The organism is Halosimplex marinum (assembly GCF_051414075.1).
Classification (GTDB): Archaea; Halobacteriota; Halobacteria; order Halobacteriales; family Haloarculaceae; genus Halosimplex; species Halosimplex marinum.
Genome location: NZ_JBLKNY010000004.1, coordinates 1 through 56,193 on the forward strand (window position 1 = coordinate 1; position 56,193 = coordinate 56,193).

The 56,193-nt window shown below is 70.5% G+C and carries 50 protein-coding genes and 2 tRNA genes (1 of these 52 only partly in view); 35 read left to right on the forward strand and 17 right to left on the reverse strand.

Features of this window, described 5'->3' with window-relative positions:
- Positions 1 to 612: 612 nt before the first annotated feature.
- The 3 genes from ACMGFI_RS08330 to ACMGFI_RS08340 all read left to right on the forward strand — a co-directional run bounded on the left by ACMGFI_RS08330 (position 613) and on the right by ACMGFI_RS08340 (position 3,009).
- Complete coding sequence (locus ACMGFI_RS08330) at positions 613 to 1,197, forward strand: 2Fe-2S iron-sulfur cluster-binding protein (protein WP_436908861.1); 585 nt, start codon at positions 613 to 615, stop codon at positions 1,195 to 1,197.
- A gap of 73 nt (positions 1,198 to 1,270) precedes the next feature.
- Positions 1,271 to 1,343 (forward strand) — tRNA-Arg (locus ACMGFI_RS08335).
- A 148-nt stretch (positions 1,344 to 1,491) separates the two neighbouring features.
- A complete protein-coding gene (locus tag ACMGFI_RS08340; protein WP_436908863.1) occupies positions 1,492 to 3,009 on the forward strand; it encodes an FAD-dependent oxidoreductase in 1,518 nt (505 codons plus the stop codon).
- A gap of 43 nt (positions 3,010 to 3,052) precedes the next feature.
- On the opposite strand, the gene ACMGFI_RS08345 is transcribed toward ACMGFI_RS08340, so the two are convergent.
- Both ACMGFI_RS08345 and ACMGFI_RS08350 read right to left on the reverse strand, forming a co-directional pair.
- Positions 3,053 to 5,275, reverse strand: coding sequence for a beta-glucosidase (locus tag ACMGFI_RS08345; protein WP_436908864.1), 2,223 nt, complete (start codon positions 5,273 to 5,275; stop codon positions 3,053 to 3,055).
- A gap of 543 nt (positions 5,276 to 5,818) precedes the next feature.
- Positions 5,819 to 7,150: a glycosyltransferase family 2 protein gene (locus ACMGFI_RS08350; protein WP_436908866.1), complete on the reverse strand. Its 1,332-nt coding sequence runs from the start codon at positions 7,148 to 7,150 to the stop codon at positions 5,819 to 5,821.
- Between the two features lie 731 nt (positions 7,151 to 7,881).
- On the opposite strand from ACMGFI_RS08350, the gene ACMGFI_RS08355 reads away from it, so the two are divergent.
- The 3 genes from ACMGFI_RS08355 to ACMGFI_RS08365 all read left to right on the forward strand — a co-directional run bounded on the left by ACMGFI_RS08355 (position 7,882) and on the right by ACMGFI_RS08365 (position 9,924).
- A complete protein-coding gene (locus ACMGFI_RS08355; protein WP_436908867.1) occupies positions 7,882 to 8,958 on the forward strand; it encodes a flippase-like domain-containing protein in 1,077 nt (358 codons plus the stop codon).
- A gap of 94 nt (positions 8,959 to 9,052) precedes the next feature.
- Complete coding sequence (locus tag ACMGFI_RS08360) at positions 9,053 to 9,343, forward strand: DUF211 domain-containing protein (RefSeq protein WP_436908868.1); 291 nt, start codon at positions 9,053 to 9,055, stop codon at positions 9,341 to 9,343.
- A 2-nt stretch (positions 9,344 to 9,345) separates the two neighbouring features.
- Positions 9,346 to 9,924: a VIT1/CCC1 transporter family protein gene (locus tag ACMGFI_RS08365; protein WP_436908869.1), complete on the forward strand. Its 579-nt coding sequence runs from the start codon at positions 9,346 to 9,348 to the stop codon at positions 9,922 to 9,924.
- A 20-nt stretch (positions 9,925 to 9,944) separates the two neighbouring features.
- On the opposite strand, the gene ACMGFI_RS08370 is transcribed toward ACMGFI_RS08365, so the two are convergent.
- Together ACMGFI_RS08370 and ACMGFI_RS08375 are read right to left on the reverse strand one after the other, a co-directional pair.
- Positions 9,945 to 10,406: a pyridoxamine 5'-phosphate oxidase family protein gene (locus ACMGFI_RS08370; protein WP_436908870.1), complete on the reverse strand. Its 462-nt coding sequence runs from the start codon at positions 10,404 to 10,406 to the stop codon at positions 9,945 to 9,947.
- 104 nt (positions 10,407 to 10,510) lie between these two features.
- Positions 10,511 to 13,225, reverse strand: coding sequence for a cation-translocating P-type ATPase (locus tag ACMGFI_RS08375; RefSeq protein ID WP_436908871.1), 2,715 nt, complete (start codon positions 13,223 to 13,225; stop codon positions 10,511 to 10,513).
- Positions 13,226 to 13,544: 319 nt separating this feature from the next.
- On the opposite strand from ACMGFI_RS08375, the gene ACMGFI_RS08380 reads away from it, so the two are divergent.
- From ACMGFI_RS08380 to ACMGFI_RS08415, 8 genes are all read left to right on the forward strand, one after another.
- Positions 13,545 to 14,798, forward strand: coding sequence for a hypothetical protein (locus tag ACMGFI_RS08380; RefSeq protein WP_436908872.1), 1,254 nt, complete (start codon positions 13,545 to 13,547; stop codon positions 14,796 to 14,798).
- A 400-nt stretch (positions 14,799 to 15,198) separates the two neighbouring features.
- Entirely contained in the window at positions 15,199 to 16,563 is a 1,365-nt protein-coding gene (locus ACMGFI_RS08385; protein WP_436908874.1) for an MFS transporter, read from the forward strand.
- 64 nt (positions 16,564 to 16,627) lie between these two features.
- Positions 16,628 to 17,050 (forward strand): DUF2267 domain-containing protein, encoded by a 423-nt coding sequence (locus tag ACMGFI_RS08390; protein WP_436908875.1) that lies wholly within the window; start codon positions 16,628 to 16,630, stop codon positions 17,048 to 17,050.
- Between the two features lie 123 nt (positions 17,051 to 17,173).
- Positions 17,174 to 17,470: a DUF7562 family protein gene (locus ACMGFI_RS08395; RefSeq protein ID WP_436908878.1), complete on the forward strand. Its 297-nt coding sequence runs from the start codon at positions 17,174 to 17,176 to the stop codon at positions 17,468 to 17,470.
- Between the two features lie 103 nt (positions 17,471 to 17,573).
- Positions 17,574 to 18,890, forward strand: a complete 1,317-nt coding sequence (locus tag ACMGFI_RS08400) for an RNB domain-containing ribonuclease (RefSeq protein WP_436908879.1) — start codon at positions 17,574 to 17,576, stop codon at positions 18,888 to 18,890.
- Between the two features lie 133 nt (positions 18,891 to 19,023).
- Complete coding sequence (locus ACMGFI_RS08405; RefSeq protein WP_436908882.1) at positions 19,024 to 21,072, forward strand: serine hydrolase domain-containing protein; 2,049 nt, start codon at positions 19,024 to 19,026, stop codon at positions 21,070 to 21,072.
- A 217-nt stretch (positions 21,073 to 21,289) separates the two neighbouring features.
- Positions 21,290 to 21,526 carry a DUF8015 family protein gene (locus tag ACMGFI_RS08410; protein WP_436908883.1) on the forward strand — a complete coding sequence of 79 codons (237 nt, stop codon included), beginning with the start codon at positions 21,290 to 21,292 and terminating at the stop codon, positions 21,524 to 21,526.
- 194 nt (positions 21,527 to 21,720) lie between these two features.
- Positions 21,721 to 22,707, forward strand: coding sequence for a phytoene/squalene synthase family protein (locus ACMGFI_RS08415; RefSeq protein ID WP_436908884.1), 987 nt, complete (start codon positions 21,721 to 21,723; stop codon positions 22,705 to 22,707).
- Positions 22,708 to 22,823: 116 nt separating this feature from the next.
- Here ACMGFI_RS08415 and ACMGFI_RS08420 read toward each other — a convergent pair whose 3' ends face one another.
- Positions 22,824 to 23,414 (reverse strand): 50S ribosomal protein L15e, encoded by a 591-nt coding sequence (locus ACMGFI_RS08420; protein ID WP_436908885.1) that lies wholly within the window; start codon positions 23,412 to 23,414, stop codon positions 22,824 to 22,826.
- 234 nt (positions 23,415 to 23,648) lie between these two features.
- Between ACMGFI_RS08420 and ACMGFI_RS08425 the strand changes: the two genes are divergently transcribed.
- The gene (locus tag ACMGFI_RS08425; protein WP_436908887.1) at positions 23,649 to 24,719 is read left to right on the forward strand and encodes a TrmB family transcriptional regulator; all 1,071 of its coding nucleotides are present in this window, start codon (positions 23,649 to 23,651) and stop codon (positions 24,717 to 24,719) included.
- A 197-nt stretch (positions 24,720 to 24,916) separates the two neighbouring features.
- A complete protein-coding gene (locus ACMGFI_RS08430; RefSeq protein ID WP_436908888.1) occupies positions 24,917 to 25,477 on the forward strand; it encodes a DoxX family protein in 561 nt (186 codons plus the stop codon).
- Between the two features lie 207 nt (positions 25,478 to 25,684).
- Here ACMGFI_RS08430 and ACMGFI_RS08435 read toward each other — a convergent pair whose 3' ends face one another.
- Entirely contained in the window at positions 25,685 to 26,593 is a 909-nt protein-coding gene (locus ACMGFI_RS08435; RefSeq protein ID WP_436908889.1) for an RIO1 family regulatory kinase/ATPase domain-containing protein, read from the reverse strand.
- A 299-nt stretch (positions 26,594 to 26,892) separates the two neighbouring features.
- On the opposite strand from ACMGFI_RS08435, the gene ACMGFI_RS08440 reads away from it, so the two are divergent.
- Together ACMGFI_RS08440 and ACMGFI_RS08445 are read left to right on the forward strand one after the other, a co-directional pair.
- The gene (locus ACMGFI_RS08440) at positions 26,893 to 29,061 is read left to right on the forward strand and encodes an ABC transporter substrate-binding protein (protein ID WP_436908891.1); all 2,169 of its coding nucleotides are present in this window, start codon (positions 26,893 to 26,895) and stop codon (positions 29,059 to 29,061) included.
- A gap of 180 nt (positions 29,062 to 29,241) precedes the next feature.
- Positions 29,242 to 30,291 (forward strand): TrmB family transcriptional regulator, encoded by a 1,050-nt coding sequence (locus ACMGFI_RS08445; RefSeq protein ID WP_436908892.1) that lies wholly within the window; start codon positions 29,242 to 29,244, stop codon positions 30,289 to 30,291.
- A gap of 33 nt (positions 30,292 to 30,324) precedes the next feature.
- Here ACMGFI_RS08445 and ACMGFI_RS08450 read toward each other — a convergent pair whose 3' ends face one another.
- Positions 30,325 to 30,708, reverse strand: coding sequence for a winged helix-turn-helix transcriptional regulator (locus ACMGFI_RS08450; RefSeq protein WP_135364590.1), 384 nt, complete (start codon positions 30,706 to 30,708; stop codon positions 30,325 to 30,327).
- Positions 30,709 to 31,027: 319 nt separating this feature from the next.
- On the opposite strand from ACMGFI_RS08450, the gene ACMGFI_RS08455 reads away from it, so the two are divergent.
- Positions 31,028 to 31,447 (forward strand): DoxX family membrane protein, encoded by a 420-nt coding sequence (locus ACMGFI_RS08455; RefSeq protein WP_436908894.1) that lies wholly within the window; start codon positions 31,028 to 31,030, stop codon positions 31,445 to 31,447.
- A gap of 66 nt (positions 31,448 to 31,513) precedes the next feature.
- Here the strand turns inward: ACMGFI_RS08455 and ACMGFI_RS08460 are convergent, their stop codons facing one another.
- Positions 31,514 to 33,196 carry an NADH-quinone oxidoreductase subunit D gene (locus ACMGFI_RS08460; protein WP_436908895.1) on the reverse strand — a complete coding sequence of 561 codons (1,683 nt, stop codon included), beginning with the start codon at positions 33,194 to 33,196 and terminating at the stop codon, positions 31,514 to 31,516.
- An 85-nt stretch (positions 33,197 to 33,281) separates the two neighbouring features.
- Here ACMGFI_RS08460 and ACMGFI_RS08465 point away from each other — a divergent pair, with 85 nt between their 5' ends.
- On the forward strand, positions 33,282 to 33,947 hold the full coding sequence (locus ACMGFI_RS08465) for a helix-turn-helix domain-containing protein (protein ID WP_436908896.1): 666 nt from the start codon (positions 33,282 to 33,284) through the stop codon (positions 33,945 to 33,947).
- Positions 33,948 to 34,381: 434 nt separating this feature from the next.
- On the opposite strand, the gene ACMGFI_RS08470 is transcribed toward ACMGFI_RS08465, so the two are convergent.
- Positions 34,382 to 35,659 (reverse strand): DUF6498-containing protein, encoded by a 1,278-nt coding sequence (locus ACMGFI_RS08470; protein ID WP_436908898.1) that lies wholly within the window; start codon positions 35,657 to 35,659, stop codon positions 34,382 to 34,384.
- Positions 35,660 to 35,850: 191 nt separating this feature from the next.
- On the opposite strand from ACMGFI_RS08470, the gene ACMGFI_RS08475 reads away from it, so the two are divergent.
- Together ACMGFI_RS08475 and ACMGFI_RS08480 are read left to right on the forward strand one after the other, a co-directional pair.
- Positions 35,851 to 36,081: a DUF433 domain-containing protein gene (locus ACMGFI_RS08475; protein WP_436908899.1), complete on the forward strand. Its 231-nt coding sequence runs from the start codon at positions 35,851 to 35,853 to the stop codon at positions 36,079 to 36,081.
- A gap of 74 nt (positions 36,082 to 36,155) precedes the next feature.
- Complete coding sequence (locus ACMGFI_RS08480; RefSeq protein ID WP_436908900.1) at positions 36,156 to 37,559, forward strand: hypothetical protein; 1,404 nt, start codon at positions 36,156 to 36,158, stop codon at positions 37,557 to 37,559.
- 18 nt (positions 37,560 to 37,577) lie between these two features.
- Here ACMGFI_RS08480 and ACMGFI_RS08485 read toward each other — a convergent pair whose 3' ends face one another.
- The 4 genes from ACMGFI_RS08485 to ACMGFI_RS08500 form a co-directional block, all read right to left on the reverse strand.
- A complete protein-coding gene (locus ACMGFI_RS08485; protein ID WP_436908901.1) occupies positions 37,578 to 38,171 on the reverse strand; it encodes a hypothetical protein in 594 nt (197 codons plus the stop codon).
- Entirely contained in the window at positions 38,171 to 40,552 is a 2,382-nt protein-coding gene (locus ACMGFI_RS08490; protein WP_436908902.1) for an outer membrane protein assembly factor BamB family protein, read from the reverse strand. The genes ACMGFI_RS08485 and ACMGFI_RS08490 overlap by 1 nt, the downstream gene beginning before the upstream one ends.
- 188 nt (positions 40,553 to 40,740) lie before the next feature.
- A complete protein-coding gene (locus ACMGFI_RS08495; RefSeq protein ID WP_436908903.1) occupies positions 40,741 to 41,577 on the reverse strand; it encodes a deoxyribonuclease IV in 837 nt (278 codons plus the stop codon).
- Positions 41,578 to 41,933: 356 nt separating this feature from the next.
- Positions 41,934 to 42,587: a DUF7095 family protein gene (locus tag ACMGFI_RS08500; protein ID WP_436908904.1), complete on the reverse strand. Its 654-nt coding sequence runs from the start codon at positions 42,585 to 42,587 to the stop codon at positions 41,934 to 41,936.
- 122 nt (positions 42,588 to 42,709) lie between these two features.
- Here ACMGFI_RS08500 and ACMGFI_RS08505 point away from each other — a divergent pair, with 122 nt between their 5' ends.
- The gene (locus tag ACMGFI_RS08505) at positions 42,710 to 44,368 is read left to right on the forward strand and encodes a sensor histidine kinase (protein WP_436908905.1); all 1,659 of its coding nucleotides are present in this window, start codon (positions 42,710 to 42,712) and stop codon (positions 44,366 to 44,368) included.
- A gap of 88 nt (positions 44,369 to 44,456) precedes the next feature.
- On the forward strand, positions 44,457 to 45,476 hold the full coding sequence (ncsA, locus tag ACMGFI_RS08510; protein ID WP_436908907.1) for a tRNA 2-thiolation protein NcsA: 1,020 nt from the start codon (positions 44,457 to 44,459) through the stop codon (positions 45,474 to 45,476).
- 247 nt (positions 45,477 to 45,723) lie between these two features.
- Here the strand turns inward: ncsA and ftsZ are convergent, their stop codons facing one another.
- From ftsZ to ACMGFI_RS08525, 3 genes are all read right to left on the reverse strand, one after another.
- Positions 45,724 to 46,974, reverse strand: coding sequence for a cell division protein FtsZ (ftsZ, locus tag ACMGFI_RS08515; protein WP_436908909.1), 1,251 nt, complete (start codon positions 46,972 to 46,974; stop codon positions 45,724 to 45,726).
- 3 nt (positions 46,975 to 46,977) lie between these two features.
- Positions 46,978 to 47,166 (reverse strand): transcriptional regulator CdrS, encoded by a 189-nt coding sequence (gene cdrS, locus ACMGFI_RS08520; RefSeq protein WP_006881776.1) that lies wholly within the window; start codon positions 47,164 to 47,166, stop codon positions 46,978 to 46,980.
- Between the two features lie 252 nt (positions 47,167 to 47,418).
- On the reverse strand, positions 47,419 to 48,018 hold the full coding sequence (locus ACMGFI_RS08525) for a double zinc ribbon domain-containing protein (RefSeq protein WP_436910225.1): 600 nt from the start codon (positions 48,016 to 48,018) through the stop codon (positions 47,419 to 47,421).
- A gap of 159 nt (positions 48,019 to 48,177) precedes the next feature.
- Here ACMGFI_RS08525 and ACMGFI_RS08530 point away from each other — a divergent pair.
- The 3 genes from ACMGFI_RS08530 to ACMGFI_RS08540 all read left to right on the forward strand — a co-directional run bounded on the left by ACMGFI_RS08530 (position 48,178) and on the right by ACMGFI_RS08540 (position 50,294).
- A tRNA-Tyr gene (locus ACMGFI_RS08530) sits at positions 48,178 to 48,251 on the forward strand.
- A gap of 328 nt (positions 48,252 to 48,579) precedes the next feature.
- Positions 48,580 to 49,125 carry an SPW repeat protein gene (locus ACMGFI_RS08535; RefSeq protein ID WP_436908910.1) on the forward strand — a complete coding sequence of 182 codons (546 nt, stop codon included), beginning with the start codon at positions 48,580 to 48,582 and terminating at the stop codon, positions 49,123 to 49,125.
- 380 nt (positions 49,126 to 49,505) lie between these two features.
- Positions 49,506 to 50,294, forward strand: coding sequence for a class I SAM-dependent methyltransferase (locus tag ACMGFI_RS08540; RefSeq protein ID WP_436908912.1), 789 nt, complete (start codon positions 49,506 to 49,508; stop codon positions 50,292 to 50,294).
- Positions 50,295 to 50,579: 285 nt separating this feature from the next.
- Here ACMGFI_RS08540 and ACMGFI_RS08545 read toward each other — a convergent pair whose 3' ends face one another.
- Positions 50,580 to 51,365 (reverse strand): formate/nitrite transporter family protein, encoded by a 786-nt coding sequence (locus ACMGFI_RS08545; RefSeq protein ID WP_436908914.1) that lies wholly within the window; start codon positions 51,363 to 51,365, stop codon positions 50,580 to 50,582.
- Positions 51,366 to 51,527: 162 nt separating this feature from the next.
- Between ACMGFI_RS08545 and ACMGFI_RS08550 the strand changes: the two genes are divergently transcribed.
- From ACMGFI_RS08550 to ACMGFI_RS08585, 8 genes are all read left to right on the forward strand, one after another.
- On the forward strand, positions 51,528 to 51,911 hold the full coding sequence (locus tag ACMGFI_RS08550; RefSeq protein ID WP_436908915.1) for a hypothetical protein: 384 nt from the start codon (positions 51,528 to 51,530) through the stop codon (positions 51,909 to 51,911).
- Between the two features lie 161 nt (positions 51,912 to 52,072).
- Positions 52,073 to 52,258 carry a hypothetical protein gene (locus ACMGFI_RS08555; protein WP_436910239.1) on the forward strand — a complete coding sequence of 62 codons (186 nt, stop codon included), beginning with the start codon at positions 52,073 to 52,075 and terminating at the stop codon, positions 52,256 to 52,258.
- Between the two features lie 252 nt (positions 52,259 to 52,510).
- Complete coding sequence (locus ACMGFI_RS08560) at positions 52,511 to 53,140, forward strand: HAD family hydrolase (RefSeq protein ID WP_436908916.1); 630 nt, start codon at positions 52,511 to 52,513, stop codon at positions 53,138 to 53,140.
- A complete protein-coding gene (locus ACMGFI_RS08565) occupies positions 53,131 to 54,123 on the forward strand; it encodes a CobD/CbiB family cobalamin biosynthesis protein (protein WP_436908918.1) in 993 nt (330 codons plus the stop codon). Before ACMGFI_RS08560 ends, ACMGFI_RS08565 begins: the two co-directional genes overlap by 10 nt.
- Positions 54,114 to 54,950 (forward strand): adenosylcobinamide-GDP ribazoletransferase, encoded by an 837-nt coding sequence (gene cobS, locus ACMGFI_RS08570; RefSeq protein ID WP_436908919.1) that lies wholly within the window; start codon positions 54,114 to 54,116, stop codon positions 54,948 to 54,950. Before ACMGFI_RS08565 ends, cobS begins: the two co-directional genes overlap by 10 nt.
- Positions 54,950 to 55,492: an NTP transferase domain-containing protein gene (locus ACMGFI_RS08575; protein ID WP_436910227.1), complete on the forward strand. Its 543-nt coding sequence runs from the start codon at positions 54,950 to 54,952 to the stop codon at positions 55,490 to 55,492. Before cobS ends, ACMGFI_RS08575 begins: the two co-directional genes overlap by 1 nt.
- 82 nt (positions 55,493 to 55,574) lie before the next feature.
- Positions 55,575 to 56,027, forward strand: a complete 453-nt coding sequence (locus ACMGFI_RS08580; protein WP_436908920.1) for a DUF7992 family protein — start codon at positions 55,575 to 55,577, stop codon at positions 56,025 to 56,027.
- A 127-nt stretch (positions 56,028 to 56,154) separates the two neighbouring features.
- Positions 56,155 to 56,193, forward strand: the 5' portion of a protein-coding gene (locus tag ACMGFI_RS08585; RefSeq protein ID WP_436908922.1) for an aminotransferase class I/II-fold pyridoxal phosphate-dependent enzyme. 1,011 nt of this gene lie beyond the right edge of the window; only the first 39 of its 1,050 coding nucleotides appear in the window; it begins with the start codon at positions 56,155 to 56,157; the stop codon falls past the right edge of the window.

Here is a 56,193-nt window from a genome sequence, read left to right on the forward strand (position 1 = left end):
TTTCTTTCCGTCCACATTGTCGAGGGTGTCTTGCAGTTCCTCGACGGAGATCTCGTCGAGATGATCCACTAGTAGCTGCAACACACTCTGAGTAAAAAATTCTACCGGATTCTATAGATTCCCCTTCATCAGCGCTAACGGAGGACGAGGAAATCAAGAAAGCGGCGGAGAAGGAACTCATCACTGCCATGGCGGAATATCTACTTGAAGTTGACAGCGATTCTAACAGATCTCCTGAAAAGGCTAAGGAAGCTGCCGAAAGCATCCTTTCGATATTGCCAGACGTGCGTATCGAAACGGAAGGACAAGAAGCGTGGCAAAGTACTGCTAGATTTGTTGATTCTTCTGAAGATTTTCTCAAAGTCTTCTATAGGCGATGGTCCCGCCGATTGGTGGACCACTATGACGATCACCGTGAGGGCGAAAGTGTCGATCCCAACGGTACTGACTCTCAGATCACAACCAAGGGTTAGCGAGCGATAACTTGTTCGGGTTCAGTTTATGTTAATGGAAAGTAGGAGTTGCAGTGTTCTGATATCCGGCCTTCCGCTGGCTTTTCCAGCCCACCGTTGAAGCGTCAGTTAGTTATACGGGCACTCCGAAGCGGCAAACATGGTCGATACAGTGAGTGTCGCGATCGGGGCGGCGTTGACACTCGTCGTCGTCGCGGTCCACTACGCGCGGGGGACCGGCTGGGAGCCCCCGGCGGACATCTCCCAGGAGGTCCTCGAACAGCGCGCGGCCGCGGTGCCGGACACGGACTTCCCCGAGCCCATGAACCGCTCGATCGGCGGCGGCGCCGCGGGCGCCATCCCCGCCGGCGAGGGCGGCGCCGAGCTCGAAGAGGGCGAGGAGGGCGGCGACGAGACGGAGGGCTTCGACCCCGAGTCCATCCCCGACGACGAGGTCGAGTACTACGAGATCGAGTTCGCCAAGGAGGGCGAGACCATCGAGATCGCCAACAACGAGAACATCCTCGACGTGGGCGAGGAGGAGGGCTGGGACCTCCCCTACGCCTGCCGCCAGGGCCAGTGCGTCTCCTGCGCCGGACAGATCCAGGACGGCCCCGCCGGCGACTACATCCGCCACGAGCACAACGAGGCGCTGTTCGACGACGACATGGAGGACGGCTACTGCCTGACCTGCGTCGCCTACCCGACCGACGACTTCACGCTCGAAACCGGCGAACAGCCCTGACCGCCGCCCGGATTCTCCGCTCTTCGCCGCGTCTCACAACGGTTAAGAGTGCCACCGCGTAACCCCGATACGAGGGCCCGTAGCTCAGTGGACAGAGTGCTTGGTTCCGGACCAAGTTGTCCGGGGTTCAAATCCCCGCGGGCTCGCTTCTCCGACCGCGACCGACGCGGAGTTTCATCTCCGCGTCCGCTCCATCGGTGTGCGATCGACCGGGGTTTCCAGATCGGTGCCGTCGACCTGTTCTTCGAACCGGAATAAAACTCTTGTAGGGTACTCACCCATCCTCACGGAGAGATGGGCGATCGAATCGAAGACGTGACCGTGGTCGGCGGCGGGGACTCGGGGCTGCTGACTGCACTGGCGCTGAAGCGGATGAATCCGGGGCTGGACGTGTCGGTCGTCGACGACTTCGGGCAGGCGGTTCCGCAGGTCGGCAAGAGCACGTTCCTGGCGATCCAGCAGATCCTGCACGACAGCCTGGGCATCGACGAGCAGTCGTTCGTCGAGGCGGTCAAGCCGGTCTGGAAGGCGTCGGTGTTCTTCCGGGACTGGTGCGGATGCGACCCGTTCCACTACCCGTTCGACCAGAGCAAGAAGTTCCCGAACCCCGAAGAGCGCGACACCAACGAGGCGTTCTACTTCTACTACACGGAGCTACACGACAGTGAGAACCACCAGTCAAAGTGCGAGGAGCTGGTCGCCCAGGGGAAGTCGCCGTGGTACTTCTCGCCGCGGGAGGGTGGGGCCCGCAAGTACGACAGCGTCGCCTACCACCTCAACACGGAGCGGTTCAACGACTTCCTGCGCGACCTGTGTCTCGACCGCGGCGTTTCGCTGGTCGACGACGAGATCGTGACCGTCGACGTGGCCGACGACCGGATCAAGCGGCTCCGGAGCCGCAACCGGGCCTACGAGGCGGACCTGTACGTCGACGCGACGGGCTTCTCGCGGGTACTCAGGGCCGAGCAGCGCGACGACTTCCGCGAGTTCGACCTGCCGCTGGACGCGGCGCTGAACGCCCGGTCGGAGATCGACCTGGCTGACGTGGTGCCGGCGACGGTGATCGACACGGGCGAGGCCGGCTGGTTCTGGCAGATCGACACCTACGACAACCGCGACCGCGGCTACGTCTACGCCTCGGACTACCGCTCGGAGGCCGAGGCCCGCGAGGAGTTCGTCGCCCACTGCGAGGGGATCGACGCCGACGACGTGGTCAAATACGAGTTCGACTCGGGGTATCACGAACGGGCGTGGGTGGAGAACTGCGTGGCGGTCGGCAACGCTGAGGGGTTCGTCGAGCCGCTGCAGTCGACGGGGCTGACCGCCAACGCGAAGGCGTCGGTCACGCTCGCGACGCTGCTGTCGGGCCACGGTCGCGTGGCCGACGACGCGGTCCGCGAGCGGTACAACGCGTGGGTCCGGGAGACCTGGGAGTCGATCTACGACTTCATCAGCGTCCACTACGCCTACGCCGACGGGGACACGGAGTTCTGGGAGGACGCCCGGTCGATCGAGCTCAGCCCGCGGACGGAGCTGCTGATCGAGGAATTCGACCGCAACGGCTTCGACGCCCACGTCGGCCCGACGATGCACAACCCCGAGATTGACGAGCCGCTGTTCTTCCAGCCGCTGGACTTCTACGCGCTGGTCCACCACATGGGCGCGACCTCGGCGTTCTACGAGTCACACGACTTCGAGATAGACGACGAGACGCGCCGGGCGGTCGAGCGGAACTACGGGTCGATCCGCGAGGACGTGGCCGACCACTACGACCACCGGGAGTTCTACCACGGCGCGCTCGGCCAGCACTGACGCGCCCGCTCACCGAGCGGTTTCCCGCCCCCGCGTCCGCCCGTCAGTCGAGAGTGACAGTCCCCCGGACGCGCCCATCACGTGCGGACCGGCCGACGACGACCGCGTATTCGCCGGGGTCGACCGTCCAGCCCGCGCCGGGGTCGTAGCGGCCGAGCGCCCGGCGCGGGACAGCGAGCGAGACGGTCCGCCGCTCGCCACCGTCGAGCGCGACCGACGCGAAGCCGCCGAGTTCGCGCCCGGGGCGGGCGACCGCGCCCGGCGGGTCCGGTGGTTCGACGTACGCCTGGACGACCTCCCGACCCGGGCGGCCGGCGCGGTTCTCGACGGTGGCGGTCACGTCGAGGGCAGGTCCGTTCAAACCGCCGTTCTCGGTGGCCGCGGCCCGCTCGACAGTCAGGTCCGCGTACCCGAAGTCGGCGTACGAGCGGCCGTGGCCGAACGGGAAGCGGGGGGCGACGCCGTCGCGGTCGAACCCGCGGTAGCCGACGAAGACGCCCTCGTCGTAGTGGACGTGTTCGTTCACGCCGGGGTAGCGGCGCTCGTCGCCGGCGACCGGGTAGTCCTCGAACCGGCGGCCGACCGTCACGGGGAGCCGTCCCCCGGGGTCGGCGCCGAACAGCACGTCCGCGAGCGCCGCGCCGTCGGCCTGTCCGGGGTACCACGTCTGGAGTACTGCGGCCACGTCGTCGGCCCACGGCATCGCGACGGGGCCGCTCGACCGGCAGACCACGACCGTCCGGGGGTTCGCCGCGGCGACCGCGCGGACGAGCCGGTCCTGCTCCCCGGGCAGGGCCATCGACGCGCGGTCCTCGCTCTCGGTCGCGCCGTCCTGGACGACCACGACCGCGGCTTCGGCGTCGGCCGCCGCCCCTACCGCGGCGTCGAAGTCGGGCCCGGCGCGGAGCCGCCGCCGGAGCCCCGACCCCGGCAGGTCGAACATCGACGGGTTCGCCACCCGCTTGACCCCCCGTTCGAACGTGACCCGGGACGCTCCCGCCCGGAGACCCTCGACGGGGCTGACGGTGCGCGTCGGAGTGACCTCCGAACTGCCGCCGCCGCCGACCTTCGCCTCGTCGGCGTTCGGCCCGACGACGGCGAGGGAGTCGTCCTTCCCGAGCGGGAGGGTCCCGTCGTTGTCCAGCAGGACGGTCCCGCGGCGGGCCACCTCCCGGGCGAGGTCGTGGTGGGTGTCCCAGTCGACGGGCGATGCGGTGTCGCCGGATCTGCCCGACCGTGCCGATCCGTTCGACCGTCCGCCGTCGAGCAGCCCGACCCGCTCGTACAGCCCGAGGACGTGCCGGACCTTCCGGTCGAGCGTCGCCTCGGCGACCCGGCCGTCGGCGATGGCCTCCCGGAGCGGGTCGCCGAAGAAGTCGAAGGGGTAGGGGTCGGGCTGACCTTCGTCGGCGAATCGGTCGGCGAGTCGCCACAACAGCGGCGGATCGAGGTCCAGCCGGTCGGACAACCGGAGGCGGAGCATCGCGCGCAGCCAGCGGCTGTGGGGGGCGAACAGCTCGACGGCGGAGGCGCCGGGCATCTCCAGGTCCAGTCCGCCCGCGGCGGCCGCGGCGGCGTCGTGGGTCCCCCACCAGTCGCTCATCACCACGCCGTCGAACCCCCACTCGCCGCGGAGCACACCGTCGAGGAGTCGGCGGTGTTCGCTCATGTAGCGGCCGTTGACGCGGTTGTACGCGGCCATCACCGCCGAGGCGTCCGCGTCGACCGCCGCGCGGAAGCCCGGGAGGTAGATCTCCCGCAGCGCCCGCTCGGGGACGACCGCGTCGACCGTGTCGCGGCGGTGCTCCTGGTTGTTCGCGACGAAGTGTTTGGCCGTCGCGCCGACGCCCCCCGCTTCGACTCCGTCGACGTACGCGGCGCCCACGTCGCCGGTGAGTAGCGGGTCTTCGCTCAGGTACTCGAAGTTGCGGCCGCCGGTGGGGACTCTGATGATATTGAGGCCGGGGGCGAGCAGCACGTCGTGGCCGCGTGCTCGGGTTTCGGCGGCGAGTGCGCGGCCGAGGCGCCGGGCCAGGTCGGGATCCCAGGACGCCCCCAGGGCGACCGTCGCCGGGAACGCCGTCGCCTCGCGGTCGCGGACCCCTAGCGGCCCGTCGACGAGCCGTAGCGGCGGGATGTCGAGGCGCTCGACGCCCGGGACGTAGCCGGTCGCACGGCCCTCGGGGTCGGGCCGGCCGCGGACCAGCCGCAGTTTCTCGTCGAGCGTCAGATCTGATAGGAGGGCGTCGATCCGGCCGTCGGTCATCTCTCGGTACGAGGGGCGGTGCCCGGATATTCGTTGTGACGGGTTCGTGGTGTTGGAGTTGTACCGTGTATCGCGTTCGAGACGGTGAACTGATCTACCGCACCGACCGCGTCGACCACGACCGCACCGACTGCGGACTGGAGCGTTACCGCAGACAGCGTGAAAGCCCCCGTCCGCTTCGGTCGAGGGGCTCGCTGCGCGCTTCACTCGCTGCGCTCGTTGCAGTGCTTGCGTCGCCCGTCTTCCCGAAGCGGACGGCCCCTTTCATTCCCACCCGCACACACTGACTGGCCAGCCGACACGGGTGGGAATGAAAGGGGCGACTCGCTCGACGAAGGCGGACGACGCAAGCACCGCAGGCCGAAGGCCGAGGAGCGCAGCGAGGCCCCCGAGTCGAGCGAGTCGGGGCTTTCACGCTGTCTGCGGTTGCTGTCGAGCTTGCGGTTACCGTGGCGTTCGCAGTCGCCGTAGAGCTCGCGGGCGCGGTCGAGTTCGCGGGCACTGTTGCGCCGATCACCGATTTCCCGTCGGCAGATCCCACTCTCACCCCTCTTTCTCGACGCGGAACCACTCGCCGCGCCAGGAGATGGGGTACTCGACGATCCCCTTGATGGCGGCGAGGCTGTAGAACGGGAGGACGAACGGGACGAGTAGCCAGCCGAGGCCCACCGAGTCGACGACGCCGACGCGGCGGTCGAGCAGGCGAGCGCCGAGACAGACCCCCGCCAGCGCCCCGACGGTCACGCCGAGGACGACTCCTGCCCCGGTCGCCCCGAGGACGACGGCCTGGGGGACCAGCGAGAGGACGACGAAGTTGCCGAGGATGGCGCCGCCGCAGACGGCCAGCGAGGCGACGCTGCGCGGGCGGTCCAGCGGGTCGAGCCGGCCGAGCCGGCGGTGGAACACCTGGGCGTAGCCGGTCATCCAGCGCTTGCGCTGGCCCCACCAGTCACGGAGGGTGTGAGCGCCCTCGATCTCCGAGGGGTAGGCGAACGACGACTGGACGGAGACGCCGTCCTCGTAACAGCGGAAGGCGAAGTCGAAGTCCTCGGTGAGCATCCGCGGGTCGTAGCCGCCGACGCGCTCGTACGTGTCACGGCGCACCAGGAGGGCGTTGCTCGCCACCATGTCGAAGTCCGTCAGCAGGGCGACCAGCCGGTGGCTCAGGTAGCCCAGCACGACCGACTCGTAGTAGGTGACCGTCTCCAGGAGGCCGTCCGGGCGAGGGAACGTCCGACCTTGGACGGCCTCGTGGTCGGCGAGGCCGGCGGCCGCGGCGGGGAGGAACGTCGGGTGGACCCGCTCGTCGGCGTCGAACACGCCGACGTAGGGGGCGTCGGTGTGGTCGACGGCGTAGTTGACGGCGGCGGCTTTCGTCCCCGGATTACGGTCGTTGACGAGGCAGGTGACCCGCCGGCGGTCGGCCAGCGAGCGCGCGACCGACAGCGTCGACTCGTCGCCCGGTTCGCAGACGACGTAGACGGCCACGTCCGCGTAGCCGGCGGCCAGCAGGCTCTCGACGCTGCGGTGGAGCGCACCCGCGTCGCCGTAGGTGGGGACGACGGCCGCGATTTTGGGGCCGGTCGCCGGGTAGGGGCCGCGACGGCGCTCGCGGAGCACCTCGGCGAAGAAGACGGCGGCGGAACTCGACAGCGTCGCGGCGAAGCTCAGGCAGGCCACCGCCGCGTTCAGGACGGTGACGCTCCCGAGACCGAGGAAGAGCAGCGGGAGCGTGACCGTGATCCGGCCCTGGACGAACCCGACGGTGACGACGGCCAGCGCCGCGAGGGCGAAACAGACCCTGTCGAGCCACCGGCGGAAGGTGTGAGTGACCATCGGGGCGGGGACCGAAGCGCGGGTGTCCGCGGGGAGCACGGGCGTGAGACTTCCCGCGGACCGACCGGCTCGGGTACTGTTCCGGCTGATACTCCCGGCTCTTCGGTAAGTGTTGGGGGCCGTACACGGCCTGTCGTTCGAGTCGTGAATTGAGTAGTTGTTTCTGTCCGTTCCCGTTTGGAAAGAAGTCTGATGAACCTGACCGCACTCGTCAGCAGGCGCTGAAAGCCCTTGGCACGCTCGCGGTCGCTGAGCGGGATATCCGCGCTCTCCGCACCGCCCGCGCGGATAGGGGTCGCTCAGACGACTATCGGCGCGAGCGCGCCTCGCCCTTTCAGTCCACCAGGGACTGCACCGCCCCGCACAGCACCGCAGACGGCCACATACCACCCCAACCGATTGCGCTCCGCACGCCTGCGGCGTGCGGTGCTCATCCCTCGCGCGACTGTTTCGAGCGGCCCGCCACGAGGCGGGCACGCACGACAGCGCACGCCGACCGCACAGCACCGCCCCGCTAACTACACTACCTGTACTGAACACCGATGGGTACGTCGCCGCGGACTGTTCCGCGGTCCGTGGTTTCCGTCGGGTACGCTCGGGGCCGGTCGGCACTCGCGTCACAGTTATACTCGTGTGACCCCAAACTGCGGTACCATCTCCACGGGTACGCGGTACGGGCGATCCGATATGTACGGGCACCGACAGCGACGCATCAGGGCGCAGCGACGGGCGAACAGCGGCCCCGACCGCCCTCGCCGGCGGGTGGAACCGTGAGTTCAGCGACCCACCGATCCCTGCTCCCCGCGGACCGACTGGGACGCAGAGCCCTCGCGCTGGTCGCGACGCTGGCGGCCGTCGCCGGGGCGGTGGCGCTCGTCGGTCCCGACGCGGTCGGGTCGGCGCTGGCCGGCGCGGACGCGGGGACGGTCGCGCTGGTCGCCACCACGGCGGTCGCCGTGCTGGTCGTCAGGGGGCTGGCATTGCGCGTCCTCCTGGGGATCCTCGGCCACGACGCGCCGGTCGGTCGCGTGCTCGGCGCGTACGTCGCCACGACGGTCGTCAGCACGGTCGTCCCCGGGGGCCAGGCCGGCGGCGCGCCGGTCAACGGCCTGCTCGTCGCGCGCTCCTCGGCGGCCGACTACGAGGACGGCGTCGCCGCCGTCGTCGCCGTCAGCGCGCTCACTAACGTCCTCGTCGGCGCGTTCGGCGTCCTCGGGGTCGCGTACCTGCTGGCGACCGCCGGAACGGGCAGCGCCGACGTGACCGCGCTCGCGGCTGTCGGCGTCGGCCTCGTCGCGCTGGCCGCGGCCGGCGGGGTCGGCCTCTGGCGGATCCGCGACCGCGCGACCGGCTGGACCGTCTCCGCGGCCGCGCGACTCGCCGCCGCGCTCCGGGTCGTCCCCCGCGTCACCCCGCCGGACCGGGCGGCAATCGCGGATCAGGTAGACCGATTCCGGGCCGCGCTGGCGCGGCTACGCGGGGGATCGCCCCGACAGATCGCGACGCTGGTCGGCCTGCTGGCGGTCGCCCACGCGCTGACAGTCGTCGCGCTGTGGCTCTCCTTCCGCGCGGTCGGCGAGTCGGTCTCGGTCGGCGTCCTGCTGGCCGTGATCCCCGCCGCCGTCGCGGCGGCGGTCGTCCCGGCCCCCGGCGGGAGCGGCGTCGACGCCGCGCTGGTCGGCCTGCTCGCCGCCGGCACGAGCGCCGTCGCGCCGGTCGCCGGCGCGGCCGTCCTCGTCTACCGCGTCGCCACGTCCGGTCCCGCCTTGGTCGTCGGCGGCGCCGTCGTCGCCGCGATGGCGTCGTTCGGGTGGTTCCGCGAGCGCGATCCCGACCCCGGCGACTGACGCCGGCACGTCGACGCGCCCCAGTGCCGGTGGCGACCGTCCGCGGGACCCGGCGCGACTCGCCTTTTTGTGCGTCGCGGCCCGACGATCCATCATGGCATCCGTCCGCCGACTCGTCGTCGACGTGCTGAAACCGCACGACCCGCCGCTGCTCGCCTTTACCGAGCATCTGAGCGAACTCGACTCCGTCGAGGGCGCGAGCACGTCGCTGGTCGAACTCGACCAGGAGGTCCAGAACGTCAAGGTCACGCTGGAGGGCGAAGACCTCGACTACGACGCCGTCGAGGCCGCCGTCGAGGAGTTGAGCGGGTCGATCCACTCGATCGACGAGGTGGCCTGCGGCGACTACGTCGTCGAGGACCGGCCCACGCCACAGGACGGCTGACCGTGTCCGCGCTCGACCGCGCCCGCCGCCTGCTGGGCAAGGAGGACGTGCTCTCGATCGCCCGCCGCTATTTCGTCTCCAACGGCTTCGACGGGACGCTCACGGCCATCGGCGTCGTCGTCGGCGCCGTCCTCTCGGGCGTGCCCGACGGCGCGACGGTCATCAAGATCGGCGCCGGCGCGGCCGTCGGCCTGGGCACCTCGGCGGTCTGGAGCGTCTGGGAGATCGAGCGGGCCGAGACGCGCGCGGCGGTCCGCCGCGTCGAGCGGGCGATGCTCACCGACCTCGACGACACGCGCATCGAGCACGAGCAGAGCGGGGCCCGCGTCGTCCACGCGGCCGCCAGCGGCCTCGGCCCGCTCATCGGCATCCTGATCACTCTCCTCCCGTTCGCCTTCGAGGGGACCGCCTTCTCGATGGTCGAGGCGGCGCTCGTCTCCGTCGCGCTCGGCGTCGGCGTCCTCGGCGCGTTCGGCGCCTACATGGGGTCGATCTCCGGCCAGCGCTGGTACGTCGCCGCCGCCCGGATGGGACTGGCGGGGCTGGTCGTCGCCGTCATCAACGTCTTCCTGCCGGGGTAGCGACCGGACGGGGAGTTCCCTCAATCGTTGACGAGCGACTCCCGCCGGCCGGTGAACTCGTCGGGGTCGAGCCGGAAGAAGTCGAACGACACCATCCGCAGCGGCTCCTCGAACACGTCGACCAGCGGGATGTCGATCCGCTCCATCTCGGCGAGCGTCTCCGTTTCGATCCCCGCCTCCTCGGTGTCGTGCAACCGGCCGCGCGCGATGATACTGCGCCATCGCCCGTCGTCGTCCCCGTCCTCGTCGCCGTACGCGACGAACGTCACCGGCCTGCCGGCCAGCTCGCCGGGGTCGTCCTCGTGGCCGACGGAGATCCGGAAGTAGAACACCCGGTCCTCGGCGTCGTAGCCGTACGACACCGGGACGGCGTCCGGCGGTTCGTCGCCGACCGTCGACAGCGAGAGGACTCCCGTTCCCCCGCTCCCCAGGAATCGGTCGACCTCCTCCGCCCCCATCTCGATCTCCTCGGCGTCGGTCATACGTTCCGGTACGCGCGTCACGCTGATAAGCCCGCGGCCGGCGCCGTCGATCCGGCGGGGATCGGTGATCCCGCCCGTTCGATCCCCGTCCCGGTCACGCGCGGTCAGTCACCCGTTTCCGTGTGTGGATCCGCTCCCGCAGCCGCGCCCGTCCCGCGCAGGCGGCGGACGCCCGCGGCCACGAGCAGGTACGCGGGGACGGTGACGGCGAAGACGCCGGCGACGATCCCCCAGTCCCCGACGCCGAGCGCGACCGTGTCGAAGTACCGGCGTAGCGGGGTGTACAGCACGGCCAGCTGCAGGGCCAGCGAGCCCGCGACCGCCGCGAACAGCCAGCGGTTCGACAGCGTCGGCGTCTCGCGCAGCCACCGGATGACGAACAGCTTCCCGAACTCCAGGACGACGAACGCCGTGAAGACCATCGTCCGCACGTACGCGTCGACCTCGGCGGCGCCGTCGAGCAGGGCGGCGAGCAGGCCCAGCATGACGGCGGTCGTCACCGCCCCCGTACCGCCGATGACGCCGAGCATGGGTCGGTCGACGATGCCCTGCCCGGGCTCGCGCGGCGGCCGCTCCATCACGTCGCCGCTCTCGGGGTCGGCGCCCAGCGCCAGCGCCGGCAGCCCGTCGGTCAGCAGGTTGATCCACAGCAGCTGGACGGCCGGGAGGACGAGATACCCCCACAGGGAGGCGAGGAAGACGATGGCGACCTCGGCGACGTTGGCACTGAGCAGGTAGGCGACGAACTTCCAGACGTTGTCGAAGATGGCGCGGCCGCGCTCGACCGCCCGGGCGATGGTCGCGTAGTTGTCGTCGAGCAACACCACGTCGCTGGCCTGCTTGGCCACGTCCGTCCCGCGGACGCCCATCGCGACGCCCACGTCGGCGTTTTTCAGCGCCGGCGCGTCGTTGACGCCGTCGCCGGTCATCGCCACCGTCCGACCGTTCGCCTGGAGCGCGCGCAACACCCGGACCTTGTGCTCGGGCGAGGTCCGGGCGAACACGTCCACCCCGCCGACGCGCTCGCGGAGTCCGTCGTCGCTCAGCCCCTCGATCTCCCGCCCCTCGACAACCTCGCCCCCGAGCCCGAGTTCCGCGCCGACGGCCGCGGCCGTCCGGACGTTGTCGCCGGTGATCATCTTCACGTCGATGCCCGCCCGGCGCGTCCGCGCGATGGCGTCGGCCACCTCCGCGCGCGGCGGGTCGATCATCCCGACGAGCCCGACGAACACCAGGTCCGTCAGGTCGTCGGCGCCGTCGAGTTCCCCCTCGCCGTCCGCGTCGAAGCCGCGCCCGTCCTCGGTGTAGGCGACCGCGAGTACCCGCAGCGCGTCGTCGGCGAACTCGCGGGTCCGCTCGCGGATCCGCTCGGCGCCCGCCTCGTCCAGCTCGACCGACCCGTCGTCGGTCAGGGCGCGCGAGCACTTCTCGACGACGACCTCCGGCGCGCCCTTGACGTAGGCGCGGTCGCCGTGAACCGTCCCCATCCACTTGCGCTCCGAGGAGAAGGGGATCTCGTCGGTCCGCGGACTCCGCTCGCGCAGCGCGGCCACGTCGAACCCTCGATCCTCGGCGGCCGCGACGAGCGCCCGCTCGGTCGGGTCGCCCGCCTCGGCCGTCGCGTCGTTGCACAGCGCCCCCGCCCGCAGCAGCAGGTCGACGCGGTCGGCCTCGGTCGTGGACGCGCCCGCCGCGGAGTCGATCCCCGCGGCCGCGCCGCCGTTCGAGGCGGCCGCCCCATCGCCCGCCGCGTCGTCGGTCACTTCGTCGAAGTCGACGACGCCGTCGGCGACCCACAGCCGGCTGACGGCCATCCGCCCCTCTGTGAGCGTGCCGGTCTTGTCGGTACAGACCACGTCGACGGCGCCGAGCGCCTCGACGGCGGGCAGGCGGCGCACGAGGGCGTTCTCGTCGGCCATCCGGCGGACGCCCAGCGCGAGCGTCAGCGTCACGACCGCTGGCAGCCCCTCGGGGACGGCCGCGACGGCCAGCGACACCGCGGTCAGCGCGGTCTGCAGCGGTTCGACTCCGCGGAACCACAGCAGCGGGACGACCAGGGCGGCCAGCGCGACGACGCCGAGCCCGAGCGTCCGCCCGAGGTCGTCCAGCTCGGCCTGCAGCGGCGTCTCCGTCTCCTCCGTGTCGGCGAGCTGCCGGGCGATGCCCCCGACCTCCGTGTCCTCGCCGGTCGCGGTCACGACGAAGGCGGCCTTCCCCCTCGTGACCGCCGTGCTCTTGTACACCATCGACGACCGCTCGGCCAGCGGCGCGTCCGGTTCGACCGGCTCGACGGACTTCGAGACCGGGAGGCTCTCGCCGGTCAGCGCCGCCTCGTCGACCTCCAGCCCCGTCGTCTCGACGAGCCGACCGTCCGCCGGTACCACGTCGCCGTCCGACAGTTCGACCACGTCGCCGGGAACCAGTTCGGTCGCCGTTACCTCCGCCGTCCCGCCGTCGCGGCGGACGACGGCGGTGGGCGCCGTCAACTCGCGGAGCGATTCGAGACTCCGCTCGGCGCGGTAGTCCTGCGCGAACCCGAAGACGCCGTTGACGACGACGATCACGGTGATGAGCACGGCGTCGACGGCGTGGCCGGCCCACACCGAGAGGGCGGCCGCGGCGAGCAGCACCCAGATGAGCCAGCTGTCGAACTGCGCGAGGAAGATGTCGACCGGCGAGCGGGCCGCGCCGCGAGCGATCTCGTTCGGCCCGTGCTCGCCGCGACGCTCGGCCGCTTCGGCCGCCGACAGCCCCGACTCGTCGACCCCCGCCTCGGCGAGCACCTCGTCGACCGGCCGGCTGTGTGGGGTATCTGTCACTGGACCGGAATTCGCCCGCTGGCCCCATCGGTGTTTGGTAGGCTGGCGCCGGTCGCGCGACCCACAGGTTCCCGAAATCGCACAGATATAGCCCGAACCGCCTGTAATTCTGTGTTCCGCCTCGTCGACCACTCGACGCGCACTTCCGGATTCAATATAGCGATATGTAGTTCATACAGTGCTCCGGGGATAGTGCGGATCCCCACCTGGATCGGCGTGCGACACGCGAACGGCGACGATATCCGGGGTACCAGACGTGACCGCGGCGACTGGCGATGCGACACCACCCTTTTTGTGCGAGCTCGCCAGTCGGGGTACCATGGCGACGGCGGCCGACGACCTGACGGAACCGCGCGTGCTCGCCCGGGCCAAGCGGCGGCTATTCCCCGATGACGGGGCTCAGGCCTACGCGGTCGTCGACACGCAGTTCGCGCAGGAGCGGTGGGTCGACCGGACGACTGTCGACGAGGCGGTCCGCGAGGCGCTGGCGCCGTTCAACCACGTCCGCGTCGGCTCGGGCTACCCCGACCTGGTCGGCGTGCGCCCGCTCGACGACGAGTTGCTCGCGGTCGACCGGCTGGGCGGCGAGCCGCCGCTGATCGCCGTCGAGGCGAAGGGCTACGCCGGCGGCGGCGTCGACACCGAGCGCGGCATCGTCCAGGCCCGCGACCGCCTCGGCGAAGCGAACGTCGCCTTCCTCGCGGCGCCGGCCGCGGCGATCACCCAGACCGACCGCTCGCTCGCGCGGGAGTGCAACGTCGGCGTCCTCGCGGTCGGGACTGACGGCGACGTTCGGGCGGTCGAACGCCCCCGTGTCGTCGGCAACCGCACCGCCGACGCGGCGACGAGCATCCGCTTCCAGGCCAGCGCCCAGGGCGTCGCCGGCAAGAGCTTCGGGCTCAACCACCCGAAGAACTACCTCGCCTACCCGCTGGCCGTGGGCCACGACCGCGACACCGAGACCGTCCTCGCCGAGCGGGTCGTCGGTGCGACCGACGCGGCCCGCGACGGCGCGGCGTTCCTCAACCTCGTCGCCGTCGAGCCCGACCGGACGGCGCTGACGGCGCTCGGGAAAGAGGTCGTCCGCTTCGCGCTCGCGGAGGCGGGCAGCGTCGACGCCGCGCTCGACGCCTTCGAGGCCTGGAAGGGCTCGCGCGGCCGCTTCTGCGAGGTCGCGCCGAAGTGGGGACAGCTCGCCCGCCGCGTCGTCTACGCCTACCCCGCGACCGAGCTTCTGGTGACCGAACTCCAGTCGATGCACGACGACGGCGAACGCCGCCCCACGCTCCGCGAGTTCGTCGAGTACCTGCACGAGCTGCATCCCACCTTCACCGTCGAGCTGTTCCTCCGCGGCGACGAGGGGGTCCGCGGTCGCGCGCTGACCGACGACGGCGACCTCCGCGGCGACGTTCTGGTCGACGGCGACGCCTACCACTCGCCGACCGTCTTCCAGCTGAAGGCGATGCTGTACCACGCCGGAGTCCTCACCGAGCGCGGCAGCGAACCCCACCGGCTCGACCCCTGCGAGGACCGCTGGGCGCTCCGCCACGACGTGAGTCCCGCCGGGGAGTGAGCGACTCGGTGAGACCGTCGGGTCGGGGGCAGGACCGGGACTGCGACACTGTCCCACACCGCCGTCAGTTCTAAGTGCGACCTCCGGATCGATCCGGACGAAGCGTTCTATGACCCGCCGGATCGTCGGTCGTCCGGTGTTCGACCCCGTCCCGCTCCACGCCGCGCGGGCGGCCCGATAGCCGCAGCACTCGGGTTCGCTTCGCTACGGTTCCGTAGCCGCACTCTCTCGGTCGAACACACACGCACATGCCGACATCCGCCGAGCCCACGGCCACCGGCCGGGGCTCGTCCGCGCACGCTCCGTCCCGACAGTCGAATCGCTCGCGGCCGCCGCGGCCGCTCGAACCATCCTCTGACCCGCTGACCGCTTCCGACTCGTCCCTCGGAGGTGGTCCTCGATGACCGCCGCGACCGAGACGGCCGACGGGAGGGACGCCGAGACCGGCGCCGCCGAGACCGCCGCGAAGCCGTCGCTGTGGCGAAATCGCGACTTCCGCCGGTTCTTCGCGGGGCAGTTCGTGACCAACGCCGGGGACAGCCTCTACACCGTCGCGGTGCTGTGGCTCGTCTTCGAGCTCAGCGGCTCGACCGTCCTCACGGGGGTCGCAAACGCCGTCCTGTTGCTCCCGTGGCTCCTGCAGGTCCTCGCCGGCCCGGTCGTCGACCGCCTTCCCCTTCGACCGGTCCTCGTCGGGTCGCAACTGCTACAGGGCGTCGTCGTCCTCGCGCTGCCGCTCGCGGCGGCGACCGGGCACCTGAGCGTCGGCGTCATCTTCGCGGTCGTCCCTCTCCTGACGCTCGCGACCCTGCTGATGGCGCCGATGCAGGCGACGGTCGTCCCGCGGATCGTCCCCGACGAGCAGCTGTCGCGGGCGAACTCCGCGCTGGCCACCGTCACGCTCGGACTGGACATGATATTCGACGCGCTCGGGGGCGTCTTTATCGCCGTCTTCGGCGCGACGGCGCTGTTCCTGTTCGACGCGGGGACGTTCGCGCTCGCCGCGCTCCTGTTCGCCGGGGTCGCGGTCTCGCGGTCCGACGACGCAGGGGAGCGGGCCGACGAGTCCGACGGGAGCGGGGCGTCCGATACGGACGACGGGTCGATACTCGGCTCGTACGTCGCGGACCTGCGCGACGGGATCGACGCGTTGCGCGGCACCGTCTTCGTCGAGCTGGTGCTGACGACGGCGGTCGCGAACCTCGCGACGGGCGTGACGCTCGCGGTCCTGCCGGCCTACGGCGACGCGCTCGGCGGCCCGGCCGTCTACGGGGCGCTGCTCGGAGCGCTCGGCGTCGGTCGACTGGTCGGCTCGCTGGTCGCGCCGTACCTGGAGGGCGTGGCCTACGGCCGGCTACTGCTCGTCGGCAACGCCGCGGGCGCCGCGTGCTGGCTCGGTGCGGTGGCCGCGCCGTCGCCGGCGCTCACCGTCGTCCTGTTCGGGCTCGCGTGGGTTCCCGCGGGCGCGAGCGGCGTGCTCACGGCGACGCTGAACCAGACCGTCTTCCCGCCGGACCTGCTCGGCCGCGTCTCGACGACCAAGGGGACGGCCTCCGGCGCGACGCTCCCCCTCGGATCGCTGGCCGGCGGGCTCGTCGCCGAACTGCTGGGCGCGGCGACGACGGTCGGCCTGGCGGCGTTCGGCTTCGGCTTCACGGCGCTGTACCTCGCCGTCCGCCCGCGACTCCGGCGGCTCCCGTCCGTCGCCGACGCCGACCCGGCGGCCTTCGGCGTGACCGCCGGGTCGGATCGCGAGGGGGAGTAGCGACCGCGGACCGCGCAGTTGCCGGTCCGTCGCTTTTGGGCCCGCCCGGTGTAGCTCGAACGCGATGAACTTCGACGAGTTCACCGGAACGGTCCAGCACCGCCTCGAACTGCCCGGGACGGGGGAAGCCGTCCGCGCGACCCGCGCGACGCTGACGACGCTCGGCGAACGGATCCAGGCGGGCGAGGCCACCGACCTCGCGGGCCCGCTCCCGATGGAGATCGACTTCTACCTGACGGGCGCGGTCGCGGAGCACGGCCAGCACTTCGACTGGGACGGCTTTCTCGACCGCGTCGCCGATCGGGAGGGGCAGACGGCGCCGGACGACCGTGCCGACGCGGCCCACCACGCCCGGACGGTCGTCGCCGTCGTCGCCGAGGCGGTCCCCGAGGGACAGCTCGACCAGCTCCGCGACCAGCTGCCGGCCGACGAGGGGTGGGCGGACCTGTTCGAACTCGTCGAGAACGGCGGGACGGCGGCCGAGTGACCCGGACGCTGTCACGCGGTCGTCGCGGGTGGTCGTTCGCGGGGGCGCGGCCCCAGCGCCTACTTAACGCGGCCTCAGTGATCAGCGGCAAGCGCTAAGTGGGGTTCGCCCCAAGCGCGACTCATGTGGCGCTCCGGCCAACGGGGTCGCGACGAGGTGACCTGCATCGCCTGCGGCGACTCGGTCGCCCGGTCGTCGGCCCGGGAGTACGACAAGTTCGGCGACCGCTGGGACCGCGAGGGCAAGGAGTTCGAGTACCTCTGCAAGCCCTGCGACCGCGAGCGCTGTCACCAGCCTCGCGGGAACCTCGAAGCCTTCCTCGAAGACGTGGAGACGGCCGCCGACGACCGCGACCGCGAGACGTTTCTCGCGACCTATCTCGAACTCGCCGACCGCGGCGACTCCGTCGAGGAGCGGTGACGCGGTCGGCGGTCGGTTCGGGACGATTCGGCCCCGCTGACTCCGCCGTCCGCGGCGGGGCCACCACAGAAAGCCTATCTGTACCCTGGTCATAGCCCGCTACATGACTACCGAGGACGCCCAGGCCCAGGCAGGCACGGTCGAGGGCCAGGGCCCCGTCGAGATCGACGAGGAGATGGCCCGCCACCTGGCCAACAAGCGCGAGGAGCTGTTCGAGAAGTTCGAGATCCGCGACGAGTTCCCGTCCGAGGTGATCGAGGAGGCCGAGGCCCGTACCGAGGGCGTCCAGGAGGAGATCGCCGACGAGATCGACGAGCGCCGGGACCTGCGCGAGATGACGACCTGGACGACCGACCCCATCGACGCCCAGGACTTCGACGACGCCATCTCCGTCGAGAAACGGGACGACGAGTACGTCCTCTGGGTCCACATCGCCGACGTGACCCACTACGTCACCCCCGACACCGCGATGTGGGAGGAGGCCGTCGAGCGGGGCAACACCGTCTATCTCCCCGACTACACCATCCACATGTTGCCGCCGATCCTCGCCGAGACCGTCTGCTCGCTGGTCCCCAACGAGGACCGGCTGGCCCACACCGTCGAGATGCACCTCGACCCGGAGACGCTCTCCTACGAGGAGATCGACATCTACAAGTCCGTCATCGAGTCCGACGCCCGCCTGACCTACTCCGAGGCCGAGGAGATCCTCGACGATCCCGACAGCGCTGACGACATGCTGGAGGACACCGACGTGGACCTCGCGGAGAAGACCGAACTCGTCTGGGACCTGGCCGACCGGATGCACGAGCAGCGCAAGGAGGACGGCTCGCTCGTCCTGAACCCGGCCCGCGACCGCGCCCACACCATCATCGAGGAGTGTATGCTCAAGGCCAACAAGGCCGTCACGCACGAGCTCATGTGGGACCGCGGCGTCGAGGCGATGTACCGCGTCCACCCCCAGCCCTCCCCCGAGGAGTGGGACGAGGCCCTGCAGGAGATCCAGGATCTGGACGGCGTCTCGATCCCCGGGAGCGCCTGGGACGACCCCCGCAAGGCCGTCAACGCGACGCTCGAAGAGGCCCCGGGTCGCCAGCTCTCGAAGATCCAGCGGGCCGTGATGTTCGTGATGCCCCGGGCGAAGTACATGAGCGACCCCTTCGGCGGCCACCACGCGCTGAACTTCGAGATCTACGGCCACTTCACCTCGCCCATCCGCCGGCTCTCTGACCTCATCAACCACTGGATCGTCCACACCAACGACGTGCCCGAGGACCTCCAGGCGCTGTGCAAGCACGCCTCCGACCAGCAGAAGGACGCCGAGCAGTGCGAACGCGAGTACAAGCAGTTCCTCGAGGAGGTCGGCCTCGACCCCAGCGCCGTCAACAACCGCGGCCTCGAAGTGATCGACGACGAGGAGTAGCGCCGCCAGCGGGCGCCGGCGTCGGCCCGCCGGCTCGGACCGTCCGGTGCCCCCGTCCCCGAACATCTCGGATCGCGGATAGAAAATTCCTGCGCCAAACCTATTTCCCCCGACCGACTGAACCCTCGTCGCGATGACGGAGTCGCCCACTCGACGGGGGTTCCTCGCCGGCGCCGCGGCCGTCGCGACGGGGTCTGCGGCGGTCGCGTCCGCCGAAGGTGCCCCGCTCGACGCCGACGCGGCCGACCTCCTCCCGTCCGACACCGAGCCGCCCGGAACTGACCGAGGGGCCGCCCTGCAGGAGGCCGGCGGGGACACCGACATCGAATCGCTGGTCGACGACCTCGTCGAGTCGAGCCTGGAGGGGCGGACGGCCACGGGCGCGACCGTCGCCGTCGTCGCCGACGGCGAGGTGGCGCTCGCGAAGGGGTACGGCGTCGCCGACCGCGAGAGCGAGCGGCCCGTCGACGCGACCACCCCGTTCCGCGTCGGGTCGGTGTCGAAACCCGTCGTCGGGACGGCGCTGATGGCCCGGATCCGGCAGGGGGAGATCGACCCCGAGGCGCCCGTCTCGGAGTATCTCGACGCGAGTCTCGGCGACGCGGTCGGGTCGGTCACGCTCGCGGACCTCGTGACCCACCGCGCGGGCTACGAGATGTCCAACGAGGGGCTGTGGATCACCGACGCCGACGACCTGCGGCCGCTCCCCGAGGCGCTCCGCCGGTGGCGCCACGCTCGCGTCCGGCCGCCGGGGGAGGCGCCCGCCTACTCGAACTACGGGTACGCCGTCGCCGGCGGAGTCCTCGCGGCGGTCGCCGGCGAGCCGTTCCACGAGGCCGTCGCTGCGGACCTGCTCGACCCCGCAGGGATGGGAGACAGCAGCTTCCGCCAGCCGCTCCCCGACCCGCTGGCCGACGCTCACGCGACGGGGTACGGGCCCGGCGCCGCCTACGCCGGCGGCGAGTTCCCCTACCTCGGGCTCGCTCCCGCGGGCGCGCTGTCGACGACCGCCGAGGACATGGCTCGGTTCATGCAACTGCACCTGAACGGGGGCGTCGTCGACGGCGAGCAGGTGCTCGCCTCCGAGACCGTCGCGGCCTGCCAGCGCCAGTGGGCGACCGCCCACGAGCGGCTGCCGGGGATGGCCTTCGGGTTCGTCGAGAGCGACTACGGCGACGTGCGGACGCTCCGACACAGCGGCGGGACGCCGACGTTCTACAGCGACCTCCTGCTGGTCCCCGAGCGCGGCCTCGGGCTGTTCGTCGCGTACAACGGCGCCGACGGCGGCGCGGCCGCGGAGGAGGTCCTGGAGGGGTTCCGCTCGGAGTTGCTGCCCGACCCCGGCACCGACTCGGGCCCCGACCCCGGTTCGGAGTCGGCTGACGGTGGGACGCTCTCCCCGGACGGCCAACCGACGCGAGCCGACGACCTCGGCGGCACCTACCGGTCGCTGCGCCGGTCGTGGACCTGGCACGACCGGGTCACGACCACGCTCCAGGCCGGCACCGTCGAGGTGAGCGTCGCGGACGACGGCGCGCTGGTCACGACCGGCGGGAGCACGACGAATCGGTGGGTCGAGATCGAACCCCTCGTCTTCGAACGCGTCGACGGGGGCGAACGGCTGGCGTTCGACACCGGGAGCGACGGCGACGACATCGAGTACCTCCACCGCGGCGCGAACCCGACGACGGCGTACGGCCGCGTGGGCGGGGCCGACCGACTCTCCCTGCACGCCGTCCTGACCGTCCTGTCGCTGGTCGGCCTGCTCTCGGCGGTGTTCGGGTGGCCGGCGGCCACCGCTGTCGGGTGGTTCAGGTCCCGGAGCGACGCGGACGTGGCCGTCGATCCGCGACGGTGGCGCGACCGACCCGCGACGCTCGCGCGTGCGGTGGCCGTCGGGGCCGCCGTCGCGATACTCGCCTTCCCGGTGGCGGCGCTCGTCCACCTCGCCGTCGCGCCGTACGCCGTCCTGTCGGCCCCCCCGCTGACGTTCGCGGCCCTGTTCGCCCTGCCGGTACTGGGTCTGGTAGGGGCCGCGGCGACGGTCGCGTTCGCCGTCCGCTCGTGGACCGACGGCTACTGGGGTCGGATCGGCCGGGTCCACTACGCGCTGGTGGCCGCGTCGCTGGCGGCCGCCTGCTGGCTGCTGTGGTACTGGAACCTGCTGGTCCCGCCGCTGTGACCGCGGTGCGACCGCACGAATGTCAGACCTTCCGAGATCCGTCGAGCGATACGTACCGGATAGCAACTTCCGTCTCCGGGATCTTCCGTAGCCACCAAAATAATATGAGAATATTTCACGGCAGTTCAGAGACTGTTCGAAGTGTGTTCGGAGACATGATCCAGCATAACAGTTTAGTGGGATCCGTACGTACGTGTAACCGAGAGGTGACGAACCGATGGCCACCAGCGACAGGACTCGACGCACAGGGGAGCACCGCACAGCAGGTCGACAGCTCTCCCGGTACGACCTCCTGCTACTGGTGATACCCGCGGCGTTCCTGCTGGCGCTCGTGGGGTCGACCGTGTCGCCGCTTCCCGCGCGAGTGTTCGTGGCGGGGGCGTCCGTGGTCGGCGCGCTCGCCGTCGCGGACGGGCTGTTCGTCAACCCGCCCGGTCACGGACGCAGTCGGTGACGCCGGCGGTAAGGGGTCTATTGTCCGAGAGTACGTCCGTTCCAAACCAGTTTGGTTGGTCGTTTATTAAATATCTCGCGAACGTATAGATACGAACGCCCGGTCGCGTCGTGGTTCGCGACGGTCCCCGCCGTGCGCCGACTGTGGGATCACGTCCGCGGCCAGCAGCGAACACCGGTGCTCCAAACTCAAATATGCCAGCCAGCGACCAAATCGACACGAGCAAGCAGATCCACAGGCGGACGGGGCGGACGTTCTACGTCGCCACGAAGCTCCTGCCCGAGCGGGTCCGGGAGGCGACGTACGTCCTCTACGCCTTCTTCCGGATCGCCGACGAGGTAGTGGACCGGACGGACGACCCCGACCCCCAGATCCAGCGTCGCCGACTCGAAGCGATGCGGGCGGCGGCGCTGGGCGACCTCGACCCCGAGAGGGAGGCCGACCTGACCGACGACGAGCGGGCGGTCCTCGACGCGTTCCGGTCGCTGGCCGACCGCACGGGGATCGACGACAGCGAGGTCGAGGTGTTCGTCGACGCGATGGTCCAGGACATCGAGACGGCCCGCTACCCCGCTTTCGAGGACCTGGAGGCGTACATGCGCGGGTCGTCGGTCGCCGTCGCGAACATGATGATGGACGCCATGGCGGTCCCGGCCGAGGACCGCGAGCGGGCGCAACCGCACGCGGAGGCGCTCGCGGAGGCGTTCCAGCTGACGAACTTCCTGCGGGACGTGCGCGAGGACGTCCGCGACTACGGCCGCGTCTACATCCCGGGGGAGACGCTGGAGCGGTTCGGCGTCGACGAGGCCGACCTGGCCGAGCCGACCGTCACCGACGGGTTCGTCGCGGCGATGCGCCACGAGCTCCAGCGGACCGAACGGCTGTACCGCGAGGGGGTCGCCGGCATCCGCCTGCTCCCGGAGGACTGCCAGTTCGGCGTCCTGCTCGCGGCGGTGTTCTACGCCGAACACCACCGGCTCATCCGCGCCCGGGACTACGACGTGCTGACCGAGACGCCGGAACTCGGCCGCCTGCGCAGGGGCTACCTGCTCGTCCGGACCTGGGTCCACTGGCGGCGCCACCGCGACCCCGAGGCGACCTTCTACGCGGTCAGCGCGGTCTCGCCCGGCGGCGAGGGCGACGGCGTCGAGACCGACGGCGTCACGGGCCACGTCGCGTAGGAGTCTCCCGTCGCTGGCTGTTTTTCCGTCCCCCCGCCGATCCCGTCTCCGCCGTCGATAGCCGGCGCTATCGGGTTGATCCCTCGAAAAAACGCGTTCGCGGTCGCGGTCCGGGTCTACCGCCCGCGGTTCTCGTTGCTGGAGAGGCTCGGCCGCGTGCGCTCGCTCCCCTTGCCGCGGTTGTCGAGCCCGCGGTTGCGGCGGCCGGCGCTGGTGAGTCCGCGCAGCGCGCGGTCGGTGTGCTGGTCCTCGCAGATCCACGAGAGGTCGTCGTCGTTTTCGATCGCGGGGTGCTCGGGGTCGACGAGGATCACCTCGAACCACTTCTGACTGCCGTCCTGCCCGACGGGGTAGGAGTTGAGCACGCGGAGGTTCGGGTAGACGCGGGTGGTGCGCTCCTCGGCGACGCGCTGGAGGTTCTTGCGGCGGGTGATCCGCGTGACGCCCTGGCGCTTCGACCGGCGGCCGGCCGTGAAGCGCTGCTTGCGGGCGCCGCCCTTTCGGATCGACGCGCGGACGACCACGACGCCCTGCTTGGCCTTGTAGCCCAGCGAGCGCGCGCGGTCGAGGCGAGTGGGCCGCTCGATGCGTTCGAGCGCGCCCTCCTCGCGCCACTCCTGCTTTCGCTGCCACTGCAACTCCGCCAGCTTGCCGTCGTCCGGGTCCTTCCAGGCGTCCCGGATGTAGGTGTAGAAGCTCTTTGCCATGGGTGTTCACCGCCGGGCGTTGCGTGGTTCAATCCCCGTCGCCGGAGATCACATCCCGACCTGCACAGGCAGGCGCCCGCTGGTGCCCGACCGCCCAGCGAGTTACCCGCCAGTTTCCCGCTCGCGCCCTTAAGGGATCCGAACTCGCGACGCCGGCGCCCGATCGCCTGTCACCGGTCCAACTACTGTCGTGCGAATATTATTATGTCGGTGTATTATATCTGGAAAGACACGATGGACCGGGACGAGATCCTGGGGGGACTCGAGGACGCGGGGTTGACGGCCTACCAGGCCGACGCGTACCTGACGCTACTGGACATGGGGGTGTCGCCGGCCGTCGACGTGGCCCGGAACTGCTCGGTCCCGGTGCCGCGCATCTACGACGTGCTGACGGAACTGGAGCAGATGGGGTACGTGGAGACGCTCGACCGGGAGACGTTGCACGCTCGCGCACGGGAACCGGCCGAGTTCGTCAGCGACCTCCACGAGAGGAGCGACCGGCTCTCGGCGGTCGCCGAGGCGGTCGAGGACCGCTGGGACGCGTCGCCGCTGGGCGACAACAGGATGACCGTCACCGAGCGGGTCGACACGGTCCTCGACCACGCCGAGGGGCTGATCCGGGAGGCCGACTCGACGGTGGACCTGGCGCTGACCGACGAGCAACTGGTCGCCTACGAGGGCGCCCTGACGGAGGCCTTCGAGGCGGACGTGGTGGTGCGCGCGTCGGTCGTCCCGGCGGGCGAGGTGGGGGTCGCGGACCACCCGGTCAGCGACGTGGTGACCGAGATCCGCGAGCGACCGATCCCGGGGCCGTTCTGCGCGGTCGTCGACCGGACGAGGGCGTGTCTCGCGCCCACGACGCGGATGTCCGACCCGTACGGGGTCGTCATCGACGACGACATCGTCCCCTTCATCCTCCGGTGGTACTTCCAGACCTGCCTCTGGGCGAACTGGGAGACGGTCTCGCGCCGCCGGGAGGGGCCGCCGGTGTACGTCTGCCTGGAGGCGTTCGTCCGGGACGTGTACCCCCTGTGGTGGGACGACGCCGTCGTCTCCGTGACGGTCAGCGGGACCGAACCCGACTCCGGGCGCGACCGGGAGGTCTCGGGCGTCATCGCCGACATCCGGTACTCCGCGGCGTCCGCGAGGACCGCACAGCGCCCCACCCTCACCGACCTCTCCGGGCAGGCGGCGCTCGTCCTCTGGACCTCCGACGGGCAGCGTACGGTCGGCGGCTGGGGCGCGCTCCACGAGGACCTGGAGGCCGAGCGCGTCACCGTCGACGGCATCGAGTGGACCGGCTGATCGCCCGATCCACTCCGGCTCAGGGGCCTCTCGCCCGTGTCTCGCGCACGCGAGCATTCACAACCGGGCGCGACGGGACCGGGGACGGTCGCGATCGGTGAGCGATTCTCAACCGCCGAGAACAGTTCCCGAAAGCGGAGAACAGCCTGTCGGGTATATACTCGCGTCCGTCGTCTCTACAGATAGAGGTCACACCGATGACGACCACCCCCGGAGTCAACGAGTTCGAGAGTAGAATCGGCGGATACACGGTCCGCGGCAAGGCTCACAGCCTGTCGGCCTGGTTCGTGCTGGCGCTGCGGCTCATGATGGGCTGGGCGTTCCTGTACTCGGGCGCGACGAAGGTCCTGGAGGGCGGCTTCGCCGCCGAGGGCTACCTGGTCCACGCGGCCGGGACGAACGGCAACCCCCTGGAGGGGATGTTCGTCTGGATGGGGACGACCGACTGGTTCGTCGCCTTCGCGAACGTCGCCGTCCCGTGGGGCGAGGTCCTCATCGGCCTGGGCCTGCTCGTCGGGGCCCTGGTCCGCCTCGCAGCCCTGTTCGGCGCGCTCATGATGCTCCTGTTCTACTTCGGGAACTGGAGCGTCGAACACGGGTTCATCAACGGGGACTTCGCCTACATGCTCGTGTTCCTCGCCGTCGCCGCCTTCGGCGCGGGCCGCATCCTCGGCCTGGACGCGCTCGTCGAGCGCTACGAGATCGGCGGCGAGGCGCTCGTCGAGCGATACCCGCGGCTTCGCTACGTCCTCGGCTGACGCCGGGGGCCGAGACACCCGATTTTTCCCAGTCGGCGATCTTCTCTCGATTTCCGTCCGAACGGCGCTGCAGCGCCGAATTCTGTGCGTGCTCCGCAGTGGTCCGGGCGAGATTTCGTATCGCGGTATGTGATTTATGAGTTCGATATACTCCCACATTCTGTCGGAGTAGGAGAAACAGGATCGGTGGATCGGTCGAGAAACGGCCTATCCGGCGAACTCGCCGACGGACTCGAAGGAGTCGTCGGCGAGCGCACCGGCGAGTGCGGGCACGTCGATCTCGTCGACGTGGCTCGGGTACTTGCGGGCGAAATAGCCCACCAGATTTTCCACGTCGCGTTCGAGGAGTTCGCGGGCGTTGTCGTGGTCGGTGGAGACGGCCTGGGGCCAGTCGAAGACGACGACTCCCGCCTCGGTGACGAAGACGTTGTACTCGCTCATGTCGGCGTGGACGTACCCCTCGGCGTATGCGGTCGCCATCTCCTCCAGGATCAGCTCCATGACCGGGACCACCTGCGCGTCGGTGAGCTTCGTCCGGGAGAGCTCGACCCCGTCGACCTTCTCCATGACGAGGGCGTGGCGATTGTGGTCGACCGGCTGGGGGACGGACACGTCGGGATACAGCGTTTCGAGGGCGTCGTACTCGCGCTCGGCGGCCTTGCGCGCGGTGTACTGCCAGGAGACGTGGTCGCGGTCGGCCGTGTAGTCGCGTTCTTTCATCACCTCGCGGAAGTTGGTGTAGCCCTCGCGGTGGTACTTCAGCGCGAGCGGGCGGTACGACCGGACCTCGTAGACGTCGCTCTCCTTGCCGACGCCGAGGGGGGCGCCGACGCCGTCGAAGGTCTCCCGCTCGGCGAAGGTGTGCAGTGCGAGCGCGTCGTACCCCTCGAAGGTGAGCTTGAACCCCTCGTACTGGATGGTCTTGCGCTCGACCAGTCCGCGGTCCTCGCAGCGGTCCAGCCGGTAGTCCACGTCCTCCGGGGAGAGGCGGGTGTACTCGGGGAGCTTCTCGCGGTTGACGTACTCCGAGAAGCGCATCCCCTGCTCGACCCCCGAGAGCAGATAGAAGTCCTCGGGTTCGAGGTCGGCTATCACGGATGCCACGTTCTGGACCATTACCCGCCCGTACTCCGTCGATAGGGAAAAGCCCGACGCGTCGGCGGCGACCCGGTGATAAATTACATAGCGCGATATCGAATCGCCCGTCGTCCGCCGCGACGACGGCTCGGACGAACGGTGCCCCGGCGGCTTCGGCGGAGTTCGACCGCCCGTTCGTGTCCCCCGCAACTGGCGTCCGGTGAACGGAATCGGCGTTCTCCAGGCCCGAACGGCCGGACGAGTGGTCTGAAAATATCTCGAAAAAATATTTCTTCCAGAAATTATTTCAAGGGGTGGGCCACAGTAGGGCACGCATCATGGTAGCCAATCACGAGGGTGGCGAGGCGGACGGCGAGTCGGCGGGCGGCGTCTCGCGTCGCCGGTACGCACAGGTGATCGCGGGGCTGGGCGCGGCCGGTCTGGCCGGCTGTCCGAGCGAGGGCGGTTCGACGGCGACGTCCGGCGGGTCGAGCGGCGACACGGTCGAGCCGATCGAAGCCGAGGACACGGTGGCGGACGGGTCGGAGAACACGGCGGCGCCGACGGCGACGGACCGCGAGCCGGTCGTCGACACGATCGCCTACGCGCACGCCAACTCGCCGGACGTGTTCGACTGGAACCCCTGGACGCCCCAGGACAACACCGCCGGGGACCTGTGGATGTCCGACCTCCACGGGCTGCGGAACGTCCACACGACGAACCTGTCGTACTCCGGGACGACGGTGCCGACCCCGCACAAGCCCGACCACGAGGAGATCGGGATCATGACGTGGATCGAGGGGTGGGAGGTCGACGCGCCCTTCGACTGGTACGACCACCACGACGACCGCTCGGCCTACTGGTCGGGCGACCCCCACGACGCGGTCGCCCGGGAGAAACACAACCACGTCGAGTTCTTCCAGGCCGGCAACAAGTTCACGGAGTCGGCCACGTTCAACCAGCGGGCCGAGGAGCAGTGGACGCTCCACCGGTGGACGGACAAGGGGTCGGTCCCCGAGCAGGAGCCGGACCCGACGGCCCGGAACATCCTGGCGACGAACGCGGGGCCGGTCGACGGCGACCCGCCGCTGCACCCGTCGTTCACGGAGCCGTACCTGGAGCGGTACCGCGACGCGGGGTCGCGCGACCGGGTGACGTCGGTGACCGACGAGCTGAAGAGCGACCGCGTCTCCCTGGATCGCATCGCGCTCTCGGGCGGCACCGACGAGTACCTCGCCGGCACGGGGCCCTACCGGCTGGAGTCGATGGACGACGTGGGCTCCGAGCGGATGGTCCTCCACCTCGACCCGGAGCACCCGAACGCCGAACACACCAACGTCGAGAAGCTCGCCATCTACTGGGCGGAGGGCGACCGCGCGGAGACGCTGAAGACCGAGGGCGTGCTCGACGTGAACGTCGGGGACGTGTCGCCCGGCGCGTCGCTCAACCGGGAGGTGCTGCCCGACTACATGCAGGAGTTCACCCGGTGGCTACGCGCCACGGGCGGGGACATGTGGAAGTTCAACTGGCGCAACCCGCACCTCCGGAACCTCTGGGTGCGCCGCGCGCTGGTCGAGGCCGTCGACTGGAACGCCGTCTCGCAGAACGGCTGGGGCGAGGGCGGCGCCCAGCCGCTGGCCCACGACACGTTCCTGCTGGACGCCCAGTCGGAGGCGGTCTTCTCCGAGGAGTTCCTCGACAGCCTGCACACCTACTCGCGGGAGTCGAACACGGAGGCGGCCACCGAGTACATGAACCGCGCGGGCTACACCAGGCAGGGCGGCCAGTGGGTCGACCCCTCGGGCAGTCCCGCCGAGATCGACCTGTTCGCCACGTCGACGATCCCCGAACACGTCCAGGCCGCCCAGACGATCCGGGCGAACCTGGCCAACTGGGGGTTCGGCGTGAACCTCTCGACGCAGGGCTGGAACTCGTGGTCGAACAACCTCGACCCCAACGGCGGGCTCAACTACGAGTCGTCGCTGTACTGGCACGGCGACCCGTACGTCTTCCAGTACTACCACGACGTGGGCGCCTGGTGGGACGAGACGCTCGTCGCCGGCAGCCCCACCGCCCCGGACCCGTTCGAGGCCAAGCCCGAAGACACCGTGGACACCCAGGGCAAACCGATCGTCCAGCAGGTACCCGACGACCCCGGTGCCTTCGAGGCGCCCGACGAGGCCGGCAAGGCGCCCGAACTCGACGGCGCGACGGAGGTCAACCTCGTCGAGACCGTCAACAAGATCCGCCAGCCGGGCAACAGCGAGGCCGAGCGTCGGCAGCTCTACCGCACCTGCGCGAAGTACTACAACTTCTACGTCCCGCACTTCCCGTTCCACCAGTACATGCAGGGGTCGTTCGGCAACGTCCGCGACTTCGACTGGCCCGGACCCTCCGCGCGGGCGTTCGACTACGAGCGGTCGTTCGGCATCGAGGACGTGCTCGTGCTGGGCGGGATCGCGCAGGCCAGCTACGACACCGAGTTCGAACCGCCGGAGGAGGGGTAACCGTGTAGCGACACTGTCGTCACCCGTCGGCGGTACCGTTCGAAAGTCGCTCCTACACTCCTTGTCACGGTGGTCCCGGCGGCGGCCCCGCGGGTCGCTCCCACTCGCGCGGGCGTCGCGGCCGCCGGCCACTGCCGCCGAACAACACACGGATTACCCGCGAGCGAGAGGTCGATACAAATGGACTCCGACGACGCGGCGCTGCGGGAACAGTTGCGGGTGTTCGGGCTCTCGGACAACGAGATCAACACGTACTTCGCGCTGCTGGAACTGGGCGAGGCGACGACCAGTGCCGTCGCCGACGAGGCGGGCGTCACCCAGCGGACGGTGTACAACATCGTCGAGCGCCTCGAAGAACGGGGACTCGTCCGGGTCAACGACCACGTCTCGCCGACGACGATTCGCGCGCTCCCGCCGCGGGAGGCGATGGCCGACATCTCCGAGCGCATCGACGCGATGACCCCCGCGCTGGAGGAGCGGTTCACCGAGACCCGGCCCCGCACCTCGGAGATCGAGATGGCCAAGTCCCGGCGGAAGGCGCTGAAGAACCTGCGGGAGGACGTCGAGAGCGCGGAGTCGGAGGTGCTGGTCTCGGTGCCGGCGGACGTTGTCCCGGAGATCGAGTCGGAACTGCGGGCGGCCCGCGAGCGCGGGGCGCTCGTGCTCCTGCTGATCGGCGAGGTCGACGACATCGCCGGGGCGGCCGACCGCTACGCGGGCCTGGCGACGGCCGTCCGCTGCTGGGGCGGCGAGATGGCCTTCGCCTACGCTGCGGACGACGAGCGGGCGATGATCGGCAGCCCAGAGGTGTTCGACGGCGCCTACTTCGAGGAGGGGGTCGTCTGGGTCTCGGAGTGGGGGCTGACCGGCGCGGTCATCGCCACGTTCCTCGGCGCCTACTGGCCGTTCCCGCGGGAGGTCGCCGTCGCCGACCCGCCCGAACTCCCGGCGACCTTCGAGTGGTTCCGGGCTGCGACGTTCGCCGCGGCCCGCCACCGCGAGGCGGGCGTCGAACTGCGCGCCGAGGTCGAGACGGAGTCCGGCGACCGGGTCGCGGGCCGGGTCCGCGAGGTGCGCCAGGCGCTGGTCGACCCCGTCACCAACGAGTTCACGCTGGAGAACAGCCTCGTCGTCGACAGCGACGACGGGCCGGTCAGCGTCGGCGCGCCCGGCGGTTACCTCGAGGACTACCGCGGGACGAGCGTCGCGCTCCGGGCGGTCGAGGAGTGAGAGCGCGGCAGAACGTGTCTCGCCGTCGGGCGGCTACTCGCCGGCGACGGCCTCGACGGCCGCCATCGCCTCTTTCCCGTCGGCGTCCTCGCCGAGCCACTCGTCGGCCCACGACTCGATGGCGTCGAACACCGGACAGAGCGACTCGCCCTTCGCGGTCAGCGAGTAGAACGTCGCGACCGGGGCGTCCTCCTCCAGTCGGCGGTCGACCAGATCGAGTTCCTGGAGGTCGTCGAGCACGCGCGAGAGCGTCCGCGAGCTCGCGCCGGTCGACCGTTTCAGTTCGTTGAACCGCTTCTCGCCCTCCTGGAGGTCGTACAGCACCACCAGCCGCCACTGCGAGCCGATCTGTTCGAGCGAGTCGACTACCGGACAGGCCTCGGGGTTCGCCGCCTCCGCGTTCGCGTTGGTCGCCATGTACCCCGCCATACTGCGCCCACCTACTTAGGCAGTTCGTTCACGAACCCGGTAACACTGAGATACCAGATTCCCTGTCGAAACTCGTCGGCGGACGATGCGGCCGGCGGCCGAGGCCCGCTGCCCTCGATCTGGTCGGGGCCACGTCGAGACAGCCGGTAACATCGGTGTCTCCCGGTGACATGAGTGTCAGATAACGTATATTTGTGTGGGGATCGTACGGAGTTTCGATGTCAGAGATGCACGGTCACGACGGTAGCACGGACGGCGGTAGCACGGGCGACGAGCACGCCGCGCTTCGAGCGGGGGTGACGGTCTGATGGCCGTCGAGTCGGCGGCGGGCGAGGTAGTCTTCCTGCTCGCGCGGGTCCTGTTCGGCGGCGTCCTCGCGTTCATGGGGCTCAACCACTTCTCGGGCGTCGAGCAAATGAGCGGCTACGCGGAGATGAAGGGGATCCCGGCGCCGGCGTTCTCGGTGGTCGCCTCGGGCGTCGTGCTCGTCCTCGGCGGGCTCGGGATCGTGCTCGGCGTCGCGCCCGTACTGGCGGCCGGCGCGCTCGCCACCTTCCTGCTGGTCTCGGCGGTGACGATGCACGACTTCTGGGCGGTCCCCGAGGACCAGGCCGACGACGAGATGACGGGCTTCCTGAAGAACGTCGCGCTGGCCGGCGGCGCGCTCGCACTCCTCGCGCTGGGCGGCCAGGCGTGGCCCTACGCGCTCGGCGTCGGTCTCTTCTGAGGAAGTTCGCGGGCGGTATCGGTCCGATAGCGATACGATCGTTCGACGGGGCCGCCAGTGTCCCCATCAGCGGTCCACGTCGCCCATGATGGGGTCGAGGCTGCCGATGGTCGCGATGAGGTCGGGGACGAGTTCGCCGCGGGCGGCCTCCTCCAGGACGGAGACGTGCGAGAAGGAGGGGCCGCGGATCTTGAAGCGGGCCGGCGAGTCGGTGCCGTCGCTGCGGACGTAGATCCCGAGCTCGCCCTTCGCGGACTCGACGGCGCGGTAGATCTCGGTGTCGGGGTCGGGTCGCAGCGTCCGCGGGACGTTCGCCTGGACGGTGCGGTCGTCCGCGGGCCACTCCTCCAGCAGGTCGACGCACTGCTCGATGATCCGGGCAGATTCTTCTATCTCTCGCAGGCGCACGAGCACGCGCGCGTAGTTGTCCCCGCCGTCCTCGGTGACCACGTCCCAGTCGAGTTCGGGGTAGTAGCCGTAGGGGTCGTCCCGGCGCAGATCGTAGTCGACGCCCGACCCGCGGGCGACCGGCCCGGTACAGCCGTACTCCCTGACGGTCTCGGCCGATAGCTCGCCGGTATCGACCGTGCGGATCTGGAAGATTTCGTTGCCCGTCAGCAGGTCGTGGTACTCGGCCAGCCGGTCGGGCAGGCCGTCGAGGAACTCCCGTACCTCCGCGAAAAAGTCCGCGCGGGGGTCGGGCAGGTCCCAGGCGACCCCGCCCAGCCGGAAGTAGTTGAACATCAGCCGCTGGCCGGTCAGGTCTTCGAGGATCGACTGGACGCGCTCGCGCTCCTCGATCCCGTACATGAACACGGCGGTGAACTCCCCGATCACGTCCAGCGCGTAGGTGGCGACCGCGAGGAAGTGACCGAGCACCCGCGACAGTTCGGCGCTCATGGTGCGGATCACCTGGGCGTACTCGGGCACCTCGATGTCGGCCAGGTCCTCGGCGACGCGGGCGTAGGCCCACTCGTTGCAGAGCCCGGCGCCGCTCCAGTCCCAGCGGTCGGGGTAGGGCATGATCTGGTGGCGGTAGGTCCCCTGCTGGCACATCTGCTCCTCGCAGCGGTGGATGTAGCCGATGTCGGGCTCGACCGCGGCGACGTACTCGCCGTCGAGCGTGACGCCCAGCCGGAGCACGCCGTGGGTCGCCGGGTGGTGAGGCCCCATGTTGACGTACATCGTGTCGCCGTCGCGGCGGTCGTCGGCCAGCGGGTTCTCGTGCTCGCGGAAGGTGACGATCTGCGGTTCCTCACCGCTGAAGTCCGGGTCCAGCGGGTGACCCTGCCAGGTCTCGGGCAGGAGGATCCGCCGCAGGTCGGGGTGGTCGTCGTACTCGATGCCCACGAGGTCGTAGGCCTCCCGCTCGTGCCAGTCGGCGGTCGGGTACACCGGCGCCGCGCTCTCCTGTTCGGGGCGGGCGGCGGGCGTCGGGACGACGACGGACAGTTCCCGGGTGGGGTCGTCGTAGCTCCGGAGGTGGTAGATCGACTCGTAGCGGTCGCCGTAGGCCTGGCCGGTGACGCAGGCGCAGTGGTCGAACCCCGCCCGGTCGCGCAGCGCCGACAGCGCCGCCTGCACGCGGTCGGCCCGGACGACGAGCGCGGGCGCGTTCAGGTGCTGTTCGGTGTCGGTGACGGCGTCGTCGGGGACGACCGCGAGCGCCGCCTCCAGTGGCGAGTCGACGTCTGCCGCCGATGTGGCGCTCTCGGGCCGTTCGCCCACCTGTCGCTGTCGCTGGTCCATACGCGCCGTTGGCGCGGTCGGACAATCGCCGTTGCCCCTCACGAGTGGCCTGGATTTAAGTCAGGCCGGCGGAACCGATCAGGCGATGCGGTACCTGCGCGTCGCGGTCCACCAGGAGCCGGCCGTGCGACACCCGATGCACCAGTTCGTCGTCGAGCGCGAGGGGTACAGCGTCTCGCGGTTGCTGCAGTACAACACGGCGCTGGACGAGGACCCCGCCTTCCTGTTTCACGTCGACGGCGACCCCGACCCCTACGAGCCGGCGCTGCGGGGGACAGAGAGCGTGAGCGCCTACGAGATTTCCCGGTGCCCCGACGACACGTTCTACCTCTACGTGCGCGAGTCGATCCCGGAGCACAGCCGGGACTTCGTCGGCGCGCTCACCCAGCCGGGGCTGGTCGGGGTGATGCCCATCGAGTACCGCGCGGACGGGACGGTCCGGCTGACCGCGGTCGGTCCCGCCGAGAAGCTCCAGACCGCCGTCGAGGAGATGCCCGAGGGGATGGACGCCGAGGTGCTGGAGGTCGGCGAGTACGACGCCCGCCGGCTGGACGCCGGGGGCGACCTGACCGACCGGCAGTTCGAGGCCGTCGTCGCGGCGGTCGACTGCGGCTACTACGAGACGCCCCGCGAGGGAAGCGTCGAGGACGTGGGCGACCGCCTCGACTGTGCGCCCGGCACCGCCGCCGAACTGTTGCGCCGCGCCGAGCGCTCGGTCATGCGGAACGTCGTCTCGACGGGACCGTTCTGAATCGTCGCGTCTCGTTCGGTCTTTGTGCGAGTTGAGTAGTGGTTTCGAGTGGGGTCTTCGTGGAAGAAACGAGGGTGACCGCAACCGACAGCGAGTGCTGAAAGCCCCCGGCGCGCTCGCGGTCGCTGAGGCGGGATATCCGCGCTCTCGGCACCGCCCGCGCGGATAGTGCCCGCTCAGACGACTGCACAAGCGCGAGCGCGCCTCGCCCTTTCAGTCCACCAGGACAGCACCCGCACCGCGACAGCACCGCAGACGGCCACGAGCCTCCCCAGCCGATTCGCGACACGCGAGTCGCGAATCCCTCGCGCGACTGGTTCGAGCGGCCCGCCAAGCGGCGGGCACGCTCGACAGCGCACGCCGGCCGCACCGCAACCGCTCACCGCGACCGCTCACTGCGACAGCTGCCGCCTATACTGAACACGCCCGACGGTTCAGTCCATAGCGGTCGACCACTCCACGTCACGCTCGTAGAGCCAGCCGACGCCGAGCGCGTCCGCGAGCGCCTTCGGATCGTCGACGTGGGGGGCCACCAGCGACCTCGGCGTGTCGTCGTGCTCGACGTCCTCGGGGTCGGGGACCGTGAACTGCAGCGGCGGCGTGTCGTCGCCGCGGTCGAACTCGATCGTGGCGGTGTCGAACCACCGGTCGACGGGGTCGGTCTCGACGGCGACGCGCGTCACGTCGTCGCGCTCGATCCGCTGCTGGGGCTCGTCGAACAGCGTGTCGTAGGCGACGAGGACGCCGTCGTAAGAGCGGTACTCCAGGGAGCCGAACCGGAGGTAGCGCGTCGTCGCCCGGAGCGCCCCGAACGCGAAGGCGATGGCGAGGGGGACCAGCACGAGCGGGGACGGCGCGAAGACGGCGAGGAGCGCCGCGACGACGTAGCAGAGGACGACGGGGCTGGTCAGGGTGTAGAAGCCGCCGCGGTAGAGCGCGTCGGCGACGGCGACCGACCGCGGCGGGCGGGCGCGGACGACCGGATCGCCGTCGGGTTCGACGACCGGCTCGGGTTCGATCTCGGTCTCCTTGCTCCCGTAGAGGCGGTAGAAGACGCCCCGCCTGTCCGGGTCGCGCTCGACCTGGATCGTCCGGAGGTCGTAGGCGAGCTTGCCGGCGACGACCAGCGCCAGCACCCCGCCGCTGTCGAGGCCGAACGGGCCGACGACGAACAGGAGCGTCCCGACGCCGAAGACGTACTTGAACGGCGCGAGCGCCACGGACCGCGCCGAGTGGTCGCGATAGCCCCCGCCGTGGAAGTAGTCGGCCCAGGTCTCGGCGCCGCGGGCGGCGAAGACGCCGACGCCGCCGACCAGCAACTGCCCGGTGGTTTCGGTGGTGATCGTCGGGTCCGAGAGCGCGAACACGAGGAAGGCGGCCCCGAGTTCGATCGGCGCGAGGAGGGCGACGAGCGCGACCAGCGTCGGGACGTTCCGGAGGTAGACCGGCGGGAGCGGCCCAGGGAGTTCGATCCCGCCTCGCTTGGCCTGCAGCGGGCCCAGTAGCCGGTGGTCGTCCATCAGGTTGTTCGGGCGCTTGGCCGCGAAGGGGACCTTCACCGCCGCCCACCACAGCACGGCCGCGAGTTCGAGGACGAACACGCCGAGGAGGACGGTGGCCGACCACCCGAGCGCGAGGACGCCCACGGGGGCCACCGCGTTCGAGGCGACCACCGCGAGCGGCCCCGGGCGGCCGACGGCGGGGATTCGCATAGCCGAACCTCGGCGGTCGCTCAGTTGAGAGTCACGGTTCCCGGGCAGGTCACTGTCCGCTCGCGGTTCGTCTCGCGGTGACCTGCCCGGCTGGCGGACTGCCGGATCGGCTGGCGTAGCGGCAGACGCCCGTCGCTTCCGGATCCGTTCCGACCCGGTAGTTCAAGACGGATGACGAGAACAGATACACGATGGGAATCGTCAGGGACGACCGACACAGCGATGGTGTCCCGACCGTGGAAGGGACCGGGATTCGCGTCAAGGACATCGCGGAAGCGTACGAACACAGCGGATACGAGCCCGACGAGATCACGCAGCTCTACCCGGACCTGACGCTCTCCGACGTACATCGAGGGCTCGCGTACTACTACGACCACATCGACGAGTTCCGGTCGGCCGCCCCCGGGTCAACTTCGGCGTAACGCGACCACCGTATCGCGACGAGTGAGTCCAGCAGTCAAGCATATGTACAGCGGGCGAAAAGGGCGGACAACGAATGGGAGCGGACGAGCCGGAGTTCGACCGTGGGGTGTCGCTGTGGGAGCAGGCTCGCGAGTACCTGGAGTGGTACCCGACCGCCGACGTGGACGTGCTGGTCGTCGGCGGCGGGGTCCAGGGGCTCGTACTGCTGGACGAACTCGTCGACCGCGGCTACGCCGCCGCGCTCGTCTCGAACACGCCGCTGGGCGGCGGGCAGACGTTCGACTGGCCGGGCGTGCTCGCGAAGGGGTACCTGAACCCCGACCGCGCCCGCCGCGAGGCCGTCGACGAGCGGTGGCTGCCGTTCGCCGAGGACGCCCGCGTCCCCGTCGAGGGCGGCGAGTGGTACGTCTGTTCGACGGACCACCCGTATCGGCACCTCGTCGACCAGTGGGACGAGGCCGGCTACGAGTACGACGAGCGCGAACTCGCGGACCTCCACGACGTCTACCGCGAGGGGACCGTCTTCGCGAAGGGTAGCGGCGAGCACGTCGCCGCGGTCGACGAGTACGTGATCGACCGCGAGGCGCTCGTCGAGGCGCTCGCGGCCGACCACGAACAGCGCATCGTCGTCGGCGACATCACGGCCACGGAGTTCGCGACGGGAGGGTCGTCCGCCCCCGCGCTGGAGCGGCTCACCGTCGAGACCCACCAGGAGTTGACCCTGCGGGTCGACCCGGACTACGTCGTCGCCGCGACCGGCACGGGCACCCACCGGTTCGTCGACTCGCTGGTCGAGCGCGAGTCGTTCCGCGACGCGGGGGGCGACGCCGACGCGGTCCGCGGGTCGCTCGACCCGGTGACCTACCGCAATCAGCTGGTGCTGGCGGTGCGCGGGCCGGCCGAGGACCTCCCGGCGGTCGGCGCCTACCTCCCGCACAAGGGGATGTCCGTCGTCCCGCGGCGCCACCGCCACCGGGAGGCGAACTACGTCACCTGGTACGTCACCAACGACTCCGCCGCCGAGGAAGTCGACCCCGAGGACACCACCGACGAGGCGATGGGCACGCTCGACCCCGAGAAGGTCGAGGTCGGCTACAACAAGCTGTTCGAGCTCGTCCCCGCGGTCAAGGACCGGGCCGCCGACGGGGCCGACCTGGAGTTCTACGCCTACGCGACGCTCCAGCAGCGGGTCGACGGCGAGGCCGTCCCCCGCGCAGAACCGCTCGACGGGGTCGCCAACGTCGGCGTGGCGTTGCCGTCCTGCGCGTCGGGCGTCTGGCGGGCGACCGACGACGCCGCCGAGTTCGTTGCCGACGCCGTCGACCCCACTGGCCCGGTCGACGGGGTTCCGACGGGCGGGGATCCGCCGTACGGACAGCTGGCCGACGACCGCCCCGGCGCGCGCTGGCTCGACTGGAAGGCGCTGGGGGTGCGGTATCCCCGCGTGCAGAACCGACCCGACGCCGTCGAGAAGTAGCGGCGGTCGCCACCCGTCCTACGACTCGGGGAGGCCCCACGAGGAGACGATTCCGTCGAGCGTCGCCTCGTCGACGGCCCGCGCGACGACGACCAGGTCTCGACTGTCGACCGTCCCGAGGACGGCGACCCGTCCATCGGCGGCCCCGCCGCGGAGTTCGACGGTCTCGCCGGCGAGCGTCGCCTCTCCCCACCGCTCGTCGGGAAGTCCGAGCCATCGATGGAACGTCGTCAGTACCTCGTCGGGCGAGCCCGTCCCGGGCGTCGCGCGCATCCGGTCGCCCTCCCCGCCGTCCGCCGGGCTTGCGACGAACCGGCCGAGCCACCGCTCCTCGAAGCTCACGTCGACGGGGTCGTAGTCGAAGCGGGTCGGCTCCGGGAGCGACGGCGGCTCCGTCAGGTCGCTCCCGACCCGCTCGACGGCCGCGGCGTAGTCCTCCCTGCTACCGGACTGAGCCCTCCCTCCAGTTGTCGGCGTTCCCGCGTCGGACGCTGTCTCCGGAACGCCCGAACTCGGGCCGCCGTCGCCGCCGGAGAGCAACAGCGCCGATCCGGCCCCGCCGACGCCGAGCACGCCGAGGACCTTCAGCAGGTCGCGGCGGTCGGGGTCCATCAGCGCCCACCCCCCGCCGAGAACTCGGCGTTGATCGACTCGGTCACGTCCTCGCTGATCCGGGTCTGGGCGAGGCCGAACAGCCGCTGGGTCGTCCGGGCGGTGGTCTTGGCCGTTTCGGCCTTCGACGCGTACTCGTCGGCCCTGCGCTGGGCGCCGGACCACGCGTCCCAGACGCCGCCGAGCCACCCGTCGGCGATCGCCTCCCAGTACAGCGCCGACGCCTCGAACAGCAGTGCGTCCATCTGATACGCCGAGAGCAGGTACGCGTTGTACCTGTGGATGTCACCGACGGTCCGGTCCCCGCTGTCGAACCGCCCCTGAAGGTAACGGAGCGTCTTGACGACGGGGAGGCGCATATTGGCGTAGGCGTTCTGGAGCCCGTGGACCGCGGTCTTCTTCTCGACGTCGCCCTCGACCATCCCGCTCGCGGCGCCGACGAAGAACCCGACGAAAAACCCCTTAGCGGTCGACAGCGCGGTCGACGCCGACACCGAGTAGCTGCCCCCGCTCTGCAGCGCCGTCGACAGCTGGCTCCAGGCGGTCGCCAGGTCCGACCCGGTGTCGTAGGCGCCGTGCATCAACTGGGCGGCGCCGACCCACGTCTCGATCGCCTCCCCCAGCCCGCCGTGCGAGACCACATCGCGGGCGTGCTGGTCGATGGACCGCGCGTTGTTGAGACAGGCAGTGAGCCGCTGGAACGCCGCACGATAGGGGCGCTGGACCTCGTCCATCGCCCAGTCGATCGCGTCGGTCGCGATCTCCAGCGCCGGCCCGGCCGCTGCCTTCTTGTACGGTGACGCCAGGAAGACGACGATCTCGACCAGATCCCACCCGATCTCGTTGAGACGGCCGAGCGTCTCGTAGGCGGCCGACGCCTCGCGGACCGTCCGCATCCGCTCGACCTCCTGCCCCCAGTCGGCCGCCCACAGCCCCTCGGAGAAGGTGTCGAGCGCGACCACGTCCTTCGTCGTCGTCCGGTCGACCAGCCCGTAGTCGGTCGTCGTCACCGCCACACGCTCCGGGTCGACCTCCGGGATCGACCGGATCAGGTAGTAGGTCCCGTAGCCGGTGTCGACGACGGTCTTCACGCCCTCCCGGAGCGCGTAGGGCACGTCGGCGGGCGTCCGCGTCACGGTCCCCGTCGGCGTGGGCGCCTCGGTCGGTGTCGGACTCGGTGTCGCCGTGGGCGTCGCGGTCGGCGTGGGCGTCGGACTCGGTGTCGGCGTCGGGGACGGCGTGGGACTGGGGGTCGGCGGCAACTCGTCGCCAAGGGCCACGAGCCCGCGGTTCCCGCTGGCCACGTAGACGACGCCGCCGGCGACCGCGACGGGTGCGGTCGTGCCGCCCACCTCGCGGCGCCAGCGGACCGACCCGTCCGAGCGCGCGAACGCGGTGACGACGTCGCCCGCGCCGCCGACGACCACCGCCGACTCGGTGACCGCCACCGCCGTCGCCTCGCCCTCGACCGACCCGGTCCACCGCTCGCTCCCGTCGGCGGGCGACCGCGCGGTGACCCCGTCCACGTCCTGGAGATAGACGGTGTCGTCCGTCACCGCTGGCGACATATCGAGACTCCCGGACGACCGTTCGAGGCGCCACCGCTCGCTCCCGTCGTCGGTCGTCAGCGCGTAGTAGTAGCTCCCGTCGTCGACGCGCCCGACCGGCACGTACACCGCCCCGTCGCCGACCGTCGGCTCCGTGAACATGTACTCGCTGTCCGTCTCGAAGCCCCATCGCTCGCTCCCGTCCTCGGTCGACAGCGCGTGGACGTTCCCGCTCTGCGTGCTCACGTAGAGCGCCCCGTCGCCTACCGGGGGTCGCGTCACGACCCGTTCGTCGAGCGACGCCGTCCACTGCTGTTCCCCGTCGGACGCCGACAGCGCGTAGACGTTCCCGTAGTAGGTCACGACGTAGACGGTCCCGTCTGCGACGGTGACCTGTGGATTCACGCTCCGTCCGGGGTTGACCGCCCACCGTTCAGTCCCGTCCTCGACGGCGAGCGCGCGGACCTGCCCGTTGTTCGGTGCGACGTAGACGGAGCCGTCCGCGACGGCGGGCGCGGTGAACACCGGGTCGTCCGGGTCGAACCGCCACCGCTCCGTGCCGTCCCGTAGCGAGACGGCGTACAGGATGTCGTCCCGGGGCACGAGGAACGCCGACCCGCCGGCGACGACCGGGTCGGTCTCCAGTTCGGCGTCGACCCCGAAGGTCCAGAGTCGACCCGGTTCCGTGTCCGGTACCACAGCGTCGGGGGTGTACCCGCTGTTGCGCGCGTCGTAGTGCGGCTGGGGCCACGACGACCCGCTCGCACGCACTCGGCCGGCGTCGTCACCCGAGGTCCCGCCCGTCGGTGGTTCACCGAAACCCTGTCCGTTCACACCGAGTCCTGCGTACAGGCCACAATAAACGCTCGTGTGCCGGCACATACTCCGCCACCAACTTCCGCCCGCTGTCGACGCGATCGTGACCGAGTGGGACTCCGCTCCCGTCCGCTACTCCACACCCCCGCAGTTCGCGGGTCGCTACGCTCCCCGCTCACGATACCGGGACGCTTCGTTCCCGTCAGTCACTCGGCGTCTCGCAGCTCGCGGACGCGCTCGACGTTCCAGGCGTAGCTCTTGCCGTCCTCGGTCGGCGTCTCCAGCACGAGCGGCACGTCCAAAAGATCCTCGTGGTTCAGGAACGCGGCCATCCCGTCCTCGCCGATCTCGCCCTCGCCGATGTGGGCGTGCTCGTCCTTGTTCGTCCCGCAGGCGTGTTTCGAGTCGTTGAGGTGGATACACTCCAGGTGCTCCAGCCCGACCACGTCGTCGAACTCGGCGACGGTCTCTTCGACCCCCTCGGGGGTCGAAAGGTCGTAGCCCGCCGCGAACATGTGGGCGGTGTCGAGACACACGTCGAGGTCCTGCTCGGAGCGGTCGAGCACTTCCGCGAGGTGTTCGAACTCGCCGCCGAGCTTCGTGCCCGAGCCGGCGTCGGACTCGACGAGGACGGTGACGCCCTCGGGGATCTCCAGCTCGTCCAGGGCGCCCGCGGCGTTGTCGAGGCCGCCGTCGACGCCCGCGCCGGTGTGGGCGCCGAGGTGGACGTTGACGTAGTCGATGCCGAGCTTGTCGGCGGCGTCGACCTCCTTCTGCATCGAGTCGACGGACTTCTCGCGGAGGTCGTCTTTCGGCGTGCAGAGGTTGACGAGATAGGAGGAGTGGATCACCCACGGCCCGAGGTCGTGCTCGTCAGTCAGTTCGCGGAACTCGGCGGCTTCCTCGTCGCCGATGTTCGGGTCCTGCCACACCTGCGGCGAGTGGGAGAAGATCTGTCCGCAGTTGCCGCCGATCTCCAGCTGTTCGTCGACGGCGTTGGGGACGCCGCCCGCGATCGATGTGTGCGCGCCGACACGGGTCATGGCCGACCGCAGGGAGTCGACCGGGAAAGTCGTATCGGACCGACGCGGGCTCGCGGGGCGGTCGCCGACCCCGCCGGGACCGCGGATATCGCGGCGCCGGCAGTCACACGCGCGCCCGGCGACGGGATCGGTCCCCGTAGGCGTAGACGAGCACCAGGAACAGCAGGGTGACCAGCGCCCAGGCGAGCACGCCGAGGAGGATGGCCCACAGGAGCATACCCCAGCGTAGACCGTCGCGACCGATTGTTATGCGCCGCCTGTTCACAGTCAGGCGGTCGTTTCGGCCCCGCGGTCGGCCGTCGAGCCCGGGCAGTCGGGACCATCGCGGAGCGGGCGCGGTCGCGCGCCGGGGCCGATCAGACCACGTCGCCGCGGACGGACGCGCCCTCCTGGCGCTCGCGGTAGGCGCGGAGGGCGTCGGCGGCCTCCTCGGCGGTGTCGGGGTCGGCGCCGAGCATCTCCAGGGCGCCCGACAGCGTCGGGAGGACGAACTCCCCCTCGCGCAGTTTCCGGAAGGCCTCCTCGCTGCGCTGGCCGTCGACCCACAGGCAGGCGCCGCGAGGGTCGAGGATCTGCTCGTAGTCGCCGGTGGCGAGCGCGCCTTCCAAGCGCTGGGTGACGTTGTCGTCGAAGGAGGCGTTGCAGACTTCGAGGTGGACGGGTTCGTCGTCGTCGACGAGGTGGGCGGCCAGGCACTTCTCGGGGGCGGCGTAGCCGTTGGCGTTGGTGCGGACGTGTTCGGTGTGCTCGGCGGCCCAGTCGGCGCGGACCGTCTCGCCGATCCCGTCGACGCCCAGCGCCAGGTCGTCGGGGTCGACCTCGCTGTCGTCGCCGCCGACGAGGATGTCTTTGGTGAGATAGATGTCGAGGCGCTCGACGGGGTCGAGGCCGAGGGTCACGTCGCCGAAGGCCCAGATCTCCCGGACTGGGACGGGCATCCGCTCGTCCTCGACGCGGGCGACGAGCTCCTCGACGCGGGCGACGGCCTCCTCGCGCGAGAGGTCGGTCATCGGGCCGGAGTAGCCGCCCGAAGGGGAAAACGGTTTCTCGACGGGCCCGCTCGTGGCGGTGGTATCACAGATCGATCCCGGAGGCACGGAGTTTTATGCGGGTAGTCGGAAATGAGTAGTCGATGCGCCTCCGGACGCGGTTCGCCCTGGGGCTGGCGCTGGTCGCGCTGGTGCTGTCGGCCACGTCGCTGGCCGGGTTCGTCCTCTACCGGGACGCGGTGGTCGCCCAGGAGCGGACCGACCTCGCCCACTCCGCGGAGTCCGTGGCGACACAGCTCGACGCCGTGCTCGCGGAGCGGGAGCGACAGGTCCAGCTGTGGGGGTCGTCGCCGTCGCTGGCCGAGCACGGGTCACCGTCCCAGGCGGCGCGGCTGCGGTCGTTCGTGCGGACCACGGAGTTCAGCGGCGCCTCCGTGATCGCGGCCAACGGGACGATGACGGGGCTGTACTCGGAGGGGCTGTCCCCGGCCGCCCGCGAGCGGATCGTCGGGAGCGGGTTCGGCGACCGGACGTACTTCAGGCGGGCGATGGCCGGCGAGACGTACGTCAGCGACCCGGTCAGGGCCGAGACGGGGAACCTCATCGTGACGGTGAGCACGCCGCTGCGCGAGGCGGGCGAGACCGTCGGGACGTTCAACGCCGCGTTTCACCTCGAACGTGGCGACCTGGCGTCGATCGTCCGGGCCAACTCCGGGCCGACCCAGGGAGTCCGGATCACAGCGAACGGGACGACGCTGTACGCGGCCGGGCCGGTCACGGGAACGGACGCGGGCGCGGACGCGGACCTGATCGCGGCCGACGAGCGCGTTGCTGGGACCGGCTGGACGGTCTCGGCGACGACGACGCGGGCCGCCTTCGAGTCGCGGCTGTGGGCCGCCACGGCCGCCCAGGCCGCGGCGTTCGGGCTGGTGTTGCTGTCGGTGGCCGTCTTCGGCCTGTGGCTCTACCGCGAGTTCGTCGGCAACATCGAGCGGCTCCACGGCGGGTTCGGGGCGCTGGTCGACGGCGACTACGGCTCGACCGTCTCGCTGACGGGCGCGACCGAGTGGGCCGAGCTCGAAGGGGGGTTCAACGACCTGAGCGAGACGCTCGCCCAGCGGCGCACCGAGGTGATCGTCCTCAACCGCGTGTTGCGGCACAACCTCCGCAACGCGATGACCGTCGTCGTCGGCAACGCCGACCGCATCGCCGAGCGGGCCGACGACGAGACGACCCGGGCCGAGGCCGACCGCATCCGCCGCCGGGGCGAGTCGCTGCTCGAACTGGCCGACCACGCGCGGGCCGTCGAGGCGTCGCTCGGCGCGCGTCCCGAGGAGACGACTCCCCGACCGGCCGCCGACATCGTCGCGGACGTGGCGGCGACGGTCCACGAGGAGTTCCCCCACGCGGACGTGCGGACGGCGGGCCCCGACGAGCGCGTCTCGGTCCCCAGCGGGGACCTGTTGCTCGTCGTGCTGGACGAACTCGCACGCAACGCGGTCACGCACAACGACGCCCCGGAGCCGACCGTCGAGATCGACGCGACCGTCGACGAGGGGACGGTGCGGTTCACCGTCGCCGACGACGGGCCGGGGATGCCTGCCGTCGAGCGCCGCGTCCTCACCGAGAGCTTCGTCGAGACGCCGACCCAGCACGGCGCCGGCCTCGGCCTCTGGTTGGTCACCTGGCTGGTCCACTGGGCCGACGGCGAGATCGACGTCGCCGTCGACGACGGCACGACCGTCACCGTCGCGGTCCCCCGCGAGCGCGACGACGGCGCGGACGGATCGGGCGACGGGTGAGAGGGCCGAGCGGGGATCGACCGGCGGCGGGTGCCCCGACGGGCAGGGAGCGAAACCCTGAGGGCCGTCGCCCCGGTAGGTCGGGGCGATGGACTGCGACAAGTGCGGGTCGGCGGCGGTGATGGGCGCCGCCTACTCGGGGCTGCACCTCTGCGAGGAGCACTTCTGTCGGACCGTCGACACCCGCGTCCGCCGGCGCGTCCGCGAGGACAACCTGGTCCCCCGCTCCGCGACGCCGGAGGACCCCGAGACGTGGGTGATCGGCCTCTCCGGCGGGAAGGACTCGGTCGTCCTCACCGAGATCCTCCACGACACCTTCCGCGAGGACCCCCGGATCGAACTCGTCGCCCTCTCGATCCACGAGGGGATCGAGGGCTACCGCGACGAGTCGATCGAGGCCTGCGAGGAACTCACCGCGGACCTGGACCTGCGCCACGAGGTCGTCTCCTACGCCGAGGAGTTCGGCGTCCGGATGGACGACGTGGTCGACGAGGACCCCGAGGGGATGGCCGCCTGCGCCTACTGCGGCGTCTTCCGCCGCGACGTGCTGGAGCGATACGCCGAGAAACTCGGCGCCGACAAACTACTGACCGGCCACAACTTAGACGACGAGGCCCAGACCGCGCTGATGAACGTCTTCGAGGGGGACGTCCAGCAGATGGCGAACCACTACGACGCGTCGCTGGGCCCGTTCCCCGAGGAGGACCGCGAGGGGGAGCCGGTCGACCCGCCCGCGGACCCGACCGAGCGGCCGCGGAACCCCCAGGACCACCACGTCCCGCGGACCAAGCCCCTGCGGGACGTGCCCGAGAAGGAGGTGGCGCTGTACGCCCACCTGCGAGACCTGCCCGCTCACATCACCGAGTGTCCCCACGCCGAGGAGGCCTATCGGGGCGAGGTCCAGCAACTCCTGCTCGACATGGAGGACAACCACCCCGGGACGCGCCACTCGGTCATGGCCGGCTACGAGCAGTTCGCGGCGCTGGCCGCGTCGGCGTTCGGCGGGGGCGAGGCCGCCGACTACGGCGAGTGTGACAACTGTGGCGCGCCGACCGGCCGAGACGTGTGCCGGAAGTGCGACCTGCTGGACGCGCTGGAAGCGGTCTGACCGGGTCGGCCCCGTTCTCGTCGCGCTGCCGCTCCCGGGAGTGTTCGTACCGCCGTCGTCTTCGCTGTCTGACTCCGTGTGACGAGCCGCCGGCTCCGACCGTCGGACATCTCAGGCAGGTCGGACTCGACTGTCACACGCCCGCGACCGAACGCGGCGTCGCCACTGACCGGTCGAAAACAGGAAAGTGGGTCGAGCGGTCCCTGGAACCGGTGGAGGGGTCTCCAGTGGGTCGACCCGGGAGCCGTTAATCCGGGCGGATGACGTCCAGCCCGTTGTTCTGCTCGACGCTGTCGCGGCCGCCGTCGGTGTGGCCGTAGTCGGGCTCGCCGCCCGAGTTGCCGCCCGCACCGCCGCGGCCGCCGCCCATACCGCCGGCGTCGCCGCCGAACTCGGTGTCGACGTTCTCGCTGGCGTCGAAGGTCGAGTCGTCCACGTCGTCGAGCGCCTGGCGGGACTTGTCGGCCTGCTTCTGGGTCGTCGGACCGAGGACCTGCGCGGACTTGACGCCGGTCATGATGGCCATGACCCGCACCTTGCCCTTGTACTCCTCCTCGATGCGCGCGCCCCAGATGACGTTGGCGCTCGCGTCGAGGCGCTCGGTGATGTTCTGCGCGATGCCCTCGGCCTCCTTCAGCGCGAGGTCCGGACCGCCCGTGATGTGGACGAGGCCGCCGGTGGCCCCGCGGTAGTCCACGTCGAGCAGCGGGTGGTTCATCGCGTCTTTCACCACTTCCTCGGTCTTGTTCTTGTCCTGGGTCTCGCCGACGAGCATCACCGCGACGCCGCCCTGGTTCATGATGGCGGTCATGTCGGCGTAGTCCAGGTTGATGAGCGAGGGCTGGGTGATCGTCTCCGAGATGCCCTTGACCGTCTCCGCGATGATCTGGTCCATCACCGAGAAGGCCTTGCCGATGGGCAGGTTCGGGACGTAGTCCAGCAGGCGGTTGTTGTCCAGCACGATGATGGAGTCCGCCTCGCTGCGGAGGGTCTCCAGGCCCTGCTCGGCCTTGACCGTGCGGGCGCGCTCGACGTTGAACGGCGTCGACACCATGCCGACGACGATGGCGCCCTGGTCTTTGGCGATGTTCGAGACGACCGGCGCCGCGCCGGTGCCCGTCCCGCCGCCCATGCCGGCGGTGACGAACACCAGGTCCGCGTCGCCCAGCACCTCTTCGATGGTGCCCTGGGCCATCTCGGTGGCGCGCTTGCCCATCTCGGGGTCGCCGCCGGCGCCCAGGCCGTTGGTCAGCGACTTGCCGACCAGGATCTTCGTGTCGGCCTCGATCATCTGCAGGTGCTGCTTGTCGGTGTTGATGGCGACGGTGTCGGCACCGTCGACGCCGATGTTGTACAGGCGGTTGACGGTGTTGTTCCCGGCGCCACCGCAACCGACGATGACGATCCGGGGGTCACCGAACCCGTCGCCCTCCTGCTCGTCCATCTGCTTCTGTTCGGCCTCGTCCCGCTCGAGGGCCTCCTTGACGATATCCTGCATCGTTCAGGCCCTCTGGAAGCTGCGCCGCTTGCGCTTTTCGGACGGACGCTCCTTGCTCCCGTCCTGCTCGTTCAGTTTCTCGCGGACGGCCGCCCGGATCGCTTCGCTCCGGTTGGGGTACTCCCCCGTCTCGACCATTCGCTCGACCTCTTCGATCTGCTGCTTCGGAATCCGTAGTGTCACACGCTCCATGTTTGTTGTTCCCCTTTGGGTAAGACGGCAGCCGCGGACGCGGTCGCCCGTTCGTCTTACACGGCGGCATCGATCTCCCATCCGACGTAATCGCGCGATGGCGCGGGTCACACGTCCGCGCCGCAGCCCGTGTAAGACGACCGTCTTACGCAGGAATTACATCTGGGTGCAGGGTTATAAAGATAACGGCGAACGTCATACACTTGCGCGTTTACGCCGTTTAAGGCCGTGTAGAGTGCGTTTACGGCGTTTTCAGGGTTGGTCGAGCACGTCCGCTGCGGGGGTGCGGCGGCCGCAACTGGGGCAGAAGGCCCAGTCCGACCGGAGCTCGTCGCCGCAGTCACAGAAGACGCGGTGGGACGCCTTCTCCCCGCAGTTCGGGCAGTAAACGTGACCAGCAGAGACGTTTTCGCCGCATTTGGCGCACGACTGCTCCGCGTCTTCGGGCGCGTTTTCGCCCGCGTCCGCGCCTGTCTTACGACCGGCGTCGGCGTTGGACGCCGCCGTCTCGGGGGCCGGCGACGCGTCCGCCTCGGCCCCGCTCGCAGTCGCGTTTTCGCCGTCGAGAGCGATGTTTACGTTGATGTCCTGCGGCTGGCTCGGCGTAAACGCGCCCTCCAGCCGGTCGGCGACGATGGCGTCGACGCGCTCGGCGATGAGGTCGTCGATGGACTCGGTCGTGTCCGACGCCTCCGCTGGCGGCGTCGACGCCGTCGACGCGCTCGGCCGCGCGTCCGACCCCTCGCCGAGGTACTCCCGCAGGGCCTCCCGCATGATCTCGCTCTTCGAGGCGTCGAACTCCTCGAGTCGCTCGATGAGGTCGTCGTCCGCGCGGAAGGTTATCTTGCTCATCCGACTCACCGATCCGTCGTCGCGTGGGTATTTCAATCTTCCCGCAGTGTCTGACGCGTGTCTGTCGCCGGGGGTGTCCGCCGCTACGCGTGGGTCACTCACCCACCCCCGGAGCGAGTCAAAACGGTTAAGTCCGACACGGCGGCTACCTTCGTGTGCCCGCCCTTAGCTCAGACTGGTAGAGCAGTCGACTGTAGATCGACTTGCCCCCCGTTCAAATCGGGGAGGGCGGACTTGGTATCACGTTGAACGACGACAGATAGCTACGCGTCTGTTTTCGTGGGCTGTGGGCCGGATACTCCCGAAATCTGCTTCGGGAAAATCGGCCCGGTTTGGTGAGTTCAACTGGATACAAGCCGCGGGTCCGCGCTGTCCTGCGAACCTCGTAGTTGAGGAGGGGCCAGCGCGAGTCAGCGCGCGACAAGCGAGTCCGCTACTGCTTGACGAGCCGTCGGCGGGCGAGCTCGGCGGTCCGGGTTCTCGGACGGTGACGGGTCAGCGGACCGTTTCGCACACAAGCTCTCCGCTTTTGCGGGTCCGGACCCGAGTCGGGAGAGAATCATGAGCGACCGAGACGACACCGCGGCGTCAGACAGCGACGGTCCGGGCGTGTCCGACAGTACCGACTCGGGAGGCTACGGGGGCGAGCCCGACGACGACGCGGGCGCGGAGCGCGACCGCGACCAGCGAGCGGCGGGCGTCGACACCGAGGAGCCGACGGTCGACACGAACCCGGCGGAACACGGGAAGTGGGTGTCGCTGGCGACCGCGCTGCTGGGCGCGTACCTGGTCGTGTCGCCGTGGCTGTTCGCGCTGGAGTTCGGCGACACGATGGGGTTCAACAGCGTGGTCGTCGGGGTCACCCTGGCGCTGCTGGGCGGGTACAACTACGCCCGCCGGGCGGGCGAGCGCCTGGGGAGCGTCGCAGCCGCGGGCTTCGTCGGTCTGCTGGGTCTGTGGCTGCTCGTCTCCCCGTGGCTGTTCGAACTCGACCCCGACGCCGCCGTCGCGTGGAACTACGTCGCGACCGGGCTCCTGGCGGGCGTCCTGGCGCTCTACAGCGGCTACGAGGCCCGCGACACGGACGTCGAGACGCCCACCGAGTGACGGGCCGCGGCCGCTCGGCGCCGGCGGGGACGGCGATCCGGGGGACTATCCCTGACCAGTCCTGAGCCTCCGGGGGTTGGCGTTTGCCAGCCCGATAGTGTCCCGGCCGTCGGCGCGCATCCGACCCCCGACCCCTTCCACACGCGCCGGCGGACCCGGTCGCTCGGGTCTCGGGGCACTCACTCGTCTCTACTCGCCGGAGGTGGCAGTACCCGTTCCGTGTGGCGGTGCCGGGCCGACGACGAACCGGTCGAACGAGTCGGATCGCCTCCGGAGACTGTCCGGTGTGCCTCGATCGGTGAGCGGCGATAATACGGACGGAGAACCACGGTAACGCTCGCTTCCATCAATTCTAAGTGGACCCGAAAGAAGACGGGAGTATGACTACCGATCTGACGAGACGTATTCAACAGTCCTACCAGGAGGTCGCTGACGCCTGTGGGATCGAAAACGCCCGGCACCAATCCTTCGCATCTGCGAACGACGCCATCCTTCTGGAAAAAGTATTGAAAAACGTCGAATCCGAGGGCGGTCGGGTACTCGACCTCGGTTGTTGCGGGTACCCGTGGGTAACGAACTTCCTCCGCAACGAAGGGTACGAGGTGGTCGGGACCGACGTTTACAAACCGACCTGGTATGACAAGGACCTAGTAGGGAAACTCGGGGTGCCACTCGTCGCCTACGACGGGCACGATCTGCCGTTCAAGGCCGGCTCGTTCGACCTGGTACTCATGTTCGGCGTGCTGGAACACGTCGGCGTGTGGAAAACTAGCGAGGAGAAGTACCGGGAGTGCAATCCGGAGGTGACGAAACATCGCCGGGACGTACTCGACGAGGTTCAGCGAGTTCTCTCAGACGAGGGGGTCCTGTACATCACGAAGTTCCCGAACACGCACGGGAGGGACAAGTACCTCTCCAAGATGATCAACGGAGATATCGGACACCTCAACAGCGAACGGGCGAGGCCCGAGTACTTGCGCGACCTGATCGGAGAATCGTTCGAGATACGGTCGTTCTTTGCCGATGGTCTGTTACCACATCGTATCCCGTTCGACCTACCGTTCTCTTCGGTACCGAACACGTATTCGAAGGTCGACAAGCTTCTCTCGAACGCTCCCCTTCTCAAGGAATTTGCCCAGAATTACTGCGTGATCGCGACGCCAAGGTGACGCCGTCAGTGCTGTGAGTACGCCGGGTAGCTGTTCGGTGGAGTTCCACGGGTGACGCTCGTTTGCGATACGTTCCTTCAAACGTCCCGGTGTTCGATTGATTGCGCCCGGTAGTCGTCTCTTCGTGTCCCGGCCGCCGTGTTGCCCGTCCTACTTCCGGCGGGGCGACCGGCGGCTCGGAAGCGCCTGCCCGTCGACCGACGGTCTCCTCTCGACGGGTGGGTCTCTCCACGGATCCGTGCCGACGGGCCGGTTCCCTGGGGGACTCGGCACCCAGATTCGCGTTCACTCCTCGGACGTGTCGGCGCCCATCGCCTGTGTGACGTGGGTGACGGTGACGAGGCCGAGGCCGCCGACGACGTTGCCGGCGGTGACGACGGCGGTCAGCGCGCCGAGCGTCCCCCACCCGATCGACGCGCCCAGCAGCCATCCGAGGGCGAGGTGGAGGACGGAGACGACGACGTGATCGAACGGCCCGAGCGCGAGCAGGAAGCCGACGGCGTAGGCGAGCCACAGCCGGCTCCCGTCGCTCCGGACCGAGACCACGAGAAAGGAGAGCAGGCTCACGAGCGCGCCGCCGGCGACGCCGCGGGCGAACCAGGCGCGCACGGATCGGCCGGCAGTCTCCGTAGCGAAGTGCCGGAGCGCCTCGGCTCCGGCCGAGGGGATCGCCCCCTCGACGGCGAACACGAGCGTCAGGAGGCCGCCGCCGAGGAGGTTGAAGACGAACGTGAGCGCCCACAGGCGGAGCAGCGACGGGAGCGCGGAGACGCCGCGCTCGACCGCGGCGGCGGCGGGGTCGGAGAAGTTCTCGTTGAACAGCTCCGTCTGTCCGGCGACGAGGAAGACCAACCCGGGCGCGAAGGCGAGCGCGCCCGCGACCCGGGCGGCGTGGCCGACGACCGGTTCGACGAGCCCCTCGACGATGCCGAGCGCGACGATACCGAACAGGACCGTGAACCCGGCGATGAAGCTCGTCGAGACGAGTTCGAGCGCCGACTGGTCGAGGCGGCGCTCGCCCTCGTTGACGGCCCGGTCGAATATCTCCCCGGGAGTCAGTTGCTCCGCCACGCGCCCGTTTGGAGCGCCGCGGGGATAAGCCGCTGGCCGGCGATCGAACGGGGTGGACCCACCGGAGGCTCGCGGTCGCTCGTCGGCGCCGACGGGGAGCGTACCAGGGGGGTCAGTGGCGCCCGCCGCCGAGCGTAAAACCCTGGGACCCCAAGCCCCGGTATGGACGAGATCGAACTCGGCCAGGCGACGATCGTCTACGACGACCCCGAGGACGGGACGACCGAGCTGACGGTCGACAACGAGGAGGTCGTCTACGCGCGCGACCACTGGATGCTCAGGTCGGGGAGCGACGACGACGGCAACGACCTGATGAGACAGATCCCCAAGGAGCGGGTCCACTACGTCGAGCGCAACGTCGAGCGGTTCGAGGAGGAGGCCTCGACGGTGCGCCACCGGGTGGAGTCGTTCGCCAGCGACGTGCGCGAGAAGCTCCCGGTCGGCGGCGACGGCCAGCGCCGCCACCGCGGCGACCGCGGCGGCGACGACGGCCCGACGCGCGTCCCGGTGACCGACGCCGACGACGACGGATCCGACGCCGAGTGAGCGGCTTCGACGCCTCCGGGGGCGGACTGGCGGCGTCGAGCGGGCCTCCCGACCCCGCCGAAAGGATCGCGGGATAGCGCGTGTTCGGGGCCGGACGGGAGCGTTTTCGGCGGGTGTAAACTATCCTCGCTCTTTTTAGTGGGAGCGTCCCTGGTACCCGTGTGGTCACGATGGGCGTCTTGGAACGGGCCAAACGCGCTTCAGGGCTGTCGGAGCCCGAGGCGTTACCGTACCTGTGTCTCGGGTGCGAGACGCAGTTCGACATCCAGTATCACACCTGCCCGGTCTGTGGGAAGTACGACATCCGACGGGCCGAGTGGGTCGCTTCGGACGGCGACAGCAACTGACGACAGCCGTCCGGACGCCTCGCCGACAGCTCAGGCCTGCCCGAAGCCGAGCGCGCGGCCCACGACCCATGTGACCCGGGGCCGAACCGGCCCGCACACCCCTTCATTTATCGCGACACCCCCGCCCAGCCGTGACTCCGCCGGTCGCGGATCGGGACGCAGTCGCGCGGTCGAGCGTCGGCTCCGTTCCGCGACCGCCTGGCGGCTGAACGGTCCGTATCGTTCAAGGTGGGGCGGTTCGACGGGAGGTTCGTGGCAGTCTCGTTCGACGTGTTCGGCACACTCGTCTCCGCCTCTCGGCCGGCCGAGCCCGCGGCGGCAGTCGCACGCGCACTCCGCGAGCGCGAGGTTCCTGTCCCCGACGACTGGGCGACGGCCTACCGCGAGCCGCAGGTCACCGTCGAGGCGGGCGCGGAACGCCCGCTGTCGGACCACGTCCGGGGCGCGCTCGCGAGCCGCGGCGTCGACGCCGACGGCGAGACGGTCGCCGCGGTCGTTCGCGGGGCGTTCGACGGGCCGGTCGAGACCCGCGAGGGCGCCGAGACCGCCGTCGCGGCCGCCGCCGAGCGCGGACCGGTCGGTGTGCTCTCGAACTGCAGCGTCGCGGGGCTGGTCGAGCGGGCGCTGGCGCGGTCGGCCCTCGACGGCGACCGGTTCGACGCGGTCGTCGCCAGCGTCGACTGCGGGTACCGCAAGCCCGACCGCCGCGCGTTCGAGGCGGTCGCCGAGGCCCTGGACGTGGCGGTCGCGGAGCTGGTCCACGTCGGCGACGACCCCGCGACCGACGGCGGCGCCGAGGCGGCCGGCGCGCGGAGCGTCCTCCTGACGGACACCGACCTGGCGGACCTGCCGGCGCGACTGGAGGCGATGGGATGTCGCTGAGCGCCGGCGCGGTCGGGCTGGCGCTCGCGCTCGACGCGGCCGTCGGCGAACCGCCGACGCGCGCCCACCCCGTCGCCTGGTTCGGGCGGCTGGTCGGGCCGCTGGACCGCGCGTGGTCCCACCCGCGGGTCGCGGGGACCATCGCGACGGTCGCGCTCCCGCTGGCCGCGGCGCTGGCCGTCGGCGGGCTCGTCGCCGCGACGGGCGCGTGGCGGCCGGTCGCGGGCGCCGTCGCCGGCGGGGTCGCCCTGTTCCTGACGACGAGCCTCCGGCGACTGCTCGCGGTCGCCCGCGAGGTGGCGGGGCTGACCGAGACGGACCCGGAGGCGGCGCGGTCGGAACTGCGCGCGCTGGCCGGCCGGGACGCCGCGGCGCTGTCGCCCGGTGAACTGCGGAGCGCGGTCGTCGAGAGCGTCGCCGAGAACCTCGCGGACGGGCTGGTCGCGCCGCTGGGCGCGTTCGCCGCCCTGGCGGTCGCCGCCGACGCCGTGTTGCTGGCAGCGCCACTGTCGGGGCCGGTCCCGGCGAGCGTCGACCCGGCCGTCGCGGCGGTCGCGCTCGGCGCGGCGGGGGCGGCGTGGGTCAAGGCGGTGAACACGATGGACTCGATGCTCGGCTACCGGTCCAAGCCCGTCGGGTGGGCGCCCGCGCGGCTGGACGACGCCGCGATGTGGCTCCCCGCGCGGGCGAGTGCGGTCCTGATCGCCGCCGCGGCGCTGGCGCCGGGCTCGCTCGTCGCCGCGCGGCGCTGGCTCGACCGCGTGCCCTCGCCGAACTCGGGGTGGCCGATGGGGACCGTCGCCGCCGCGCTGGACGTGCGACTCGTCAAGCCGGGCGCCTACGACATCAACGCCGACGCGGTGCTGCCGACGGCCGACGACGCCGAGCGGGCGGTCCGCCGGGTCGGGCTGGCCGGCGGACTGGCGTACCTGGGTGCGGGCGCGGTGACGTACGTGGGTTCGGGGGTGGTCACGTGGGCCTGAGCGGGGGACTGACGGCGGTCCGCGGCGCGCTGGGCTTCCTCTCCCGGCTGCCCGTCGGCCGCGACGAGCGCGCCTGGGAGGCGTTCCGTCGGGCGCCGTGGACGCTGCCGGTCGCGGGCTACCTGCTGGGTGCGCTCGTCGCCGTCCCGGTCGCCGTCGGCGTCGCCGCGCCCGTCCCGGCGGTGACGGTCGCGCTCGCGTACCTCCTCGCTGTCGTCGCGCTGACCGGGATCAACCACTTCGACGGTGTCGCGGACCTGGGCGACGCGGCGGTCGTCCACGGCGACGCCGAGCGCCGCCGGGAGGTGATGGGCGACACCGTGCTGGGCGCGGGCGGGACGCTCGCGCTCGCAACGGTGGTCGCCGGGCTGGCGCTGGCGGGCGTCGGGCTCGCGGCGCTGCCGGTCGCCGTCGCCGCGGGGCTGGTCGTCGCCGCCGAGGTCGCCGCGAAGGCCGCGATGGCGACGCTGGTCGCGCTCGGCTCGGCGGCCCACGACGGCTTCGGCGCGGCGGTCGCCGACGAGACGCCGCCGCGCGGGCTGGCCGTCCCGCTCGCGCTCGCCGCGCCCGCGGTTGCGCTGACGCTCCCGTCGCTCGCGGCCGCCGCGGCGCTCGCGAGCGCGCTGGCGGTCGCGCTCGCGCTCCTGTGGTGGGCGCGCGAGCGACTGGGCGGCGTGACCGGCGACGTGGTCGGCGGGGCGAACGAACTCGCGCGGGTGGTCGCGCTCCACGCCGGGCTGGTCGCCTGGCGCGCGGACCTCGCGACGCCGGCGGCGCTCGGGGAGTCGGTGGGTCTCGGGGAGGTGGTCGCGTGGACGCCCTGGTGATCTGCGGCGGGAAGGGCACCCGGCTCGACTACGACGGGGAGAAGCCCCTGTTTCCCGTCGACGGCGAACCGATGGTCGACCGGGTGCTCGCGGCGCTGGCGGACAGCCGCGTCGACCGCGTCTACGCCGTCGTCTCGCCGCACGCGCCCGAGACCGCGGCCCACGTCGACTGCCCGACCGTCGAGACGCCCGGCGAGGGGTACGTCGCGGACCTGCAGCACGCGCTGGCCGACGACCGGGTCAACGGCCCGGTACTGACGGTCGCTGCGGACCTGCCCCTGCTGGACGCCGAGGCGGTCGACGGCGTCCTCGACGCTCACGGATCGGGGTCGCTGACCGTCGCGACGCCGACGTTTCTCAAGAGCGCGCTCGGCGTGAGCGTCGACACCACGTTCGTCCACGACGGCGAGGAGCTCGCCCCGGCCGGGGTCAACGTCGTCGGCGACGGCCCCGACCGGACGCTCGTCCGAGACGACGCCCGGCTGGCGGTCAACGTCAACCGCCGCGAGGACGCCGAGGTCGCCGAGCGACTCCTGCTGTGAGACGGCGATGCACGGGCCCGTCTCCCGAACGGTCGGTCCGCCGGTGGGAAACCCTCAATGGGCTCACCGCCGAAGGTGTGGTATGCCATTCGACCCCGAGGTGCCCGACCCGCCGAGACTCGACGCCGCGGAGAGCCCGGGCGACTACGACGCGGTCGAGGAACCGGAGACCAGGACCGGCGAGGAGGGCCGTCGCGAGGCGCTCGCGGAGTTCCTCGAAGAGGGCGCCTGGGAGGACGCCTTCCGCGAGTGGGTCGGCGACACCTACCTCGACGACGAGCAGTTCGAGGCCGCCCGCGAACTGGGCCTGATCGCCGCGCTCGACTTCTACTGGAACGAGACGGCCGGCGACGTGGGGTATCTCGCGCCGGAACTCGCGGACGACCTCCCCGAGCCCTGGGACGACCGGCTCAGCCGGGCCGACCGCGCGGACATCGACGAGGCGATCGACGAACTCGGCCGGACGACCAGCGAGGTGCTCGAAAATCGCTACATCGACCGCAGCTCCGAAGCGTTCGGCTACACCTGGGAGTAGCCGGGACAGGACGGCGGTAACACCTGAATCGCCGCTCGCGGGCGTCCCGAGCGGCTGTGTGTGGGATATTCCGAACCGGCCGCGACCGGAGCGGGAGCTTCTTGTCGCCGCTGGCCGACCCCTCGGTATGGACAACGAGGCGGTCGCGCGGCTCGCCGGGAGCGGG

Excerpts from the sequence above, each read along its gene's own strand:
- ACMGFI_RS08580 (WP_436908920.1), top strand. The coding sequence starts at position 55,575 with ATGCCATTCGACCCCGAGGTGCCCGACCCGCCGAGACTCGACGCCGCG.
- ACMGFI_RS08410 (WP_436908883.1), top strand. The coding sequence starts at position 21,290 with ATGGCCACCAGCGACAGGACTCGACGCACAGGGGAGCACCGCACAGCA.
- ACMGFI_RS08425 (WP_436908887.1), top strand. The coding sequence starts at position 23,649 with ATGGACCGGGACGAGATCCTGGGGGGACTCGAGGACGCGGGGTTGACG.
- ACMGFI_RS08360 (WP_436908868.1), top strand. The coding sequence starts at position 9,053 with ATGGCATCCGTCCGCCGACTCGTCGTCGACGTGCTGAAACCGCACGAC.
- ACMGFI_RS08480 (WP_436908900.1), top strand. The coding sequence starts at position 36,156 with ATGGGAGCGGACGAGCCGGAGTTCGACCGTGGGGTGTCGCTGTGGGAG.
- ftsZ (WP_436908909.1), bottom strand. The coding sequence starts at position 46,974 with ATGCAGGATATCGTCAAGGAGGCCCTCGAGCGGGACGAGGCCGAACAG.
- ncsA (WP_436908907.1), top strand. The coding sequence starts at position 44,457 with ATGGACTGCGACAAGTGCGGGTCGGCGGCGGTGATGGGCGCCGCCTAC.
- ACMGFI_RS08450 (WP_135364590.1), bottom strand. The coding sequence starts at position 30,708 with ATGGCGACCAACGCGAACGCGGAGGCGGCGAACCCCGAGGCCTGTCCG.
- ACMGFI_RS08535 (WP_436908910.1), top strand. The coding sequence starts at position 48,580 with ATGAGCGACCGAGACGACACCGCGGCGTCAGACAGCGACGGTCCGGGC.
- ACMGFI_RS08370 (WP_436908870.1), bottom strand. The coding sequence starts at position 10,406 with ATGACCGACGCCGAGGAGATCGAGATGGGGGCGGAGGAGGTCGACCGA.
- ACMGFI_RS08435 (WP_436908889.1), bottom strand. The coding sequence starts at position 26,593 with ATGGTCCAGAACGTGGCATCCGTGATAGCCGACCTCGAACCCGAGGAC.
- ACMGFI_RS08455 (WP_436908894.1), top strand. The coding sequence starts at position 31,028 with ATGGCCGTCGAGTCGGCGGCGGGCGAGGTAGTCTTCCTGCTCGCGCGG.
- ACMGFI_RS08470 (WP_436908898.1), bottom strand. The coding sequence starts at position 35,659 with ATGCGAATCCCCGCCGTCGGCCGCCCGGGGCCGCTCGCGGTGGTCGCC.
- ACMGFI_RS08550 (WP_436908915.1), top strand. The coding sequence starts at position 51,528 with ATGGACGAGATCGAACTCGGCCAGGCGACGATCGTCTACGACGACCCC.
- ACMGFI_RS08430 (WP_436908888.1), top strand. The coding sequence starts at position 24,917 with ATGACGACCACCCCCGGAGTCAACGAGTTCGAGAGTAGAATCGGCGGA.
- ACMGFI_RS08565 (WP_436908918.1), top strand. The coding sequence starts at position 53,131 with ATGTCGCTGAGCGCCGGCGCGGTCGGGCTGGCGCTCGCGCTCGACGCG.
- ACMGFI_RS08420 (WP_436908885.1), bottom strand. The coding sequence starts at position 23,414 with ATGGCAAAGAGCTTCTACACCTACATCCGGGACGCCTGGAAGGACCCG.
- ACMGFI_RS08330 (WP_436908861.1), top strand. The coding sequence starts at position 613 with ATGGTCGATACAGTGAGTGTCGCGATCGGGGCGGCGTTGACACTCGTC.
- ACMGFI_RS08345 (WP_436908864.1), bottom strand. The coding sequence starts at position 5,275 with ATGACCGACGGCCGGATCGACGCCCTCCTATCAGATCTGACGCTCGAC.
- ACMGFI_RS08415 (WP_436908884.1), top strand. The coding sequence starts at position 21,721 with ATGCCAGCCAGCGACCAAATCGACACGAGCAAGCAGATCCACAGGCGG.
- ACMGFI_RS08445 (WP_436908892.1), top strand. The coding sequence starts at position 29,242 with ATGGACTCCGACGACGCGGCGCTGCGGGAACAGTTGCGGGTGTTCGGG.
- ACMGFI_RS08460 (WP_436908895.1), bottom strand. The coding sequence starts at position 33,196 with ATGGACCAGCGACAGCGACAGGTGGGCGAACGGCCCGAGAGCGCCACA.
- ACMGFI_RS08385 (WP_436908874.1), top strand. The coding sequence starts at position 15,199 with ATGACCGCCGCGACCGAGACGGCCGACGGGAGGGACGCCGAGACCGGC.
- ACMGFI_RS08475 (WP_436908899.1), top strand. The coding sequence starts at position 35,851 with ATGGGAATCGTCAGGGACGACCGACACAGCGATGGTGTCCCGACCGTG.
- ACMGFI_RS08405 (WP_436908882.1), top strand. The coding sequence starts at position 19,024 with ATGACGGAGTCGCCCACTCGACGGGGGTTCCTCGCCGGCGCCGCGGCC.
- ACMGFI_RS08525 (WP_436910225.1), bottom strand. The coding sequence starts at position 48,018 with ATGAGCAAGATAACCTTCCGCGCGGACGACGACCTCATCGAGCGACTC.
- ACMGFI_RS08395 (WP_436908878.1), top strand. The coding sequence starts at position 17,174 with ATGTGGCGCTCCGGCCAACGGGGTCGCGACGAGGTGACCTGCATCGCC.
- cdrS (WP_006881776.1), bottom strand. The coding sequence starts at position 47,166 with ATGGAGCGTGTGACACTACGGATTCCGAAGCAGCAGATCGAAGAGGTC.
- ACMGFI_RS08390 (WP_436908875.1), top strand. The coding sequence starts at position 16,628 with ATGAACTTCGACGAGTTCACCGGAACGGTCCAGCACCGCCTCGAACTG.
- ACMGFI_RS08400 (WP_436908879.1), top strand. The coding sequence starts at position 17,574 with ATGACTACCGAGGACGCCCAGGCCCAGGCAGGCACGGTCGAGGGCCAG.
- ACMGFI_RS08540 (WP_436908912.1), top strand. The coding sequence starts at position 49,506 with ATGACTACCGATCTGACGAGACGTATTCAACAGTCCTACCAGGAGGTC.
- ACMGFI_RS08440 (WP_436908891.1), top strand. The coding sequence starts at position 26,893 with ATGGTAGCCAATCACGAGGGTGGCGAGGCGGACGGCGAGTCGGCGGGC.
- ACMGFI_RS08380 (WP_436908872.1), top strand. The coding sequence starts at position 13,545 with ATGGCGACGGCGGCCGACGACCTGACGGAACCGCGCGTGCTCGCCCGG.
- ACMGFI_RS08465 (WP_436908896.1), top strand. The coding sequence starts at position 33,282 with ATGCGGTACCTGCGCGTCGCGGTCCACCAGGAGCCGGCCGTGCGACAC.
- ACMGFI_RS08485 (WP_436908901.1), bottom strand. The coding sequence starts at position 38,171 with ATGGACCCCGACCGCCGCGACCTGCTGAAGGTCCTCGGCGTGCTCGGC.
- ACMGFI_RS08495 (WP_436908903.1), bottom strand. The coding sequence starts at position 41,577 with ATGACCCGTGTCGGCGCGCACACATCGATCGCGGGCGGCGTCCCCAAC.
- ACMGFI_RS08340 (WP_436908863.1), top strand. The coding sequence starts at position 1,492 with ATGGGCGATCGAATCGAAGACGTGACCGTGGTCGGCGGCGGGGACTCG.
- ACMGFI_RS08500 (WP_436908904.1), bottom strand. The coding sequence starts at position 42,587 with ATGACCGACCTCTCGCGCGAGGAGGCCGTCGCCCGCGTCGAGGAGCTC.
- ACMGFI_RS08505 (WP_436908905.1), top strand. The coding sequence starts at position 42,710 with ATGCGCCTCCGGACGCGGTTCGCCCTGGGGCTGGCGCTGGTCGCGCTG.